Genomic DNA, 57,671 nt, shown 5'->3' on the forward strand with positions numbered 1-57,671 from the left:
CCCGAGCGGCAAGCTCGACCGGTCCGCGCTGCCCGCGCCCGACGTCCGCGCGGACGAGCACACCGCCTACCGGGCCCCGCGCGACCACCGCGAGGAGACCCTCGCGGCCATCGTCGCCGAGGTCCTCGGCCTGGAGCGGGTCGGCGTCGACGACGACTTCTTCGTCCTCGGCGGCCACTCCCTGCTCGCCACCCGCGTGATCAGCCGCATCCGCGCCGCCCTCGGCGTGGACCTGCCGCTCGGCGCCCTGTTCGAGAACCCCACGGTGGCCCGCCTCGCGCAGGCCGCCGCCACCGCAGCAAGCACCACCACGGAGCAGGGCCGCCCGAGCCGCCCCGTCCTGCGCCGCATGCGCCGTCCCGAGGAGGACGAATGATCCCGCTGTCGTACGCCCAGCGCCGCCTGTGGTTCCTCAACCGCCTCCAGGACGGCACGGCGCTCTACAACATGCCGCTGGCGCTGCGCCTGACGGGCAGCCTCGACCGCGAGGCGCTGCGCGCCGCCCTCACCGACGTCGTCGAACGCCACGAGAGCCTGCGCACCGTCTTCCCCGAGCGCGACGGCGAACCGCGCCAGCGCATCCTGCGCATGGACAAGGTGCGCCTCGACGTCGTCGAACGCTCCTGCTCCGAGGACGAGCTGCGAGAAGCCCTCACCGCCGCGGCGGGCCACCGCTTCGACCTGGCCGCCGACCTGCCGCTGCGCGTGGAGCTGTTCTCGGTCACACCCGACAGCCATGTCCTGCTGATGGTGCTGCACCACGTGGCCGGTGACGGCTGGTCGATGGCGCCGCTGGCCCGGGACGTGTCGGTGGCGTACGCGGCCCGCGCCGAGGGCCGGGCCCCCGGGTGGGAGCCCCTGCCCGTGCAGTACGCCGACTACGCGCTGTGGCAGCAGGAGCTGCTCGGCGACGACAGCGACCCGGACAGCCTGATGGCCCGCCAGATCGCCTACTGGCGCGGCGCCCTCGCTGAGCTGCCGGACGAGGCGGGCCTGCCGGGCGACCGGACGCGCCCCGCCGTGAGCAGCGAGCGCTCAGGCAGCGTGCCCTTCGCCGTGGACGCCGACGTGCACGCGCGCCTCGCGGGGCTCGCCCAGGAGTGCGGGGCGAGCGTCTTCATGGCCGTGCAGGCCGCCCTGGCCGCGCTCCTCGCCCGGCTCGGCGCGGGCGAGGACGTGCCGATCGGCTCACCCATGGCGGGCCGTACGGAGGAGGCCCTGGAGGACGCCGTCGGCTTCTTCGTGAACACGCTGGTGCTGCGCACCGACGTGTCCGGCGACCCGACCTTCCGCGAACTCCTCGGTCGCGTCCGCGCCGCGGACCTGGCCGCCTTCGCGCACCAGGACGTGCCGTTCGAGCGCCTGGTCGAGGCCCTGAACCCGGCGCGGTCGCGCGGCCGCCACCCGCTCTTCCAGGTCATGCTGGCCTTCCAGAACACCGCCCTGCCCGTCGTGGACCTGCCGGGCCTGCGCGTCGCCCCCGAGCAACTGCCGCGCGGAGGCGCCAAGTTCGACCTGCACGTCGAGGTGGGGGAGAGCTTCACCGCGGGCGCGCCCGGCGGCATCACGGGCTGCGTCGACTACTCCGCCGACCTGTACGACCGCGAGACGGTCCAGGCCTTCGCGGACCGGCTCGCCGCCTTCCTGGCCGCGGTGTGCGCCGCGCCGGACCTGCCGCTCGCCCGGCACGACATCGCCACCCCGGCGGACCGCCGTGCCCTCGCCGACGTGAACGACACCGCGCGCGAGGTCCCCGCCACCACCCTGCCGGCCGTCATCGAGGAGCAGGCCGCCCGCACCCCCGACGCCCCCGCCCTGGTCTTCGGCGACGAGACCCTCACCTACCGGGAGCTCTCCGCCCGGTCCCACCAGCTGGCCCGCCACCTCGTCGCCCTGGGCGCCGGACCCGAGACGACCGTCGCGCTCGCCGTGCCCCGCTCCGTCGAGCTGATGGTGGCCCTCCTCGCCGTCCTCAAGTCCGGCGCGGCCTACGTGCCCGTCGACCCCGACTACCCGGCCGACCGCATCGCGTACATGCTGGCCGACGCGGCCCCCGTCGCCGTCCTCACCACCGTCGACCTGGCCGCCCAGCTCCCGCGCACGCCCGCACCCCTGGCCCTCGACGACCCCGCCCTGCGCTCCCGCCTTCAGCAGTACGCCACCCACGACCTGACCGACGCCGAGCGCACCGCCCCCCTGCGGCCCCGCAACGCCGCGTACATGATCTACACCTCGGGCTCCACGGGCCGCCCCAAGGGCGTCGCCGTCCCGCACGACGCGATCGTCAACCGGCTCCTGTGGATGCGCGCCGCGTACGACGTGAACGCCGCCGACCGCGTCCTGCAGAAGACGCCGTCGAGCTTCGACGTGTCCGTGTGGGAGTTCTTCCTGCCGCTGCTCTGCGGCGCGACCCTCGTCATGGCCGAGCCCGGCGCCCACCGCGACCCCGCGCGGCTCGCCGCGACCGTCCGGCGCCACGGCGTCACCATGACCCACTTCGTGCCGTCCATGCTGCACGCCTTCGTCGACGAACCGGCCGCCGCCGACTGCACGAGCCTGCGCCACGTGGTGTGCAGCGGCGAGGCCCTGCCCGCCGACCTCGCCGCCCGCTTCCACGACGTCCTCGGCCCCGCCGGTACCCGCCTGCACAACCTCTACGGCCCGACCGAGGCCGCCGTCGACGTCACCTACCACCGCGCGACGCCCGAGGAGACCGGCGGCACCGTGCCCATCGGCCGCCCCGTGTGGAACACCCAGGTGTACGTCCTCGACCGCACCCTGCGCCCCGTGCCGCCCGGCGTCACCGGGGAGCTGTACCTCGCGGGCGACCAGCTCGCCCGCGGCTACGCGGGCCGCCCCGGCCTGACCGCCGAGCGCTTCGTGGCGAGCCCGTTCGCGGACGGCGCGCGCATGTACCGCACCGGCGACCTCGTCCGCTGGAACCGCCACGGCCACCTCGTCTTCGTCGGCCGCGCCGACCACCAGGTCAAACTGCGCGGCCTGCGCGTCGAACTCGACGAGATAGCGGCCGTGCTCGCCACCGCCCCCGGCGTGTCCTGGGCGACCGTCGTCGTCCACGAGCGCGCCGCGGGCGACGAGCTCCTCGTCGCGTACGTCCACGGGGACGCCCCCGGTGACGAAGCGGCGCTGCGCGCCCACGCGGCCGCCGCGCTCCCCGACTACATGGTCCCGTCGGCCGTCATCCCCGTCGACGCCGTGCCCCTGACGCCCAGCGGCAAGCTGGACCGCAAGGCCCTGCCCGCCCCCGAGTTCACCGCGGCGAGCACGGGCCGCGCCCCCGCGGACGCCACCGAGGAAGCCCTCTGCGGCATCTTCGCCGAGGTCCTCGGCCTGGAGCGGGTCGGCGTCGACGACGACTTCTTCGCGCTCGGCGGCCACTCCCTGCTCGCCACCCGCGTGATCAGCCGCATCCGCGCCGCCCTCGACGTGGAACTGCCGCTGCGCGCCGTCTTCGACACCCCGACGGTCGCGGGCCTCGCCGCCCGCGCCCGCCAGGGCGCCACCGGCACCCGGCCCGCCGTACGCGCCGTGACCCCGCGCCCCGAGCACCTCCCGCTCTCCGTCGGCCAGCGCCGCCTGTGGTTCCTCGACCGCCTGGAGCCCGGCGGCGACGCCTACAACATGCCCCTCGCGCTGCGCCTGACGGGCCGCCTCGACCGCGAGGCCCTGCGCGCCGCGCTCGCCGACGTCGTCGAACGCCACGAGAGCCTGCGCACCGTCTTCGCCGAGAGCGACGGCGCACCGCACCAGGTGGTCCTGCCCCCGGACCGCGCGACCGTGCCCTTCGACGTACGCGAGTGCGCCGAGGCCGACCTGGCGGCGGAGCTCGCCGAGGCCGCCCGCCGCCGCTTCGACCTCGCCACCGACCTCCCCGTGTACGCGCGCCTGTGCGCGACCGGCCCGGACAGCCACGTCCTGATCCTCGTACTGCACCACGTGGCCGGTGACGGCTGGTCGCTGGCGCCGCTGGCCCGGGACGTGTCGGTGGCGTACGCGGCCCGTGCCGAGGGCCGGGTTCCGGCGTGGCAGCCGCTGCCCGTGCAGTACGCCGACTACGCCCTGTGGCAGCGCGAGCTGCTCGGCGACGAGAGCGACCCCGACAGCCTCCTCGCCCGCCAAGTCGCCTACTGGCGCGACGCGTTGGCGGACCTCCCGGAGGAGCTCCCGCTTCCCGTCGACCGGCCCCGCCCCGCCCGTCCCAGCCACCGCGCCGGCACCGTGCCCTTCGCGGTGGACGCCGAGGCCCACGCACAGCTCGTGGACCTCGCCCGCGCGAGCGGGGCGAGCGTCTTCATGGTGGTGCGCGCGGCCCTCGCGGGGCTGCTCTCGCGCCTGGGCGCGGGGGACGACGTGCCGATCGGTTCGCCGGTGGCGGGCCGCACGGACGAGGCTCTTGAGGACGCGGTCGGTTTCTTCGTGAACACGCTGGTACTGCGCACCGACGTGTCCGGGGACCCGACCTTCCGCGAACTCCTCGGCCGTGTGCGGGAAGTGGACCTGGCGGCGTTCGCGCACCAGGACGTGCCGTTCGAGCGTCTGGTGGAGGTCCTGAACCCGGCACGTTCCCTCGGCCGCCACCCGCTCTTCCAGGTCATGCTGGCCTTCCAGAACACCGAGCTGCCCGTCGTGGACCTCCCCGGCCTGCGCGTCGAGGAAGGGCCGGGCGCACCGGTCGCCGCGAAGTTCGACCTCATGGTCAACCTGCGGGAACGACACGACGAGGACGGCGCCGCCGCGGGCCTCGAAGGCACCCTCGACTTCGCCACGGACCTCTTCGACCGGGCGACGGCCCAGGGCATCGCCGACCGGCTCACCACGTTCCTGACGGCCGCGGTGAAGGACGCGGACCGCCGCCTCGGCACCTTCGAACTCCTCACGGACAGCGAGCACGAGGCCGCGCTCGCAGGCGGACAGGGCAACGAGGTGGCGACCCCCGAGGGGGCGACGCTGCTGTCGCTGCTGCGGGAGCAGGCCGCCGCGCACCCTGACGGGGTGGCCGTCATGGATGGCGAATCCACGCTCTCGTACAAGGAGTTGCTGGGTGCCGCCGGTCACCTGGCTGCGCGTCTGGTGGCGACGGGTGCTGGCCCCGGTTCGGTTGTGGGTGTGGTGGTGCCGCGCTCGGTGGACTGGGTGGTGGCGCAGGTGGGTGTGGCGTTGTCGGGTGCGGCGTGGCTGCCGCTGGACGCGGGCCTGCCGCCGGAGCGGATCGCCGGAGTCCTGGAGGAGGCGCGGCCGGTCGCGGTTGTCATGGTGGAGGAGTCGGCGGGTCTCGTGCCGCCTGAGCTCACCCACGTCGTCCTGAACGGCGAGCAGGCAGCGAGTGCCGAGGTCCCCGCCGTGTCGGGCGGGGACGGCGCGTATGTGATCTATACGTCGGGTTCGACGGGTCGTCCGAAGGGTGTGGTGGTGTCGCAGGGTGCTGCGGTGAACCACATGCTGTGGATGCGGGCGGAGTTCGGCATCGGGGTCGGTGATCGTGTGCTGGCGCGGACGTCTCCGGGGTTTGATGCGGCGGTGTGGGAGTCGTGGTTGCCGTTGGTGTCGGGGGCTGCGGTGGTGGTGGCTTCTGATGAGGTGGCCAAGGAGCCGGAGCGCTTGGTGGCGTTCATGCGGGAGCATGAGGTGACGGTGGCGCAGTTCGTGCCCACCTTGCTCGCGGCGGTGCTTGAGGTGCCGCAGGCGAGTGAAGTCGCTTCATTGCGGCGGGTGTTCGCTGGTGGTGAGCCGCTGCGTGCGTCGCTTGCTGCCTCCGCGGTGGATGTGTGGGGTGTGGCGCCGGTCAATCTGTACGGTCCGACGGAGACGACGATCCAGGTCACCTTCGGCACGGGTGCGGGTGTGGAGGGTGGCTCGGTCCCGATCGGGCGTCCGGTGTGGAACACGCGCCTGTATGTTCTGGACGCCCATCTGCGTCTGGTTCCGCAGGGTGTCGTGGGTGAGCTCTATGTGTCCGGCGCGGCGTTGGCGCGCGGCTACCTGAAGCGTCCGGGCCTGACGGCGGAGCGCTTTGTGGCTGACCCCTTTACGCCTGGCGCGCGTATGTACCGCACGGGTGATTTGGTGCGTTGGGACGCGGAAGGTCAGCTGGTCTTCGTGGGCCGGGCCGACGACCAGGTCAAGCTGCGTGGCTTCCGCATCGAACCCGGCGAGATCGAAGCCGCCATCGAGGCCCTGGACGGTGTGTCCCGCGCCGTCGTGGCGCCGCACTCGACGCCCGCGGGGGAGCAGCACCTCGTCGCGTACGTCGTCGGCGCGGCGGACGCCACAGCCGGGCTGCGCACGGCCCTGGCCCGGACGCTGCCGGAGTACATGCTGCCGTCGCTCGTCGTGGCCCTCGACGCCTTCCCCCTGCTGCCCAGCGGCAAGGTGAACCGCAAGGCCCTGCCCGCGCCCGAGTTCGCCCCGGCCCAGGCGGGCCGCGCGCCCGCGACACCGCGCGAGGAGCTGCTGCGCGCCTTGTTCGCGGCCGTGCTCGGCCTGGACGAGCAGCGTGTCGGCGTGGACGACAACTTCTTCGCCCTCGGCGGTCACTCGCTGCTCGCGACCCGGCTCGCCAGCCGTGTCCGTACCGCCGTCGGCGTCGAGATGCCGCTGCGGACGCTCTTCGAGGCGCCGACCGTGGCCGAGCTCGCCACCTCCCTGGAGCAGGCCGCCCTGGACCAGGCCGCCTCGGAGGACCGTCCCGCCCTGCTCCCGGCCACCCGGCCCGAGCGCCTCCCGCTCTCGTACGCCCAGCGCCGCCTGTGGTTCCTGAACCGCCTGGAGCCGGACAGCGGCGCGTACAACATGCCGCTGGCGCTGCGGCTCACGGGTCGTCTCGACCGCGAGGCGCTGCGTGCCGCGCTCGCCGACGTCATGGAGCGGCACGAGAGCCTGCGCACCGTCTTCCCCGAGCGGGACGGCGAACCGGAGCAAGTGGTGCGCTCCACCACGGCCGCGACGGTGCCGCTCACCCTCACAGACATCGCCGAGGACGCCCTCGCGGACGCCCTGGGCACCGCCGTCCAGGAAGGCTTCGACCTCGCGGCGGAGCTGCCGCTGCGGGCCGTGCTGTTCTCGGTCGCGGCGGACAGCCACGTCCTGCTCCTGGTGCTGCACCACGTGGCCGGTGACGGCTGGTCGCTGGCGCCGCTGGCCAGGGACGTGTCGACGGCGTACGCGACCCGTGCCGAGGGCCGGGTTCCGGCGTGGCAGCCGCTGCCCGTGCAGTACGCCGACTACGCCCTGTGGCAGCGCGAGCTGCTCGGCGACGAGAGCGACCCCGACAGCGTCCTCGCGCGGCAGATCGGGTACTGGGAGACCGCGCTGGCGGGGCTCCCGGAGGAAGTGACCCTGCCCGGCGACCGCGTACGCCCGAACGCGGGCGGCGACCGGGGCGGCAGCGTGGCCTTCGCCGTCGACGCCGAGGTGCACGCGCGCCTCGCGCGGCTCGCCCAGGACACCGGTACCAGCGTCTTCATGGTCCTCCAGGCGGCGCTCGCCGCCCTCCTCGCCCGCCTGGGCGCGGGGGACGACGTGCCGATCGGTTCGCCGGTGGCGGGCCGCACGGACGAAGCCCTGGAGGACGCGGTCGGCTTCTTCGTGAACACGCTGGTGCTGCGCACGGATGTTTCCGGGGACCCGACCTTCCGCGAACTGCTCGGCCGTGTGCGGGAAGTGGACCTGGCGGCGTTCGCACAGCAGGACGTGCCGTTCGAGCGTCTGGTGGAGGTCCTGAACCCGGTGCGCTCGCTGGGCCGCCACCCGCTCTTCCAGGTCATGCTGGCCTTCCAGAACACCGACCTGCCCGCGATGGACCTCCCCGGCCTGCGCGTCACCGCCGAGCAACTGCCGCGCGGCGGAGCCAAGTTCGACCTCTCCGTGGACGTGGGGGAGACCTTCACCGACGGCGCGCCCGGCGGCATCACGGGCTCGGTCGACTACTCCGCCGACCTGTACGACCACGGCACGGCCCAGGCGTTCGCGGACCGGCTCGCCGCGTTCCTGAAGGCCGTGTGCACGGCGCCCGACCGGCGCATCGCCCACCACGACCTCACCACACCCGCGGAACGCGACCTGCTCCTCAACCAGTGGAACGACACCCGCCAGGACATCCCGGACGGGCTCATCCACGAACTCCTCCAGGACCAGGTGCGCCGCTCCCCGGACTCCGTGGCCGTGGCCTACGAAGGCACGGAGCTGTCGTACGCGACCCTGAACGCCGAAGTGAACCGCCTCGCCCGGCTCCTCGTGGCGCGCGGCGCGGGCCCGGAGCGGTTCGTCGCCATGGCGATGCCGCGCAGCGAGCGGATGCTCGTGACGCTGCTCGCCGTCCTGAAGTCCGGCGCCGCCTATCTGCCGGTCGACCCCGAGTACCCGGCCGACCGCATCGCCTACATGCTCGACGACGCCGACCCGGCGCTCGTCGTCACCGTGTCCGAGGTGGCCGGGCGGCTGCCGCTCGACGGGCGCACCGCGGTCGTCCTCGACGCGCCCGCACTGCGCACGGAGCTCGCCGGGTACGCCACCACCGACCTGGACGACGCCGACCGGGCCGCGCCGCTGCGCGCGCACCACCCCGCGTACCTGATCTACACCTCGGGCTCCACGGGGCGGCCCAAGGGCGTCGTCGTGCCGCACGCGGGCCTGCCCAGCCTCGGCTGGTCCAAGGTCGAGTGGTACGCGACCAAGCCGGAGAGCCGCGTCCTGCAGTTCTCCTCGCTCAGCTTCGACAGCCACGTCTCCGAGGTGTGGTCCGCGCTGCTCAGCGGCGCCCGCGTGGTCATCGCCCCGCTGGAGCGCATGATGCCGGGCGACCCGCTCGTCGCCCTCGTCGCCGAGCAGGGCATCACCCACATCGACCTGCCGCCCGCGGGGCTCGCCGTCATGCCCGAAGGGTCGCTGCCCGAGGGCGGCACCCTGATCGTCGGCGGCGAGGCCAGCTCGCCCGCCCTGGTGCGGCGCTGGTACCGCGACCGCCGCATGATCAACTCGTACGGCCCGACCGAGGCGACGGTCTGCGCGTCGATGAGCGACCCGATCGCCGACCCCACCATCCCGCCCATCGGCCGCCCCATCTGGAACAAGCGCGTCTACGTCCTCGACCAGGGCCTGCGCCTGCTCCCGCCGGGCGTCGTCGGCGAACTGTACGTCTCCGGCACCGGCCTCGCGCGCGGCTACCTGAAGCGCCCGGGCCTGACGGCGGAGCGCTTCGTGGCCGACCCGTTCGCCACGGGCGAGCGCATGTACCGCACCGGCGACCTGGTGCGCTGGGGCGCCGACGGCCAGCTCGTGTTCCTCGGCCGCGCCGACGACCAGGTCAAGCTGCGCGGCTTCCGCATCGAACTCGGCGAGATCGAGGCCGCGATCGAGGCGCAGCCCGGCATCGGCAAGGCCGTCGTACGCCTGCACCAGGACGAGGCGGGGGACAAGCGCCTCGTGGCCTACGCCGTCGGTACTCCCGACCGCGTCGCCGCCCTGCGCGAACGCCTCGCCGCGAGCCTGCCCGACTACATGGTGCCGTCCGCGTTCACGGCCCTCGACGCGCTGCCCCTGATGCCCAACGGCAAGGTCAACCGCAAGGCGCTGCCCGAGCCGGAGTTCGCGCCCACCGAAGCCGGGCGCGCGCCGCGCTCGCCCCGCGAGGAGATCCTGTGCGGCCTGTTCGCCGAGGTCCTCGGCGTGCCGGGGGTCGGCATCGACGACAGCTTCTTCGCGCTCGGCGGCCACTCGCTGCTCGCCACCCGCCTCGCGAGCCGGATCCGTACCGTCCTCGGTACGGAGGTGCCGCTGCGGACGCTCTTCGAGGCGCCCACCGTCGCCGCGCTCGCCACGGCCCTGGACGAGCGGCACGAGTCCGGGCGCCCCGCCCTGCTCCCCGCCGCCCGACCCGAACGCCTCCCGCTCTCCTTCGCCCAGCAGCGCCTGTGGTTCCTGGAGGCCTTCACCGGTCCCACACCCACCTACAACGTGCCGATGGCACTGCGTCTGACCGGCACCCTCGACCTCGACGCGCTCCGTGAGGCGCTCGCCGACGTCGTGGCCCGGCACGAGAGCCTGCGGACCGTCTTCCCCGAGTCAGGGGGCGAGCCGCACCAGGTCGTCCGGGCGGCGGACGCGACGACGCCCGACGTGCGCCTCGCAGACGTACGCGACGATGAGGAGGCCTTGTACGCCGCCCTGGCGCGGGAGGCCGCGACCACCTTCGACATCACCGAGCGGCCGCCGCTGCGCGCCACCGTCTTCCGGCTCGCGGTCGACGAGCACGTCCTGCTGCTCGTCCTGCACCACATCGTCACCGACGGCTGGTCCACGGCCCCCCTCGTCCGCGACCTCACCACCGCCTACGCGTCCCGCCGCGCGGGCCTGCCCCCCGAGTGGCCCGAACTGCCCGTGCAGTACGCCGACTACACCCTCTGGCAGCGCGACCTGCTCGGCGACGAGAACGACGCCGAAAGCCTGGCCTCACGCCAACTCGCCTACTGGACGGCGATGTTGGACGGCCTCCCGGAGGAGCTCTCCCTGCCCGCCGACCGGCCGCGGCCCGCCCGGTCCACGGGCCGCGGCGGCAGCGTGCCGCTGCGCGTCGAGGCCGAGGTGCGCGAGCGCGTGACCGACCTGGCCCGGCAGACGCACACCAGCGTCTTCATGGTGCTCCAGGCCGCACTGGCCGGATGGCTGAGCGCCCTCGGCTGCGGCGACGACATCCCGGTCGGCACGCCCGTCGCCGGGCGCACCGACGAAGCCACCCACGACCTGGTGGGCTTCTTCGTGAACACCCTGGTCCTGCGCACCGACGTCTCGGGCGACCCCACGTTCCACACCTTGCTGGAGCGGGTCCGTGACCGCGACCTGAGCGCGTACGCCCACCAGGACCTGCCCTTCGAGCGCCTCGTGGAGGCCCTCAACCCGGCCCGGTCCATGGCCCGCCACCCGCTCTTCCAGGTCATGCTCACCCTCCAGAACACGGAGGTGCCGCACACCGAACTCGACGGCCTCACCGCCCGCCCCGAACCCGTCGCCGCCACGGCCGCCAAGTTCGACCTCTCCCTCACGCTGGGGCAGGACCTGGACGGCGAGCTGGAGTACTCCGCGGACCTCTTCGACGCCGCCACGGCGCGCTTCCTCGCCGACTCCTTCGGGCGCTTCCTGGCCGGTGCGGTGTCGGAGCCCGAGGCCCGCGTGAGCGACGTGGAACTGCTCGCGGACGACGAACGCGACCGGCTGGCCGCGTGGGGCACGGGGAACACGACCGAGACCCCGGAGGGGGCGACGCTGCTGTCGCTGCTGCGGGAGCAGACCGCCTCGCATCCTGATGCGGTGGCCGTCACGGATGGTGAAACAGCACTGTCGTACGCCGAGTTGTGGTCCGGAGCCAGCGACTTGGCCGCACGGCTCATGGCGAGTGGGGCCGGTGCCGGTTCGGTTGTGGGTGTGGTGGTGCCGCGCTCGGTGGACTGGGTGGTGGCGCAGGTGGGTGTGGCGTTGTCGGGTGCGGCGTGGCTGCCGCTGGACGCGGGCCTGCCGCCGGAGCGGATCGCCGGAGTCCTGGAGGAGGCGCGGCCGGTCGCGGTTGTCGTGGCGGAGGAGACGGCGGGTCTCGTGCCTGCCGACCTCCCGCGAGTCGCCGTCGGCGGGGGGCGTGCGATGGCCGCCGAACTGCCCGCGGTGTCGGGTGGGGACGGCGCGTATGTGATCTATACGTCGGGTTCGACGGGTCGTCCGAAGGGTGTGGTGGTGTCGCAGGGTGCTGCGGTGAACCACATGCTGTGGATGCGGGCCGAGTTCGGTGTCGGGGCTGGTGATCGTGTGCTGGCGCGGACGTCTCCGGGGTTTGATGCGGCGGTGTGGGAGTCGTGGTTGCCGTTGGTGTCGGGGGCTGCGGTGGTGGTGGCTTCTGATGAGGTGGCCAAGGAGCCGGAGCGCTTGGTGGCGTTCATGCGGGAGCATGAGGTGACGGTGGCGCAGTTCGTGCCCACCTTGCTCGCGGCGGTGCTTGAGGTGCCGCAGGCGAGTGAAGTCGCTTCATTGCGGCGGGTGTTCGCTGGTGGTGAGCCGCTGCGTGCGTCGCTTGCTGCCTCCGCGGTGGATGTGTGGGGTGTGGCGCCGGTCAATCTGTACGGTCCGACGGAGACGACGATCCAGGTCACCTTCGGCACGGGTGCGGGTGTGGAGGGTGGCTCGGTCCCGATCGGCCGTCCGGTGTGGAACACGCGCCTGTATGTTCTGGACGCCCATCTGCGTCTGGTTCCGCAGGGTGTCGTGGGTGAGCTCTATGTGTCCGGCGCGGCGTTGGCGCGCGGCTACCTGAAGCGTCCGGGCCTGACGGCGGAGCGCTTTGTGGCTGACCCCTTTACGCCTGGCGCGCGTATGTACCGCACGGGTGATTTGGTGCGTTGGGACGCGGAAGGTCAGCTGGTCTTCGTGGGCCGGGCCGATGATCAGGTCAAGCTGCGTGGCTTCCGCATCGAACCCGGCGAGATCGAAGCCGTACTCCTGCGCCACGAGCACGTGGGGCAAGCGGCCGTCGTCGTCCGTGAGGACCGGCCGGGGGACAGGCGCCTGGTGGCGTACGTCGTACCGGAGGCGGGGGACACGACGGACCCGGCCCGGCTGCGCGCGTACGCCATGGGCCTGCTGCCCGACTACATGGTGCCCTCCGCCTTCGTGCACCTCGACGCACTGCCGACGACACCCAACGGGAAGCTGGACAAGCGGGCCCTGCCCGCCCCGGCGCTGCCCGTCGGGGGAGCGGGACGTGCCCCGGGCAGCCCGCAGGAACTGGTGCTGTGCTCGCTGTTCGCCGACGCCCTCGGCGTACCGGAAGTCGGACCCGACGACGACTTCTTCGCGCTCGGCGGGCACTCGCTGCTCGCCGTACGCCTGATGGGCGCGGTGCGCAGGACGTTCGGCAGCGAGATCGGACTGCGGGCGCTGTTCGAGACCCCGACCGCCGCCGGGATCGGCGCGCGGCTCGGCGAAGGAACCGCCGACAACGGCCTCGACGTGCTCCTGCCCCTGCGCACCACCGGCAGCGCGGCACCCTTGTTCTGCGTGCACCCCGTCCTCGGACTGAGCTGGAACTACGCGGCTCTGCTCGGGCACCTGGACGCGGAGCGCCCGGTGTACGGCCTTCAGGCGCGCGGCATCACGGAGCCGGGCGCCAGGCCCGCCTCCATCGAGGAGATGGCCGAGGACTACGTCGCCCGGGTCCGGGCCGTGCAGCCCACGGGCCCGTACCACCTGCTCGGCTGGTCGCTCGGCGGCACCGTCGCGCACGCCATGGCCCGGCTCCTGGAGAAGGACGGCGAGCAGGTCGCGTTCCTCGCGCTGCTCGACTCCTATCCGGCCGACGACGCGGTCAAGGACCCGGCCGTCCTCGACGCGGAGGCCGAGGAGGAAGTGCTCGCCGCGCTGCTGCCGGGAGCGGGGAGCGCGGTGCGCGACCTGGTCGAGCGCGGCGCGGACCGCCGTGACGTGTTCGCGCTGCTGGGCGCTGAGCAGGCCGGGCGTCTCCAGCTGGACGAGGCCACCGTGGCAGCCGTGCTCGACACCGCCGTGCACAGCAGCCGCCTGATCCGCGACCACACGCCCGGCGCCGTCGACTGCGACGTCCTGTTCGTGACCGCGACGCGCGGGCGCCCGGCCGACGCGGTCACCGCACGGGAGGCCTGGCAGCCGCATGTGGTGGGCGCGATCACCGACCACCCCGTCGACTGCCGCCACGCCGACCTGTTCGGAGCCGAGGGGGCCGCCGCGATCGGTGCGGTCCTCGCCGAGGCCCTCGACGGCGACGCGTGAGCACGACCTGCCACCACCACGAAGGGAAGCACAACGCATGGGACGGCTCCTGGCCGACCGAACTGTCCGGTGGCTCATCCTGGGACAGCTCTGCGCGATCCTCGGCGACACGATGCTCTGGCTCGTGGCGGGCATCTGGGTCAAGGAGCTGACGGGCAGCAACTCCGCCGCCGCGTTCACCTTCTTCCTGGTGATCGTGGGGACGCTCTGCGCACCGGTCGGCGGCATGACCGCCGACCGGCACCGCAGACGCCCGCTCCTCATGGGCCTGTACCTCGGTACGGGCGCCGTGGTGGCCTCGCTGCTCCTGGTCCAGGACAGCGGGCAGGTCTGGCTCATCTACGTGGTGATGCTGCTCTACGGCCTCTCGTACAGCTTCGTGGACCCGGCGCAGGCGGCCTTCCTGCGCGTGCTCGTACCCGAGGACCGGCTCGCCGACGCCAACGCGCTGACGCAGACGGTCAAGCAGGGCCTGCGCCTGATCTCCCCGCTCGCCGGCGCGGGCCTGTACGCGGCACTCGGCGCGCACGCCGTGGTCGGTGTGAACATCGCCCTGATGCTGGCCGCCGTCGCCTTCCTGACGGCGGTCCGCCACCCGGAGAGCACGCCGGAGCGCAGCGGCGACAGCTGGCGGCGGGAGATCACCGAAGGCGTACGGCACCTCGCGAAGACGGTCGTGCTGCGCCAGCTCACCATCGCGTCCGCACTGACGATGGTCGCCATGGGCCTGGCCGAGACGGTCGGACTCGCCGTCGTCGACGACGGCCTCGGACGGCCCCCGTCCTTCCTCGGCGTACTGCTCGCCGGGCAGGGCGCCGGTGCCATCGCGGCCGGGATCACGGCGGCCCGCATCGGGCGGCGCGTCGGCGAGGGCAGACTGGTCGCCCTCGGCATGGTGGCCTTCTCGGCCGGGGCGCTGCTGCAGACCGTTCCGGCGGTCGCCGCGGTCGGCGCCGGGATGGTCCTGTGCGGCGCGAGCATGCCGTGGATCGTGGTCGGCCTGACCACGGTCGGCCTGCGCCACACCGCGCCCGAACTCGTCGGCCGGGTCTACTCCGGATTCAGCCTCATGATGACCCTGCCGCAGATGCTGGCCATGGCCTGCGGCGCCGCCCTCATCGCTGTGGTGAACTTCAAGGTGATGCTCGTGATGATGGCGGCGGTCGTCCTCACGGCGGCCGGATACCTCTTCACCCGCCAGGAGCAGCGGTGGACTGCCCCGGCCCCGGCCACGCCCACCGACACCGCGCGCGAACCGGTCCGCGAGGCCGACCCCGTGTGACGGGGGAGCAGGGACGACACGTGTCTGCCCGCCGGCCACCGGCCGCCGGGCAGCGACAGAAGGAGGAGCCACCGCAGGTGGACCAGCGAAGCGACGAGGCGCGGCGGCGCGCCGGGGACAGCTCCCCGGCGCGCCGCCGCGCGCCGCATCCCCCAGGCGCACCGCCGCGCCCGCCCCGGGGGCTGCGCGCCCTGCCCGCCACGCCCCGCGCCGTGGCAGTCGTCATCGGCGCCGTCATGCTGTACGGCGCGTGCGTGCACGTCGTCGACCTCGTGCTGTGGGGCTTCCGCTCCCGCGCCTGGGCACCGATGTGGCTCAACGCCTTCTGGAACTCACTGATCGTCCTCGACTCCCTCTCCGGCGTCCTGCTCCTCAAGGCCCGCCGAGGCGGCCTGTACCTCACCTGCCTGACGATGCTCGCCGACCTGGCGTCCAACCTGTACGCGGTGTACGGAGTGCGGCACAGCACCCTCGGCGCGGGCACGGCCGACGTCATCCTGCTGCTCGCCTTCGGCCTGTTCGTCCTCACCACGGCTCCCTGGCTGCACCGCCATCTGCCCGCGCCCTCGCGTGGGGCATGAGCCGTCGGGGTACCCGTCGTGCGACACGCGGCCCGCGCCACAGGAGGCCGGGCCGGACAGCCGGAGGCGACCCATGAGTGCTCACCACTGGCCAGTGGCCCTGCTCGTCCTCGTGGCGGTCGTGCTCGTGGCGGCGGCAGCCGTCGCACTCGTCCTGCTGCTGCGGCTCCTGCGCACCCGGCGGGTGTTGCGCGAAGCGGGAGTCCCGATGGAGCACAAGGCGGTCTTCTGGGGCGCCGTGCTCTATGTGATCTCTCCGGTGGACCTGCTCCCGGACCCCGTCTACCTGGACGACATCGGCGTCCTGCTGCTGGCCCTGCGCTCCCTGAACGCGGCGGTGCGGCGCAGGGAGGGCCCCGCTGCTCCCGACGGCCACGGCCGCGCGGACGTCAGCCGGTGACGTCGGGGCGGTGCGCGCTCGTGAAGCGCCTGCGGTACTCGGTCGGCGTGGTGCCCAGGTGACGGGCGAAGGCGCGGCGGAGCGTCTCGTCACTGCCGAGGCCGCTGTGGCGTGCCGCCGAGGTGATGCTGTGCCCGTCGAGGAGGAGTTGCTGGGCGCGGTCGAGGCGGACGCGTTCGACCCAGCGGGCGGGGGTGGTGTGCAGCTCGGTCCGGAAGAGCCGGGCCAGGTGCCGTGTGCTGACGGCGGCGGCCGCGGCCATGGCGGGCAGGCTGTGCTCGGCGGCAGGGTCGGCCAGCACGGCGGCGGTCAGCGCACGCAGCGTCTCGCTGCGTGCGGGCGGGGTCGCCAGCGCGGTGGAGAACTGCGACTGCCCGCCCGGGCGCTGCATGAACACGACCAGCTCACGGGCGATCTCCCGGGCCGCGTCCGCTCCGTGGTCGTCCTCCACGAGGGCCAGGGCGAGGTCGATCCCCGCACTGATCCCCGCGGAGGTGACGTACGGGCCGTCCGTCACGTGGAGGGCGTCCGGCTCGACGCGCACGCGGGGGTGACGGCGGGCGAGGGTCGCCGCGTGACGCCAGTGGGTGGTGGCCCGGCGCCCGTCGAGCAGGCCGAGGGCGGCCAGGACGAAGGCGCCGCTGCACACGGAGGCGATCCGTGCCGTCCGGGCGGCGAGCGTGCGTACGGCTGTGAGGAGTTCGTCCTCGGGTCCCGGTTCGGCGAGGTGGTCGGCTCCGGCGACCACGACGGTGTCGAGGGACCCCGCGTCGGCCGCCGTGGCGGTGGCGGCCAGCGTCGGCCCGGAGGCCGTCGCGATGTCGCCGCCGTGAGGGGAGATCAGCACCGGCGCGTACGCGTGCCCGAGCCGGGACGCCTGGTGGAGGACCTCCAGGGGACCGCTGACGTCGAGCAGGGTCACCCCGTCGAACACCACGAAGCCCACGCGTCGGGTCATGTCTGAATCTGTGGTTCGTGTGGCGCTGAGGACATGGCGCCAGGGTAGGGCATGGAGCGAATCTGGAGGAGATCACCGACCGAGGCGAACGGCCGAGGCGGACGGCTATGGCGATTGGCCGAGCCACGCGGCCACGGCCGAGCCACGCGGCCACGGCGTACGGCCGAGACGAACGAGAGGCAGCCATCATGAGGCAAGAGATCGCGGGTGTGCGGATCCCGGACAGCGCCCTGGCGCGCGAGGCGACGGAGCTGGTCCGTGAGGCCGCTTCGCCGCTGCTGTTCGACCACTCCCGGCGCGTGTTCCTGTTCGGGGCGCTGCGCGGCCGGGAGCAGGGCCTTGCCTTCGACCCGGAACTCCTCTACGTGGGGGCGATGTTCCACGACCTCGGGCTGACCGAGCGCTTCCGCCGCACCGACCGGCGCTTCGAGATCGACGGCGCCGACGAGGCCCGCCGGTTCCTGACCGCCCACGGCATCGCCGCCGAGGCGGCCGACCGCGTCTGGACGGCGATCGCCCTGCACACCACGCCGGAGATCCCGCTGCGCATGGCACCCGAAGTCGCCCTGGTCACCCGTGGTGTGGAACTGGACGTCCTGGGCATCGGCTACCACACGCTCACCGACGAGCAGCGCGCGGCCGTGGTGGCGGCCCACCCCCGCCCGGACTTCAAGAACCGGATCCTGGCCGCGTTCACCGAAGGCATCAAGGACCGCCCGGAGACCACCTTCGGCAACGTCAAGGCCGACGTGCTCGCCCACTACGTCCCCGGCTTCCAGCGCGGCGACTTCGTCGAGGTCATCAAGCAGTCGGACTGGCCGGAGTAGGCGGTCGCCCCGGACGGCGGTCTGCCTGCGGTGACGGCGGTCCGCCTGCGGCGATGGCAGCCGACCCGCGAGGACGGCGGCCCGCCCGCGGGGACGGCGGCAGGCCCGCGAGGAGGACCGCCCGCCCGGCCAGGAGTCGGCGCGAACCTCCGGGTCTCAGGCCCGGCGCAGCGAGTCGATCATGCCGCCCCAGGCGGCGCCGTCCCACTCGACGTAGATGTGGCTGCCGTCCTTGGCGAGCTCCAGGGTGCCGCGCGAGCGCTCCGGGTCCTTCGACGCGCAGTTCAGGGCGATGGCCGACTTCTTCTTGCCGGGCTTGAGGGTGCCGGGGCAGGCGAGTTTGCCCGTGGTGGTGACCTTGTTGCCGCTGATCGTCATCGTGGCGATCGGGCTCTTGTTGATGGGCTTCCACGTCCCGTCGACGCCGGTGGCCCCGGCCGCCGGGGCCTTGCCGTCCTTGTCCTTCTCCGGCTGTGTCTTCCTGCTGGTCTGCTGCCCCGAACCCTTGGCGTCATCGGACTTCGAGTCGCTCTTGCCGCAGCCTGACAGCAGTACGACGGACAGACCCAGTGCCATCGCAGCCGTGATCTTGCGCATCTACATCCCCCTTGGTGACGGCGCCCTCACGCCGTCGTCTTTCTGACGAGCCAGTACCGCCGGTCCAGCAAATGTGCCGGCCACAGTCACGGCAGTACGAACGATCACCCTACTCACACCCGTCGCCGATGCCTGCAGCGCCTCGGCGCTCTCGCGACCGGGGCCGGGTGTCAGCGGCGTACCGGCGTCACGGCGACGGACGTCGTAGCGGCGGTCGCCGTATGCCTGGTCCGCGGGAGCCTTGCGGGTCGGCGCCCGCGCGGTCTCCGGCCGCCGAGACCGTAGGCCGGGATGTGCGACTCGGCCCACTGCCCGCAGGCCACCCACCACTCCTGCCTTCGCGAGGTGTGGGAGAGTTCGGCCGCCACCGGCCGTGCCTTCATCAGCAAGACCGGACGCGGACAGAAGGCCGAACGAGCCTGGCTGATCACCGAGGCCGAACGCGCCGAAACGACCAGCGGCTCCTGCTGCTGACGTACCGGCGAGGCGTCACCGCGGGGGAAGGAGATCGCTGAGCAGGGTGCGGACGCGTGCCTCGATCTCGTCCCGGATCGGGCGGACCGCATCGACGCCCTGGCCGGCCGGGTCTGCGAGCGCCCAGTCCACATAGCGCTTGCCCGGGAAGACCGGGCAGGCATCCCCGCAGCCCATCGTGATCACCACGTCGGAGGCCTGGACCGCCTCGGAGGTCAGCACCTTGGGCACCTCGGTAGACAGATCGATTCCGACCTCGGCCATCGCCTCGATGACCGCCGGGTTCACGGTGTCGGCCGGGGCGGACCCGGCCGAACGGACCTCCACCCGGCCGCCGGACAGGTGTGTGAGGAAAGCGGCGGCCATCTGGGAGCGTCCGGCGTTGTGCACGCACACGAACAGCACGGACGGCTTGCCGGAGGCGGTGTCAGACACGAGAGGTCCCTTCTTTGAAGGCGGCCGACGGGCCGGTCGCCGGGGCGGGTTGAGGGAAGAAGCGGCGGGCGGCGAGCGCGACGTGAACCAATCCGATCAGCACCGGCACCTCGACGAGCGGACCGACCACGCCGGCCAGGGCCTGGCCGGAGGTCGCGCCGAAGGTGGCGATCGCCACTGCGATCGCGAGCTCGAAGTTGTTGCCCGCAGCTGTGAAGGCCAGCGTGGTCGCCCGCGGGTAGTTCAGCCCGACGGCCTTGCCGACGACCATGGAACCGGCCCACATGAAGGCGAAGTACACAAGGAGGGGCAGCGCGATCCGGACCACGTCGAGGGGTCGGGAGGTGATCGCCTCTCCCTGCAGGGCGAACAGCACGACGATCGTGAACAGCAGCCCGTACAGGGCGAACGGCCCGATCCGGGGGATCAGCCTGTTCTCGTACCAGGTCCGGCCCCGGGCCTTCTCGCCCAACCGCCTGGTCAGGAACCCGGCGGCCAGCGGGATGCCGAGGAAGATGAGCACGCTGCGGGCGATCTCCCACACCGACACGTCCAGGGCGGTCTGTTCCAGACCCAGCCACCCGGGCAGGACCGAGAGATAGAACCAGCCCAGAGCGGCGAACGCGAAGACCTGGAAAACGGAGTTGAGTGCGACGAGGACGGCGGCCGCCTCGCGGTCGCCGCAGGCCAGGTCGTTCCAGATGATGACCATGGCGATGCAGCGGGCGAGCCCGACGATGATCAAGCCGGTCCGGTACTCCGGCAGGTCCGGCAGGAAGATCCAGGCGAGCGCGAACATCACGGCCGGGCCGAGGAGCCAGTTGATGACCAGCGAGGGGACCAGCAGGCGCCTGTCTCGGGTGACGCTCTCCAAACGGTCGTAGCGGACCTTGGCCAGCACCGGATACATCATCACCAGCAGGCCGAGCGCGATCGGCAGCGAGACGCCGACGACCGTCACCTTCGCCAGTGCGTCGCCCAGGCCCGGCACCAGACGACCGAGCCCAAGGCCCACGGTCATCGCTACGAGGATCCACACCCACAGGAACCGGTCCACCAGCGACAAACGCGCGGCCACCGAACCCGCCGAAACAGTGGTCGATCCGCTCACGAGGCCGCCGTGGCCGAGATGCTCGGGGACGGGCGGTCGACCCCTTGGGTGCGGGTGAGGACGGCCGCGAGCTTGTCCGTCATCGCAGGCAGGGGCCGGTAGTACACCCACGTTCCGCGACGCTCGGAGTCGATCAGACCGGCCTGCTTCAGCAGCTTGAGGTGATGAGAGATCGTCGGCTGCGACAGGTCGAAGGCCGGAGTCAGGTCGCACACGCAGATCTCCCCGCCCTCCCGCGAGGCGATCATCGACAACAGGCGGAGGCGGACGGGGTCGCCCAGGGCCTTGAACACCTTCGCCAGTTCCACGGCCTGGTCGTGTTCCATCGGCGCGGTCAACAGGGTCGGGCAGCACCCCGCCTCGTCCTGGCCCAGCATCGCCAGCTCTTGTTTCGACATCCCTCTATGTTGACATTCTTCGATCCAGGTCGCAAGGTTGCATCGAGAAGCATCTATATAGCCTGTGCGGGCCCCGCCCCGACCCCGAGGAGACACCGCCATGACCGAGCCGAGCACCGACCTGCGCGAGACCGTCCGCCGGCGCTACGCCGCAGCCGCCGTGCAGGTCACCGAGGGCGGCACCGCCTGTTGCGGCCCCGAGGCCATCGAGATCGACGACAACTTCGGCGCCACCCTCTACGCCGCCGACGAGCGCGACACCCTGCCCGCCGAGGCCCTCGCCGCCTCCCTCGGCTGCGGCAACCCCACCGCCGTGGCCGACCTCCACGAAGGCGAGCGCGTCCTGGACCTCGGCTCCGGCGGCGGCCTCGACGTCCTGCTCTCCGCCCGCCGCGTCGGCGTCACGGGCAAGGCGTACGGGCTCGACATGACCGAGGAGATGCTCGCCCTCGCCCTCGCGAATCAGCAGAAGGCCGGCGCCACCAACGTCGAGTTCCTCAAGGGTGCCATCGAGGCCATCCCCCTGCCCGCGAACACCATCGACGTCGTCATCTCCAACTGCGTCATCAACCTGTCCACCGACAAGCCCGCCGTCTTCGCCGAGATGTTCCGCGTCCTCAAGCCCGGCGGCAGGATCGGCATCTCCGACGTCGTCGCCGACGACAGCCTCACCCCCGATCAGCGCGCCGAGCGCGGCGACCACGTCGGCTGCATCGCCGGTGCCCTCTCCTTCACCGAGTACCGCCAGGGCCTCGAAGCCGCCGGGTTCACCACCATCGAACTCAGCCCCACCCACGCGGTCGCCGACGGCATGCACTCCGCCATCGTCCGCGCAACGAAGCCCACCACCAGCAACAAGGCTGAGGCGAGTACGGGCAGCGCCTCCTGCTGCGGCGTCACGGCCTGCCGCACTCCCGCCGAACAGACCGACGACCCGAACGAGACGGGCGCGGAAGCCGAGAGCGCATCCCGCTGCAACTGCACCTGACGGCAAGCCGGTTCGATACCGAACCCCTCGGGAGCGGCCCCCCCGCCTCAGCGGGACATCGGGTCTCGCGCTGCCCGTAGCCCACGGACCCGGACCGCATGGCAGCCAGGGAGCCTTGCCCCTGAGGGGTCGTTTCATCCTTCACGAAGTAGCCGTAGATCGTCCGATGGGGCGGAAAGCCGGGCGGGAAGTAGGCCCACTGGCAGCCGGCGCGGTCGACGTGCAGGATCGCGTTCATGATGTCGCGCAGGTCGCTCCAGGGCGGCCGACCGAAGCCCAGGGCCCGGCCGCGGTGCTCGAAGCGCCAGGCGGACAGCACCGGCTCGATCAACTCCCAGCGGGCACCGGACAGATCACTCGTATACGCACGACGAACAGCCATGGCCTGGGCACACCGCCGCTCAGGGCTGCGGCTCGCTGCCCCAGCGCTAGCTCTCCAAGGCCCTGGTGGGGGAAACGCGGGTGACCCGCGGCGCCTACGGTGTCGTGAACACGGAGCGCCTCCTCGCCCACGTCGCCGCGTGCGACGCCGAGGTCGCCCGCGACCTGACCGTGACACCCCCGTGGCCAGCGGCGTTTGAGGATCGCGCCCGGACAGCGCCTGGTCCTCTGGATCCGCGGAGCATTGCACGGCGAACGCAAGCCAGCGGCCCCCTGCCCAGCTCGGGGACAGCTGCAGCGACGGCACGTACCAGAAGCGGATCCCGACGGTCTGGGCAGGGCGGCCCCTGCGTCCTAGGGCGAAAGTCGCTCTGGTTCCCATGTGCATGACCGGGAGATGATCCCGCCCATGATCGATCCCCACCGGCTCCTGGCCTTCTGCACCATGTCCGTTTTCTTGTCCGCGATTCCGGGCCCGAGTGTGCTGTTCGTCATCGGCCGAGCCCTGGCCCATGGGCGCCGGACGGCGTTGGCCTCGGTGCTGGGGAACGCACTCGGTGGCTACGCTCTGGTCATAGCGGTCGCCCTGGCCATCGGCACATTGGTTGAGACCTCGGTGTCGTCTTCAATGCGATCAAGCTGGCCGGAGCCGCCTACCTCGTCTACCTCGGCGTGAAGGCTCTGCGCGCGAGCTGGAAGGACCGGGCGCGAACAGTGGGCTTCACTCCGGCGCCGTCCAGCGGTCGCGGCTCGGTCTGGGCGGGCTTCCTGGTCGGAGTCACGAATCCCAAGAGCATCGTGTTCCTCACCGCGATGCTGCCCCAGTTCGTCGATCGGCAGGTCGGCCACGTCACCATCCAGATGCTGATCCTCGGCTTGGCCGGTGCGGTGCTGGCCCTGCTCTCCGACGGCGGGGGGGGGGGGGGGGGGGGCTGACAGCCGCTGCCGCACGGACCCGGTTCGGCCGCTCGCCCAAGCGGATGTCACTGGTTGGCGGCACCGGCGGGCTGGCCATGATCGGGCTGGGCGCGACCGTGGCTGTCACCGGCCGCGCTGCCTAGAAGACGCTGCTTTCCAGGCCGGACGCCTCACTCGTCGAGACGGATGCGGTCGCCCCGGTGTGTTGGGACGGGACCGGTATGGATGCCGGTAGCGATCAGCGCGCCGGTCCTCATCACGGCGACGAGGCCGTTGGACCAGTCCGCGGTGTGTGCGGGGACCTCTGCGTGGTCCAGCACTCCGAACGAGCCTTCCGGGATATACACCGGGGCTCATGCCGATCCTCCGATGGACACGTCCCCGGGAGACCGGGGCCGCCGCCGGGCCGGTGGTGCGATGACCCGGCCTGTCGGTGGCCAACTAGATCTTCCCACTCATGGCCGCCTGATGGGGAGCCACCTGGCCCCGGGAAGCCGCACTGTCAGCGACGATGGCCGAGGCCCAGGCAGCTTGCCCTCCGATGACTGCCCCGGGAGGCCATTCGGTGACCTCGGAGGGCGAGGTCGGGGCGCGCCCGGTGGTCGTCGACTGTGCACCAGGCCCTACGCGGCCAACGTCTTCACCTTGTCTTCGAGCCCCACCTTGTTTGCCCCCATCAAGTCGTCGTTCTTCTCGCCGTCCTTGAAGAAGACGAAGGTGGGCATGGCTCGGATGTTGTACTTCTGAGCCGCAGGAGCAACCTTGTCGACGTCCACGGACACGAACACGATGTCGGTGTTCTGCTCCGAGAGGTGCCTGAAGGTAGGGCTGATGACCCTGCTAGGCCCGCACCACGCCGCCGTGAACATCACGGAGACCTTGGCATTCTCACGGAGCAACGCTTCGAACTGCTCCGCGCTGGTCACCTCGATAATCGCCATGGACCCTCACTCCCTACCGTTCGTCCGGGGCCCATCCCTGCCCCGAATCGCCCCCTCACAAGCCGCTGACTGCTCCGAACGGGGCCCTGGGTGCAGGGCAGTGACGAGAGCAGCGGCGCAGGGCGCCCGCTGGTTGGGGCGGGCACTCCAGCTCGCGCCGTGACGTTCTCTGTCTGGCGCGGTGAGGGTAGGGAACTCAACTGGCCTCCGGTGGGGCCCGCCAGCGGGGAGTTGCTGGCCGTACGTGCGAAGGGACCTGGCGCTACCGGCCCCGACCCCATAGGACAGGGGCGCATCGGGAAGGGTGGTACGTTGCCTGTCAGTACTCAAGCTTTCCTGGCTGGGCTCTGTCTCCGCCAGGGAGGCTTTTTTCATGCCCGGGCTCACCCCGGACTCACCGGACCACCACCGCGAGCCCGTTGCAGTCGCGCGATCCCATGAAGGCTCAAGCACCACGATTTCATGCAGCACGAAGGAGATTCATGACCGATATATCTGCGCGCCTCGCCGATGCGGCCGACCAGCCAACCCTGGAGCGCCTCTGGTTGTTGTTCCGACATGACATGTCGGAGTTCAACAGTGTTCTGCCCAACTCCGACGGCACCTTCCGGAGCGATTGGCTCCATGCCGCCCTCACGCAGGCCGACTGGGCTCCCTATCTCTTGACCAGTGGCGCATCCCCTGTTGGCCTCGCGTTTGTCCGCAGCCTGACTGCTCCGACGCGCGTGCTGAACAGCTTCTTCGTGGTCCGTGGGGCGCGCAGGTCAGGGATCGGGCTGCGAGCAGTTCAAGAAGTCGTCGCGAAGCACCCGGGGCCGTGGGAAGTCGCCTTCCAAGAGAGCAACGTAGCCGCAGTCGCATTCTGGCGTCGCGTCGCTACGGAGATCGCCGGCGACGCATGGACTGAGGAACGCAGGCCGGTAGCCGGTCGCCCGGACCTGCCACCCGATACCTGGATCACCTTCGACGCCCCGGCTGATGCCCAGCGCTGAAGACGAAGATTAGGTTCAAGGTCGGGGACGCCGCGCGGCACCTCCGTCATCACCCTGATCTCCCGCCGCCCCCGGCCCGGCCCCTGCCGCACCGCGGCACTGCCCCGGCCCGCCGAACGTGTCACGGCCGCGTGAAAGCCGATCAGACGCACGAGGCGGAGATCCACTGAGGCCCGATCGTGATCTACGGGTGCACAACCCCGTACGGATCCTGGCGGTCTGAAGGGCGCCGGAGAAGGACTCTCCGGCGCCTTTCGGCACAGTCGTACAGAGATCGGAGATCAGGTGGGCAAGAACGTCTGGAGAGCTGTCGTGGCCGGTGGCGCGGCGGCGGTGTTCACGGGCCTGGCCGCGGTGCCGGCCGGGGCGGCCGAGGGCGGGGCCTCCTTCACCCGCGTCCAGGTGAACGGCGGCAAGCCGATCGTGATCGGATTGTCCGAGGTCGCGGTGCCCACCTCCTTCCGGATGGCGACCACCCGCAAGTGGAAGTGGTCGGCCGTGTTCCTGTACCGCGGCACCACGAGCGACCAGCTGTGGCACGCCATCGAAACGAGCGACTGCCACGAGGTGAGCTCGGGTGTCTGCGACTTCAACGAGACGATGTACTTCGACCCCACCGAGTGGGACATGCGCAACAGCGAGGCCGGAGCCTGGAAGGTCGCGGCCGAGGTGTCCTTCAAGGGCGGCGGCGGTGACACGGACAACGCGGGCCTGACCGCCTACGTCAAGCGCAACTCCCGCCTGAGCGTGAACGCCTCGCCCGAGCCGGTGGCCAAGGGCAAGACCCTCACCGTGACCGGCAAGGTCACGCGGGCCGACTGGGAGACGAAGAAGTACGCCGCCTACGGAAGCCGCCTGGTGAGCCTGCAGTTCAAGCCCAGCGGAGCCACCTCCTACACCACGGTGAAGAAGGTGCGCGCCAACGGCTCGGGTGCGCTCACGGCGACCGTGAAGGCGTCCAAGACGGGCGCGTGGCGCTGGGCGTACTACGGCAACACCACCACCGGGCCGTCGACTTCAGCCGCGGACAACGTCGTGGTGCGATGAGGTCGTCCTCAAGCTGCTGGGCAGGGAGCTGGACGAGCTCCAGCGCCTCCGGGCATGCTCAGGACTGGCGGCCTGCCGGGTCTCCGCGGGATCGTCGGCCAGCATGACGGCGACCTTGACCGGCCCCGGCAAACACCGGTGCGGCGGCCAAGGCCGACCGCGGCTCGGCGACTACAGCTGAGCCGCGTCAGTCCAGGCAGAACTCGTTGCCCTCGGGGTCGGTCATCACGATGAAGCCTGCGCCCATCGGAGGAGCGGGCTCGTGGCGACGTACCCGCGTCGCTCCCAGCGCGACGAGCCGCTCGCACTCGGCCTCCAGTGCCGCCATCCGCTCCTCCCCGTGCAGTCCTGGAGCCGCACGGACGTCGAGGTGGAGGCGGTTCTTGGCGACCTTGTCCTCCGGCACCTGCTGGAAGAACAGCCGCGGACCGTACCCGTCCGGGTCCTCGATGGCCGATCTCGTGGTGCGCTGCTCCTCCGGTACGCCGACCCGCGCGAGGAAGTCATCCCATGCGGCCAGCGGGTCGGCGCCCTCGGGCAGGTCGACTCCGGGCGGGCCGGGGTGGACGTAGCCCAGTACGTCGCGCCAGAAGGACGACAGTGCCCGCGGGTCGTGGGCGTCGACGGTGATCTGGATGTGGCGGCTCATCGGGTTACTCCGTTCGTAGCGGGTTTCGTGTGCAGATAGAGGTCGCGCAGCAGGCAGACCTCGGACAGGTGGTGGATCAGCTCGCGGTGAATGTGCAGCACCAGATCGGCCGTGGGCGCCTCGGGGAAGGGCTCCTTGGTGCCGATCGGGACCTTGAGCCCGGCGTCGCCGAGGCCGCGCACCCCGGCCAGCCAGACGTCGAGCTGCCGCGCGGCCGCACGCTCCAGGTGTCCGCCACCGGCGACCAGAAGTACTCGTCGTCGGTGAGGCCCTCGAGCCGAGCTCGGAGCTGATGGTTCCAGTGGACCTCCCACTGCTCGCGCAGCGACCGGTTCCAGTCGAGTCGGTCTGCTTCCATGCCGCCCACCCTGACACCCCTGGCGGACAGGATCGGTCCGCTATCTCTGGCAGGGTGGGCGGCATGGACGTGGCAAGCGGTAACGAGCGGGGTACGACGGAGCGGGTGCTCACCCTGCTCGGGCTGTTGCAGCAGCGCCAGGTCTGGACCGGCCCCGAGCTCGCCGACCGGCTCGGGGTCACACCGCGCACGGTACGGCGTGATGTCGAGCGGCTGCGCACGCTCGGCTATCCGGTGCACGCCAGCCAAGGTGTCGGCGGCGGCTACCAACTCGGCCCGGGGCAGAACCTGCCGCCGCTGCTTCTCGACGACCAGGAGGCGATCGCCACTGCGGTCTCGCTGCTCGCCGGGGCGGGCGGCGCGGTCGCCGGTGCCGACGACGCCGCACTCCGGGCACTGACCAAACTCGACCAGGTACTGCCCACCCGGCTTCAGCACGAGGTGCGCGCACTCTCCGGCTCGGTGGAGTCCTTCGGCGGAGGCCGCACACCGGTCGACCCCGAGGTGCTCATGACACTGGCCAGAGCCTGCCGCGACGAGGTCGAGGCCGACTTCGACTACCCGTCCGGGAACGAGGTGCGACGGCGCCGGGTCGAGCCCTACCGCCTGGTCGCCTCCGACCGGCGCTGGTACCTCCTTGCCTACGACCTCGAACGCGACGACTGGCGCAGCTTCCGTGTCGACCGCATGACTGCCGCGTCCGCACGGACCTGGCGCTTCACCCCGCGCGCGGCGCCCGACGCGGCCACATACGTGCAAGAGGGTGTGGCGAGCCGGGTCTACCCGCACCAGGCGCGCTTCCTCGTGCACGCGCCGGCCGACACGGTGCGCGCACAGATCCCGGCGTCGGCGGCCGTCGTGCGACGGCGAGGAAGCGAGCTCTGCGAGGTGCTAGTGGCGCCGCCAGCCTCGACTTCGTGCTCATCCACGTACTCCTGCTAGGGCACGACTTCGAGGTACTCGACCCTCCGGAGCTCGCAAGGCGCTGTCGCGTGCTGGCAGAGAGACTGCTGTCGGCCGGGGGAACGATCCCACCGGTGCCGGACATAGAGGAGCCATGAGCCGCGACTAGGCCGAGGAGCGCCTCTGTACAGAGCACTCACGATTCCAGCGCGAGCATCCCCGAAACGTCACCCCGCGAGCTCCTTGCACATCTTCGGCTCGACTCACCGCGAGGCTCCTTCTGAGCGTGCGCAACCACCAGCGCCCGAGCGGTGAAGTCGTGTCCACGACGATGACGTGGTCCACGGACAGGAGTAGGACCTCCTCGGAGCGCCCGCCGCGAACGCGCCGTCGCTGAGGCCTGGCGAGGGAAGGCGAGAGGAACCACCTGATGCAGGGCCTGATCGGTCAAATCATCCCTACGGACTACCTCGAAACGACCGAACGCTTTCTGAGTCTCTGACGGCACCGGGCTCGGGCCGTCGAGGGGCGGATGGTTGCGTTCCGGGGGCGCATCCACACTGGGCCACGGCCCGGCCGGGCAAGGATTCCTAGCATTCCTCCAGGCTGAGTGAAATGTGCGAGGGGGCGGCATGGCACGTGTCGTGGGGATCGACCTGGGCACGGAGGGCGCGGTCGTCGCAGCGCTCGACGGTACTGCCGACACGCGGCGAAAACCCTTCGTCGTCCCCAACTCCGAGGGTTCCAAGATCACACCCTGCGTGGTGGCTTTCACCGCGGACGGTGCGACGCTGATCGGCGAAGCGGCCCGGAGGCAGGCCATCACCAACGTCTCCGGCACGGTCTCCCGCTTCAAACAGCAGATGGGGAGCGACCGGATCTACCTCCACGGCGGCAGGACTCTCGGAACGAACGAGATCACTGCGATGCTCCTCGCCAAGCTCAAGCGGGACGCCGAGGCGTATCTCGGAGAGGAAGTCACCGGTGCCGTCGTCACCGTGCCCGCCCACTTCTCGCACGTCGCCCGCCTGGCTGTCAAAGAAGCGGGCAAGCTGGCGAACCTACCGGTGTGGCGCCTGCTCAGTGAACCCACGGCGGTCGCCCTGTTCGACGGGATCGACCGCGACGACGAGGTCGCCCTGGTCGTCCACTGTGGCAGTGGAAGCTTCGCCTTCTCCCTGATAGAGGGCGGATGCGGGGTCACCGAGGTCAAGGCGAGCCGTGGTGACGCACGGCTGGGCGGTGGCGACTGGGACAGGGAGACGGCCCGGCATCTCGCCGCCCGCTTCCGGCAACTGCACGGAATGGACCCGACGGCCGACCCGACGGCCTGGCGCCGACTGCGCGACGCCGCCGAGAACGCCAAGATCGAACTGTCGTCGGCCACCGAGGCCATGATCGACGTGCCCTGCATCGCGATGTCCGCCGCGGGGCCACTGCATCTGCACGAACGGCTGAGCCGGGACGAGTTCCTGCACGTCACCCGGCCTCTTCTCGATCGGTGCGGGGCAGCCTTGACCGAGGTGTTCGCCGCTGCGGGCATCCCGGTGTCGGAGGTCTCCCGGGTCATCATGACCGGCGGGGCGACCCGGATGCCGTCCATGCTCTCCCTGGTCCGGGAGCACTTCGGCGACCACACCCCGACCGTGGTGACGCAGCCGGGCGAGGGCGTCGCGTACGGAGCCGCGCTCCAGGCGGGCGTACTCACCGGAACCGTCCGCGACGCCTTGGCCTGGGAGCGAACCCCGCACTCCCTGGGCGTCGCCACCAGAGACGGCGTGATGCACGCGCTCGTCGCGCGGGACACCACCATTCCGACCTTGAACTCGGAGCAGTTCGCCCTGGCCCGCGACGTGGACACGCCGGACGGGGACAACGCCCGGATCCAGGTCTACGAGGGCGAGAGCAAGAACGCGGCCGACAACGTTCTGATCGGCCTTCTGGACCTGCCCGGCCTGACCGTGGCCGCCCGGAACCGGGCTGTGAACATCGACGTGCGACTCGACGTCGACCAAGACGCCCTGGTGCGCATCTCTGCGACGAACCGCACCACGGGCACGACCTGGTCGAGAACACCCGAGGGCACCTGCGCGGTGGAGCACACCTCGGTCCGACCCGAGCCTGCGCGAAAGCTGCCGGTGCTGCTCGGCGTACTGCTGGGCATCCTGATCCCGCTGGTTCTTGTCGGCGGCACAATGTGGGCGCTGTGGTGACAGGGGCGACGGGGGAGCGACCGCCGTGCTCGCGGTGCTCGTTCGGGGTTGATGCAGGATTGCGTGAACGGTTCGGTCCTGCAGTCTGGAGGGCCGGTGTGGTCATCACGTCTCGAATCCGACGGGACGACCGACCGAGCGGCGCTCTCCAGAAGAGCCCGAGGCGGCGCACAGCCCAGACCTGGGCCGCCATCGCGCCTGACGCAGAAATCGAGGAGACTAACGGCGTCCAGTTCGCCAAGATTCGAGAATGGAGATGTCCGACGTTACGCGTGCGGTGGCGGCTGCGACTTCGGTCGCCGCATCGCTCGGCCTGCCAGTCAGCAGCGCAATCGTGCTCCACAACTCGAACAAGCTGTCACTGCGGCTGACGCCATGCGACGTCTTCGCCCGGGTCGCCCCCGTGGGACAAGAGGTTGCACAGTTCGAAGTCGAGCTCGCTCAGCGGCTCACCGAGACCGGATGCCCGGTGTGCCCCTTGGAGCCTCGGGCGGACCCACGTGTGTACACGCGCGATGGCTTCACAGTGACGCTGTGGACCTACTACGAGCCCGTAACACCTTACGTCTCACCAGCCGACTGCGCCAAGGCGCTGCGACTGCTGCACATGGGCATGCGCAAGGTCGATATGCCGAGCCCACGGTTCACGGACCGGATCACGGAGGCGGAAGAAGTCGTCGCCCACCCGGACCGTTCGCCGGAGCTCGCCGACGCAGACCGCGTCTTCCTCAGCGGCAGACTGGCAAGCCTGCGACGAGCGATCGAGGAGCGCGAAGCCGTGGAACAACTGCTCCACGGCGAGCCGCATCCAGGCAACGTACTCAGCACGGAAAGCGGCCCGTTGTTCATCGACCTTGAAACGTGCTGCCGCGGACCCGTCGAGTTCGACCTCGCCCATGTTCCTGAGACAGTCTGCGAGCACTACCCGGACATCGACCAAGGACTGCTGGACGAGTGCCGACAGCTCATCCTCGCGATGGTCGCAGCGTGGCGCTGGGAGCTTGGCGACCAGTTCCCGAAAGGGAGGCTGTTCGGAGAAGAACTCCTGCGCGTGCTGCACGACGGCCCTCCATGGCCGACGCTCGACACGATCAACAAGCGACTGGGCAGCGTATAGCCGCTCGTGGGCAGCGGGGTGCATCGGGCAACTGTCGGGTCCGCCAAGGGGGAGGCCGGCGGCGAGCGGCTCGGCGGGAGTGCCGCGCTCGGGCAGCACCCGACAGGGGCGGGCGTGCTGGGTGGCCTCCTCCTGGGCGCTCTTGCGGTTCCCGCAGCCGAACGGGCGGGCCTCGCCGCGGCCGAGGCAGGCCCACGGACATCAACGGCGGCGAGCCGGGCGGGGCCGATCCACAGCCGCTCCTTCTGCAGCATGTGCTTATGCCGTTCACCGCGCTCTCCGCGGGCAGCGCCCAGGAGCAGGGCGGCCTCGGTGTGCGTCCCGGTGCCGGGCATGTGATCCTCCCGTGTCGTCGGCCGGGCTGTCCGGTCGGCTGGCGTGAGCGGGTGTGGGTGCGGACTACCGGCGCGACTGACGCGCGCTCCGCATCGTTGTGCTGCGCTTCCAGGCCGCCGCCTTCGGGGCCGTTGGCCTGGAGGTCCTGATCATTGGCCGTTTGGTCGCCGTCGTCGGAGCCGCCGAGGACGGTGCACAGCCTTGGCCGCCGCTGAGCTACCCGGCCTCCGCTCTATGTGCGGGCCAGCCCGGGTGGCAGTCGCGAGTAGTCCTTCAAGAGCCGTTCGGCCCGATCCTGCAGGACCTGATCCCCTTCAAGATCAGCCGGTGCCTGAGGAAGAGTCAGAACCGTCAGGCAGCAGCAGCGTTGAATGCGTCTGCCACAGCCGCTGCCCCACGGAAGGAAAGGACAGCCCCATGGGCAAGCAGATGCCCATCTCCCGCAGAAACACGGACCACCAGCGGCGCGATCTCACATCAGAGCGACAACGCCCGCTGAAGTAGGCAGTCCTCGTCACCCCAGCGGTCGTCAGTCTGACGCTCGCGGATGCCGGGACGCCTGCCTCCGCAGGCCGGCGAGAAGCCGGCCCCATGCGCGACGGAGTCAGTTCAGCCCCGCAGCGAACCGCCACGCCCGTCCCGGCCTCCGCGGCAGCCAGCGCCGTGTGCAGCAAGAACCAGATCTCGATCAACCGGTTCAGCGAATGCCAGTGGCTCTGCCGTTGGCCATCGAAGGGCTACCTAAGACCAAACTTCACCAACTCGCCAGAGTCTTGCATAGAGCAGCAAAAGGAACTTCATGCGCCTTCTGACTTTCAAAGCGTCATCGCTGACCGGCATCGCCGCCCTCGCCGCCAGCACCGTGCTGGCCACGGCAGTCCCCGCCCTCGCAGACTCCGCCTCAGCCGGGCCGCGCACCAAGGCGGGGGCGTTCAACAAGAAGGTTCGCTGCACATCTACCGACCCCGACGGACGCAAGATCGTCACCCGGTACGGCAACTCCGAATTCGGCTGGAACCACTTCACCCACCGGCACAACATCAAGAAGTGCTCGATCCTCGACGGGGCTCTCAAGGACAAGGTGGACCGTAACGACGGTCACGGCCGTCTGGAGTACGACGGCGTCGCCATCAGGACCGGCGGAATACCCGTTGTGGTGAAGTTCGTCGTGATCGTTCAGCAGACCCGCAAGACCAAGGACGGCCGGTACGACGCCGGCAAGGGACAGAAGATCGGCGTCATCAATGCCTTCTGCCGCAACCAGCCGAACAACAAGTGCCCTGCTTGGATGAACGAGTGACCGATCTCGAAGACCGACAGCAGCAGGCGGACGCCGCTCGCCTGCTGCTGTACTACCTCAACGCGCCCATCGCCGAGGGCTGCCGCCTGCGCGGGGTCCTGCCCGCCCCCGGCGCTGTCCGCATCGCTGTACATGCCGGAGACGGCGAGGGCAGCGCCACGTTTCTGTACGAAATCCCCCACGACACCGTCACCCCCTACTACCTCCCCGGCGTTCTCCGCACCGTCCTGGCCGGCACCCAGATCTACAGCAGCAGCGACGTCAGCGAAACCATGGGGATGACGCTCATCCGCCTGCACCCGGAAAGAATCGTCCCGGACCCGGAACCCGAACCGGGCCAGGCACTCACCGTCCTGCGTGCCCTGTCCGACCCCGGCGACGAGGAGAATCCCTTCCTCCTCGGATTCCTGCTGCTGGACCACGGTCTGCTACGGCTGTACACACAGCACCCCGGCCACCAGGGCGTCATCGGCGCCGACATCCGCCTGACCGGTACACCGACCGCGCTGATCGCCTCCCTGCCAAGCCTCCTCGAGGAAGAGCAGTACCAGCGGCCGTCTCGAGACGACCCCCACTGCGACCTCCTCCTGGACCTGACAGGCTGGCAGAACAGCTGAGCACGGCGACCTTGGCAGCCCTGCCGCATGTACGGCGGCATCCACCAGGGCATTGCGGGGGACGCCCCGATCCATCTGGCCCGTGAGCGGGCCCGTGACCACGACGGCCATCACACCAGCCACGTCCATGCGCAGGTGCCCGCTGACCGCCGCCCGCCGCGCAGTGGTGCAGCGCGGCGCCGTCGGTGACGGCGGGAGTGCCTTGGAACAGGCCCGGGTGGGCGCCGATCAGGTGCAGCAGGGCCGTGGCGGCTGCGGTGTTCACCGCGGCCGCCACGGCGGCCAGATCGGTAAGGCCCATGCGGATGCCTCTGGCTCGGAGTGGGCGCAGGGAGCCGTCGAGGTGGGGCAGGGCGATGCCGCCCGGATGGCCGTCGACCTTGACGACCAGCGTGCCGTGCTGGCGATCGCAGCCCACAGGCAGCTGCCGCCGGGCTGGTCAGCGTCCACGCCACCACGACACGGTCTCCTGGCGCCCGCAACAGCAGCTGTTCCGCCCAAGGAGTGGGCACCGGACATTTCCCGCAGGGCCGTCACCCACACCCGCCCATGGTCACTCACCGAGAAAGCGCGGCGGATAGTAGGACCTCGACCGCCACACCCGCATGGAGGCGTGTTCGGTGCAAGCAAGCTGCCTCCGCCGTGCCCGCATTCGAGAAGGTGAGCGCAGGGGAGCTCCACCCCACCTCGGAGGCCACGCCCTCACCGACGCCTTCCGCCTGCCGGGAGGAGTCCTGGCCTCTCACCCGACCGTGAACGCCGACTACCGCCGCTTCGGCGCAGGCGACGGCGCGTGTGCCGGGCTGCGACCCGTGCTCCGTACGCGTCCAGGCCAGGATCGGCGGTGTGTCCCGAAACAGGCCGGGCGCCCCGCCAGCGGAAACGATGCTGCCGGTGCCGGGACCCGCCTGACGTGCCCCGTCGTCACTCCTCGCCCTCGCCGCCCGCACCGCCCCCCATCGAGCGGAACTCCCGAGGAGTCACCCCGTACTCCCTCCTGAAGACGCGGCTGAAGGCCGCCGCACTGGTGAAGCCCCAGCGTGCCGCGATGGTGTGGATGGGTACGGTCGCGTAGCGGTCGGCCACGAGGTCGGCGCGGCAGCGGGACAGGCGGCGGTGGCGGATGGTGGTCGCCACCGTTTCGTCGCGGTGGCGGAACAGCCAGTGCAGGGTGCGTACGGAGAGGTGGTGGTGCGCGGCGATCGCCGCCGGAGTCAGGCGCGGGTCGGAGAGGTTGGCGTCGATGAAGGCGTCGATGCGGGCGAGCCGCATCCGGTCGCCGGACTCGGGCGGCACCCGGTCGCGGGCGTCGGCCCAGTCCCCGAGGAACGCGGTGGCGAGTTCCCAGGTCGCGATGCCCACCCGGGCCGCGGCGGACTCCTCCAGATGGGCCGCGTCCTCGGCGACGCTGAGGAGATGGCGGGCGAGGATCCCCGCCGTGCCGGTGCGGCCGGGCACGGCGCTCGCGAGCAGCCGGTCCACCTTGGCCGTGGGCAGGGGCAGACCGGTGCGCGGCAGATGCAGGATGATGGCTTTGGAGATGCCGTCGTGCGAACCCGCGAGGCCCCTTCCGTCGAACGGCAGCGAGGTGCTCCACAGCACCAGGTCACCGGCCGCCATCCTGGCCTCGTTGCGGTCCTGGGTGATCCACATCTCCGTGCCCCGGATCAGCGTGAGCTGGTAGTCCTCGGGGTCGGAGTACCGGATGAGCGCGGGCGTGCGCTCCGACCTGATGGCGGGGAACGACATGACGGTGAGCCGCACGGCGCCGAGCTGTGCCATGCCCGCGGTGGCCGGGAAGTCCGCGGCGTGGTCGGTGGTGATCCGGGTGGGCGCGACGTCCTGGCTGATCAGGTCGCGCCACCACTCGAAACGGTGCTCCGGCTCTACGACGGCACTGTGCAGCACGGTGAGACTCATCGACTCGACCCCCGTGGGCTACTGGTGACGACTGGTCTCCTGCCAGCCTCACCAGCACAGGGTCGGCCGACAAGCGCCCGCCCGGCCGATCAGTGGCCGCCGAGGTCGGGGAAACGGCGGTCTGCCGCGATCGGATTGTTAAGGTGGCCAAGACGAGGGCCGGACCGGTGAGTTGGGGCCGCGCAGCCTGACGCTCCCACGGAGCCGTGCAGGTCTGAAGCGGGTGCGGTCACGGCCGCTGGAAGGTGCGTCGGACACGACGGGGGGCTCGCGTTGGATCGCCTGGCCGGAGCGGAACGGAAACGGCTCGACCACCGCCACGTACCGGACGCGGTGAGCGGGTGAACGGCCGGTCGACGCCCCCGGTGCTGCCCCCACCGCTGCGCGCCGGGCTCGCGCTTGTCGCGGCCCTCGCCGCACTGGTGGCCGTCGTGATCGGGTTCATGTACGCCGACCACAGCCGGTCCGGCGCGGTGGACACCTGGATCATCGATCCGACGGCGGACAGCGTGGGGCCGCCGTGGCGGCGCGTCGCGCTCGCCACGGACTTCCTGGGCGAGCCCGCCGGAGCGGCGCTCCTTGTCGCGGCCGCCGTGACGGGCTGCCTGCTGCTGCGGCACCCCCGTGCGGCGGTGCTCGTCGTCGCCGGGGCCTTCCTGGCCGTCGCGACGACGACGCTGGGCAAGCACCTGGCGGGACGCACCATCCACGGCGGCAGCCTGTCCTACCCGAGCGGACACACCGCCTTCCTGACCACGCTCGCCCTCGTCCTTGCACTGGTCGCGAGCGGCAGGCTCGGCCTCGGCAGGACGGCCGGCACGCTCCTGGTGCTCGCCGCGGCGCTGGTCGCCGGTGCCGCCATGGGCTGGGCACAGGTCTCCCTCAGCGCGCACTACCCGACCGACGTCCTCGGCGGCTGGTGCACCGCCCTGGTGGTGGTACCGGCGACCGCGTGGCTGATCGACCGGACCGCCGACCGGCTGGCCGACCGCACGGACGGCCACACGGACGGCCGACCGGCCGACGCCGGTCGGCAGGAGCAGCTCTGACGCCGCGTCACACCAGGCGGCGGAACACCGGCTTCACCGGTCGCCCGCCGAGCCAGGGCGTGGGATCGCCCGCGTCCAGGGCCTTTCGGTAGACCGCGCACGCATCGGCCACCACCTCGACGGTGTGGTCGATGTCGGCGTCGCTGAGCGCGCTGCTCACCACGAACGACGGGGCGAGGACCCCGCCCGCGAGGAGCCGGCGCAGGAACAGGGTGCGGTACTCCTGCGACGGCTTCCCCCTCTCGTCGAGGGTGGCGAAGACCAGATTGCTGGCCCGGCCCCGGACGACGAGGTGATCGCCCACGCCCATCCCGGCCGCGGCGTCGCGCACACCGGCGGCCAACCGCTCACCGAGGGCGTGCAGCCGCGCGGTGACGCCCTCCTCGGCGTAGGTGGCCTGCACGGCCATCGCGGCGGCCAAGGAGTGCGTTTCCGCGCCGTGCGTGGTGGACAGCAGGAACACCCGCTCGCCGGAGTGGCGGAGGCCGCCGTGCTCCATCAGCGCCCGGCGCCCGGCGAGGGCCGAGACGGCGAAGCCGTTGCCCAGCGCCTTGCCGAACGTCGAGAGGTCGGGGACGACGCCGTACAAGCCCTGGGCGCCCGCCTCGGACCAGCGGAAACCAGTGATCATCTCGTCGAAGACCAGGACGCAGCCGTGCCGGTCGGCCAACTCGCGCAAACCCTCCAGATAGCCGGGCGGAGGCTCGGTGTGGCCCGCGGGTTCGAGGATCAGACAGGCGATCTCGTCCTGGTACCGGGCGAGCAGCTCCTCCGTGGCCGGCAGGTCCCCGTAGGGGAAGGAGACGGTGAGCTCGGTGGTCACCTCCGGAATGCCCGCCGACATCGGCGTGGTGCCGATGAACCAGTCGTCGACGGAGAAGAACGGATGGTCGCCGCAGCGCGCGACGCGAGGGCGACCGGTGACGGCGCGGGCCAGGCGGACCGCGGCGGTGGTGGCGTCGGAGCCGTTCTTCGCGAACTTCACCATCTCGGCGGTCGGCACCGTGGCCAGGAAGCGCTCCGCGGCCTCGACCTCCACGATGGACGGCCGCGCGAAGTTGCTGCCCCGGTCCAGTTCGCGCCGCACCGCCTCGGTCACGCGCGGGTGGGCGTGGCCGAGGCTGACGGAGCGCAGCCCCGAGCCGTACTCGACGTAGCGGTTGCCGTCGACGTCCCACACGTGGGCGCCGCGGCCGTGGCTGATGACCGGGGCCAGGTCCTCGGGGTACTGGTCGTCGCCCTTGGCGTAGGTGTGCGCGCCACCGGGGATCAGCGCGTGCAGCCGCTCGTTCGCGCTGCGCGACCGGGGCAGGGTGAACTCCGCGGCCTCTTCGGTGTGTCGGGTGTCCACGACGGCCTCACTTCTCGCAGTGCTTCAGGACCTCGGCGAGGCTCGGCGCCTCCCGGTCCCGCTGGGACATCAGGGTGACCGGCAGCGGCCACGGAATGTCGAGCTCCGGGTCGTCGAAGGCGATCGTCACGTCCTCGGCGGGATCGTGCGGGCGGTCGATCCGGTACGACGTGTCGGTGGTCTCGGTCAGCGCCTGGAAGCCGTGAGCGCACCCCGCCGGGATGTACAGGGTCGCCTGCGTCTCGCCGGACAGCTCGAAGGTGGCCACGTTGAGATAGGTCGGCGACTCGGCCCGCAGGTCCACGACGACGTCGAAGATCTTCCCGTACGAGCACCGCACCAGCTTGGCCTCGCCCCTCCCGGAGCGCAGGTGCAGGCCGCGCAGCACGCCACGGACCGAACGGGACACGCTGTCCTGGATGAACGCGTTCGGGTCGAGGCCCACCGAACGGACCACGTCGGCGTCGAAGGTGCGGCAGAAGAAGCCGCGTTCGTCGGCGTACGGCGTGGGCTCGAACAGGAACGCGCCGTCGATCTCCGGGACGTCGGTTGCTTTCACTGGGTCTCCCGCAGGGCGTGGGCGTGGTCGGTCGCAGGGAACAGGACCGTGGTCAACTCGGTGAACTGGTCCTGGAGTTGCCGGGCGGCGAGCCCGTTCCGCTCGGTGAGGGTCCGGCGCAGCTCCGCCGACTGCTTCTCCAGCGCCCGGAACTGTTCGAGGAGCCGGTCGGCGTCGACCTCGCGGGCCGGGTGGCAGTACGCGCCGAGGCCCATCCGGTCCATGAGGGCGTCGCTCTTCGCCGCGTAGCTGAGCGCGAGCGTCGGTGTGCCCGCCTTCAGCGCGCAGATCAGGTTGTGGTAGCGGGTCGCCACCACCGCGTCGGCGGCCGCCGTCTCCTTCATCAGGTCGGCGAGCGAGGTCGCCTCGGCCGCGGTGACCAGCGGCGAGTCCACCGCGTCGCGGATCGCGGTGACCACTGTCGCGTCGACCCCGTCGCCGGTGAGCAGCCGGACCGGCCTGCCGTCCTCGACGAGGGCGCGGACGAACCGGGTCACTCCGTCGAGGTAGCGCCGGTGGATCTCCTCGGCGCGGGCGCGGTCGTCGTTGCCGCCGTGGAAGGCCATGACGCCGACGCAGACCGTGCCCGAGGGCGTGCCCGCGGGGGGCGTCGGCAGGGCGAACGCGAGGTCCGGGTAGACCCCGTCGCGCGCGGTGTCCACGCCCATCTCCCGCATCGCGTCCCGGGACATCGCGTCCCGGTACGACCGGTACGCGGCAAGCCGCGCCGACCAGCGCACCAGCGCCCGGGTCGGCCCGTCGGCGATCGGGGCGGCGCCGACGCCGACCAGGGCCACCCGGGTCCGCAGCACCCGGCCGCTCGCGCAGAGCAGGAAGAGCGCGTACGGAAAGCCCCAGGGCCGCAGCGGCAGCGTGGCCTCCAGGACGCCCATGCCCGGCACGATCACCACGTCGTGCTTGCGCACCCAGGCGGCGGTGCGGAAGGCGTCGACGAGTTTGCCCAGGCCCTTGCCCGCGATCGCGCCCGCGCGCGACGCGGTCCGGTACTCCCCGCGGTACCAGTGCAGCCGCGTCGCGGGGATCCGGTACCGGGCCGTGACGGCCTCGGGCCCGCCGCACAGCGCGTCCACGACCGCCTCGGGGTGCTCGGCGCGCAGATAGCCGAGCACGGCCTCCAGCGACCCGTCGTTGCCGAGGTTGCCGGAGCCGAGCAGGCCGAACACTCCCACCCGTACCGCCGTCACGTCCGCTTCCCCTCGCGCCCGGCGACGAGCGCGTCGATGGAGACGTCGAGCTTGGCCGGGTCGACCGGGGCGCGGTCCTCGACCCGCTCCCCGGCGCCCGGCCGGGCCCGGCTCGCCGCCCACGCGGCCAGGTGGCCGTAGCACGCGCGCCGGTCGGCCGCGGACAGCGGCGTCCGCCGCACCGCCGCGACGAAGCCCCACACGTACTCGGCGAGCAGGCGCGGCGTCGGGTGCAGCAGACCCGCCCGGCGCGGGTCCAGATTGACGCACCGGGAGCGCTTGGAGGGGTTCGCCCGCTCGGCGCGGGTGGGGTGGTCGCGGCGGAAGTACAGCAGCTCCGGCACCTGGTGGAAGGGCCCGCGCAGGCCGATCTCGGCGACGAACGTGCGGTCCGCGTGGTGGTAGCTGTTGTGCGGCCTGACCCGGCGCAGCACGTCGGCCCGCATCACCCCGTAGAAGTCGTCACCGCCGGGCTCGAAGAGCATGCTGCGGAACCGCTCCGGCGCGTGCGGCGAGTCGGTGGCGAGCGTGTACGCGTACGGGACCTTCACCCGCCCCTCCTCGTCGATGACCGCCTGGTCGGCGTGCGCGAGGATCACCTCCGGCCGCTCGTCCAGGGCCTCCACGCAGCGCCGCAGCAGATCACGGGCGTACAGGTCGTCGTGCGAGGCCCACTTGAACAGCTCGCCGTGGCACTGGGTGAACACGTAGTTGTGGTTCGGCGCCGCGCCGATGTTCCGGGGCAGCCGCAGATAGCGGATGCGCGTGTCCTGTGCGGCGTACTTGCGGCAGATCTCCTGGGTCCCGTCGGTCGAGGCGTTGTCGGAGATGACCAGCTCGAAGTCCTCGTAGGTCTGGCCGAGCAGGGCGTCGAGCGCCTCGGCGAGGTACTCCTCGCCGTTGTACACGGGCAGGCCGATGCTCAACCGGGGATGGGCGGTCATGACGTCCTCACTTCGGGAATGGGGGAGTGGTGGTGCTCGCGCAGGGCGGACCGCAGGTGCAGCCACCACACGGCCGAGCCGATCGACGTCGCCGCGGCGACGCCCCAGGCCGAGCCGACCGTGCCGGCCACGGCCGCGCCGCCGAGCCCGCCGATGACGTAACAGGAAGAGGCGATCAGCTGGCAGCGCAGGCTGCGCCGGGCCGCGGCGAGCGCGCGCAGACCGGCCGCCGCGCCGGTGCCGAGGCTCGCGCCCGCGACGCCGAGCGCGGCCGGCACGATGAGCTCCGACGCCGAGTGCCAGACGCCGCCGAGCACCAGCTCGCCGAACCTGTCCGGCACGAGGAGCAGTGCCGCGCCCCACAGCAGCGCGGCGGCGGCCTGCCCGCCGCCGAGTAGGAAGCAGAACGCCCCGAGCCGGTGCGGGGCCCTGCGCAGCACCCGGGCCGCCTCCGCGACGGTGACCAGGGAAAGCCCCATCAGGACCGCCATGAACGGGCCGAGCAGGAGCTCCGCGCCCCGGGTCACGCCCACCGCGCCGACCCCGACGATCGCGCCGAGACCGTAGGCCCGCAGCTGGCTCGCGCCGCTGTTGCTGACGTTCTCGACGAGGTAGCGGGAGCCGAGGTCCCGGTGCTCGCGCAGCCAGGCGCGCGCCCCGGCCGACCGGGGCCGGATGCCGGACTGGAAGCAGCCGTACACCGCGGCCACCGCGGCCGACCCGCCCCAGGCCAGCACGAAGGCGGCCACGCTGCCCGCACGGGCGGCGAGGAACATGGCCGGGACGAGCGCGACGCACCACACGAGGTCGTTGACGAACGCCTTGCGCCCGGTGCCCGCGGCGAAGAACGCGAACCGCCACGCGTCCTGGAGGAGCAGCCCCGGCAGGACCACGCCCAGGCAGGCGAAGGCGAGCCCCACACGGCCACCGACAGCGAGCCCGGCCACCAGGGACACCGCGCCGAGTGCGGCGCCGACACCCAGCGCGGTCCCCGACGACCTGGCCACCGCCGCGCGCCAGGACGTGGTCGGCACGCCGCTGAAGCGCACCACGAGCGGGTCGGTGGCCAGGCCCCGGGAGACGTTGAGCACCACGCCGTAGGTGACCCAGGCCAGGCTGAACACGCCGAACGCGGTCACCCCCAGCGAGCGGGCCACGTAGATGCCCACCGCGAAGTTGGAGATGCTGGACGCCGCCTGGTCGGCCAGCCCCCAGGACAGCCGTCCGACGAGGGCGCGCCTGGCGGATCCGGCCGGTGCCTTCGTCTTCTCCCCTTCGGTGGTCATGGGCGTCACGCCTTGATCAGTTCGGCGGCGCCCAAGGCGTCGGCCGCGGCGGCGACGGTGTCGAACGGCAGCCCGGACCGCTCCGCGACGTCGAGCAGACTGTGCTCGCCGTCGGAGAGGCTGAGCACCCAGAGCATGGCCATCTGGGCCTGCTTGGTGTCGCTGCGGCCGCCGAGCGCGTCGTACAACCCCCGTCGGCCGAGCTGTGGTTCGCCGTACGGGCTGAGGTTGACGTACCGCCGGTTGCGGTCGAGGACCGTGAACGCCTCGAGGCAGACGGTGAGGGTGTCCTCCATCGCCTCCGGGGAGACGAAGTCCGGATTGTCCGCCGAGGTGTGGTACTCGGGGTACCCGGCGTACGGGGTCCGGCTGAGCGAACCCACGCCGAGGTCGAACCCGGGCGAGCAGTACTGCCGCTCGTCGTAGCCGTACGGCGTGAACTCCGTGACGCGGTGCGGACGTTCGGAGGCGGCGAGCACGTGCGTCAGCACCCGGTCGATCTCCGCGTCGCCGCGCCTGCTCCGCTTGTACGTCAGCTGCCCCCGGTCACCGGCGCAGGCCAGGACGAGACCGTGCTTGACCTGGTCGATCCGGTCCGCGTTGCGGGCCAGCCAGGTGATCGCCCCGATCGTGCCGGGCGCGAAGACGAACCGGTAGGTGTAGTACGGCGCCCGCTCCGCGAGGGCCCGCGCCAGGAACGTCGCCACCGCGACGCCGGCCAGGTTGTCGTTGGCCAGCGACGGATGGCAGACGTGACAGGAGACGATCACCTCGTCGGCGACCTGTCCGGGGACCACGTGCTCGGCGTAGGTGAGGTGGCCGTCGGCCAGCGTGGAGTCGACGCACACCTCGTAGTCGCCGTCCGGCAGCCCGTCCAGGGTCTCCTGCGCCAGACAGAACCCCCACTCCGGCTTGTAGTAACTGGTGCGGTACGGCACCCAGGACGGGTGGTCCGGCAGCGTGTGCAGGTGGTCGCGGAGTTCGGCCAGGGGCAGGGTCGTCGACACCGGCACGCTGTAGCCGAGCACGTGCAGGCTGGACGCGGCGAAGTCGACGACCCGGTGGCCCGAGCTGTCGGCCACGTACGCGTCCCGGATGTTCCACTCCTGCGGCACCGTCCAGTCGAGCACCTGCGTCCCGGTCGGCACCTCGTGCACCTGGAGCGGAATGTACTCCCCGACGATGTCCAGGGTGGCGCGCACGCCGTCGCCGGTGATGCTCCGGCACAGCGGGTACATCCGCTCCACCAGGGCGTGCATCTGTGCGCCGAGCGTGGTGGTCACCGGCGCCGCCGCAGGGTGTCGTCGACGGCACCGGCCTCGGACGCCGCGCGCAGCACGGCGAGCCGGGTGAAGCGCTGCTCGAAGTCCTCGCGGGTCAGCCCGTGCTTCTGGTAGGCCTCGGCGAGTTCGAGCGTGCCGCGGCGCACCGTCCACTCGCAGTCGAAGCCGGGGATCGCGGCGCGGAACCGGGAGAAGTCCACGCGGTAGGAGCGCGGGTCGGCGCCGCTCTCCCCGGTGATGTTCACCTTCGCCCCCGGCACCGCGTCGGCGACCTGCTCGGCGATCTCGGCGACCGTGACGTTGTTGACCTCGCTGCCGATGTTGAACGCCCGGTCGTGCACGGCCTCGCGCGGCGCGGTCAGCGCGGCCGTGAACGCCCGGGCGATGTCGGCGGCGTGCACCAGCGGGCGCCAAGGGGTGCCGTCGGAGAGCACCAGGACCTCGCCGGACAGCAGCGCGTGGCCCACCAGGTTGTTCAGCACGATGTCGGCGCGCAGCCGGGGCGAGTAGCCGAAGGCGGTCGCGTTGCGCATGTACACCGGGGTGAAGTCGCCGTCGGCGAGCGCGTGCAGGTCGTCCTCCACCCGCACCTTGGACTCCGCGTACGGCGTCACCGGGCGCAGCGGGGCGTCCTCGGCCACCAGGTCGCCGCCGCCCGCGGCGCCGTACACCGAGCAGGTCGACGCGTACAGGAAGCGCCGCACCCCGGCGTCGCGGGCCAGCTCGGCGAGGCGCACGGAGGCGTGGTGGTTGATGTCGTAGGTCAGCTCCGGCGCGAGCGAGCCCAGCGGGTCGTTGGAGAGCGCGGCCAGGTGGATCACGGCGTCCACCCCGGCCACGTGCTCGGCCGTGACGTCACGCAGGTCCACCCGGTGCCCCTGCGGGTCCGCGGGCGCCGGGCCGAGGACGCAGTCCGCGAACAGGCCGGAGTCGAGGCCGACGACCTCGTGCCCGGCGGCCGTGAGGACCGGGGCCATGACGGTGCCCAGGTAGCCCTGGTGCCCGGTCAGAAGTACGCGCATGGTTCAGTTCCCCAGGTTCAGAGTGAGTTTGGTGACGGCGAACGCCTCGGCGTAGCGCGCGTGGCATTCGATGCCGCGGATCCGTGCGAGGCCGAGGAAGGCCTCCCGGTCGTACCAGGGCCGGTGCCGCTGCGAGGGGTAGTGCTCCTGCAGCAGCCGCACCTTCTGCTCGGCGACCTCCGTCGACAGCGGCTGGTACGCCGCCGGACGGCCGAGGTCGCCGTCCCACTTGACGATCTCGTAGCCGAGGACCAGGTGGTCGCGGAACGCGGTGGGCATCAGCCGCGCCAGGCCGCGGTGGTCCTGGTGCGCGTCGTCGGTGCGCGGGGCCAGGATCAGCTCCGGGTCGGTCTGCCCGCGCAGCTCCTCGACCGCGGCCTTGGCCTCGTCCCAGTGCACGGGCATCCGGCCGTCCGGCAGCTTGAGCACGGTCAGGCGCAGGTCGGCGCCCGGGCAGAAGGCGGCGAGCGCGGCCCGCTCCTCCTGCTCGCGCTCGGTGCCGCCGCCGGAGAGCACCAGGGCGTCCACGCGCAGGCCCGGCCTTGCGAGGCACAGGGTCAGGAGGGTGCCGCCCGCGCCGATGGCGATGTCGTCGCAGTGCGCGCCCACCGCCGCGATCCGGTCCAGGCGCCCGGCCCCGAGCCGGATCACGCGGTCCTCGCTTCGGCGCCGGCCCCGCCGCCGAGCGCGCCGGCGGCCGCGCCGCCCTGCTCCCACACGGCCCAGGGACGGTCGCCCCGGGCGTAGGCGGCGTCCAGTGCGGCCCGCTCCTTGACGGTGTCGGTCGGCTTCCAGAAGCCGCGGTGCTGGTGCGCCACGAGCCGCCCCTGCTTGGCCAGTTGGGCGCAGCCGTCGGCGACCAGGTCGCCGTTCTCGGGGATGTGGTCGAAGACCTCCTGGCGGAGCACGAAGTAGCCGCCGTTCTCCCACAGCGGCATGTCGCTCACCGCCGTGATCCCCCCGACCGTGCCGTTCTCGCCCAGCTCCACGCAGTGGAACGAGGACTGCGGCGGCACCACCATCATGGACGCACCGGCGTCGCGCCGGGCGAAGGAGTCGATCATCTGCGGCAGGGGAGCGTCGGTGAGCACGTCCGCGTAGTTGGCGAGGAACATCTCGTCGCCGTCCAGGTGGTGGCGCACCCGGCGCAGACGCTCGCCGATCGGCGACTCGACGCCGGTCTGCGCGAACGTGATCGTCCAGTCGGATATGTCGGTGGAGAGCAGCTCGGTCTTCCCGCCCCGCAGCACGAAGTCGTTGGACGCCGTCTCCTCGTAGGTGAGGAAGAAGTCCTTGATGTGCTGCGCCCCGTACCCGAGGCACAGGATGAACTCCGTGTGCCCGAAGTGCGCGTAGTAGCGCATGACGTGCCAGATCAGCGGTCTCGGGCCGACCATCGCCATCGGCTTGGGCACGTCGTCGGAGGCACCGCTGCGCATCCGCATCCCGTAACCGCCGCAGAACAGTACGACCTTCATGCTGTGCTCTCTTTCAACGACGTGACCTCGACAACGCTCAGTTCCGGGATGGGAAAGACCAGGCGGCCGCCCCACTCGTGGACGAAGGACAGCTGCTCGACCAGCTCGGCCCGCAGGTTCCACGGGAGGACGAGGACGTAGTCCGGCCTGTCGGCGGCGATCCGCTCGGGCGACAGGATCGGGATGCGGGTGCCGGGGGTGAACCTGCCGTGCTTGTAGGGGTTGCGGTCGACCGTGTACGCGAGCAGGTCGGGCCGGATGCCGCAGTGGTTCAGGAGCGTGTTGCCCTTGCCCGGGGCGCCGTAGCCGACCACCGTGTCGCCGCGCTCGGCCGCCTCGATGAGGAACCTGAGCAGGTCCCGGCGCACCTTGGCCACCCGCGCGCCGAACTCGGTGTACCCGGACAGCTCCTGCAGCCCGGCGGCCTTCTCCCGGGCCAGCACGTCGGACACCCGGCGGGACGGCTCACCGGCCACCTCGGCCGGCCGGGCCCACAGCCGGATGGAGCCGCCGTGCGTGGGCAGCAGCTCCACGTCCACGAGGGCGAGCCCGCCGCTGGCGAGGGCCCTGATCGCGGACGCCACCGTGTAGTACTGGAAGTGCTCGTGGTAGATCGTGTCGTACTGGTTCTCCTCGATCAGGGTCAGCAGGTGCTGCACCTCGATGGAGACCCAGCCGTCGTCGGCGACCAGGGCGCGCAGCCCCTGGGTGAACCCGACCACGTCGGGGATGTGCGCGTACACGTTGTTGGCCACGACCAGGTCCGCCGGGCCGTGCTCGGCGCGGACGGCCGCGCCGGTGTCGGGGGACAGGAACTCGGTGAGCGTGGGCACGCCCGCGTCCCGCGCCGTGGCACCGACGTTCACCGACGGCTCGATGCCGAGGCAGCGGATCCCCCGGTCCACCACGTGCTTCAGCAGGTACCCGTCGTTGCTCGCCACCTCGACCACGAAGGCGTCGGAGCCTTCGGCGTCGAGCCCCACCCGCCGCACGGCGTCGGCGACGAACGTGCGCGCGTGCTCCACCCAGGAGGTCGAGAAGGAGGAGAAGTACGCGTACTCCTTGAACGTCTCCTCCGGCGTGATCAGCGCGGGGATCTGCGCCAGCCAGCAGTCGGTGCAGACCCGCAGGTGCAGCGGGTACGCGGGCTCCGGCTGATCCAGCTGGTCCGCGGCGAGAAAGCTCTCGCACGGCGGGGTCGCCCCCAGATCGACGACGCTCGCCAGCGCCGCCGAGCCGCAGAGTCGGCATCGTGTCATCTACTGCCCCCATCCCTGCTCGCGCGGATGCCCCGCCGCGAGCCAGCTCTCGTGTTTCCTGACGGCGGCGCGCTGTCCCCGCCGCCCGCCCGCCCCGCGATCGCGGCGCGGTACCCCTCCACCAGGCGCTCCAGGCCGACGGCAGGACTGAAGTCCTTCTCGAAACGGCGCCGGGCCGCCTGGCCCATCTCTTGGTTGCGGCCCGCGTCGGCCGCGACCCGGCGGATGCAGTCCGCCAGTGAGGCGACCTCGCCCGGCCGGTGAAGGAGGCCGGTCACCCCGTCCTCGACGAGCTCGACGAAGGCGCCGTGACCGGCCGCGACGGACGGGACCCCCGCCGCCATCGCCTCCGCGACCACCAGGCCGAACGTCTCCATGGACATCGAGGGCGCCACCACGGCGACCGACCGCGCGACCGCCCTCCGGCACTCCTCCGGGTCGTACAGGCCGACGTAGCGCACGTCGTCCCGGCCCGCGGCCCAGGCGGTCACCTCCCGCTCCAGCGGCCCCGCGCCCGCGAGTACGAGCGGCACGCCCACACCGCCGCGCGCCGCGACCTCGTCCCACGCGGACATGAGCAGCCGCACCCCCTTGGCCTCCGCGAGCCGCCCGAGGAAGAGCACGTGCTCCCCGTCGCCCGTGCGGCAGGCACCCGGGTCGGGCACGAAGTTGTGCTTCACCGACAGGCGGTCGGCCGGCATGCCGGTCCGCACCAGGACGTCGCGCTGCGCCGCGGAGATGCAGAAGAACCGCTCCACGCCGGACCACCACCGCCGCCGGTTGACCGACAGGCTGACCGCCAGCGGCACCGTCGCGAGCCGCGAGCCGCGGTAGCAGCCGTGCCGGACGGCGGGCAGCGGCACCCGCGACCCGGCGCACTCGGTGCACACCCGGCCGTCCCGCTGGAGCGTGCCGGGCGGGCAGACCTGGGTGTAGTTGTGCAGCGTGGCGACGGTCGGCACACCGGCGTCGGCGCAGGCGGCGAGGACCGCGGGCGACAGGAGCGGAAAGACGTTGTGAACGTGCACCACGTCGGGCCGCGAGGCGCGGAGCCGGGCGGTGAGCTCCGAGCGGACCGCCGGGTTCCATGGCACGAGCAGCGGCACCGCGGCCTTGGCGAGCAGGGACCGGTCGGCGATGTCGTCGCTGCGCCGCTCGAACACGTCGACCCGGTGACCGGCCGCGCGCAGCAGCCCCACCTCCTCGTCGACGACCCTGTTCTCGCCGCTCGGCTGCGCCGACGAGTAACGGTTGTGTACTACCAGGACGTGCATGCTCACCCTTACCTCCGGGCCCATCGCGGGATGCGTCGTCGAGGGACTTCGGCCGCCGGACCGGGGACCTCGGCCGTCGCTAGGGGCGCGGCCGCGGCGCCCGGCACCAACAGCGAGGCGGCCAGGGCCAGATGCAGCAGATACGGCGAGGCGTCACCGAGGCCGGCCTCGGTGTACGAGGACATCGCGCAGTAACTGATCAGGAAGATCGCACAGGCCCTCGGCAGCGACGGCGGCCGCAGCAGCGCGACCCCGCCGAGGATGCCGATGAACGCCGCCACCAGGGTGATGCCGATCAGGCCCTGCTCGTGGTAGACGGCCAGCCAGCTGTTGTCGATCGGCAGCCCGCCGAAGGACTTGTCGCCCAGGCCCGTGCCGAACACCTTCTCCCCGGTCGACCGGGGCGCGGCGAGCAGGGCGTCCCAGACCTTGGCCCGCCCGGTGAGGTTGGAGAGGCCCTCCTTGCTCTGCCCGCGCATGAACCACGCCTGCAGCGCGGAGCTCAACGCCACCGTGGCCACCGTCGCGCACACCACCGTCCAGGCGAAGAACCGGCGGGCGGCGGCACTGGTCAGGATGAGCGAGCCGATCGCGAGCACCAACCCGACGATCAGGCCGAGCGTGGCCGTCCTGGTGTGGGTCAACGCGAGCAGGACGAGCGAAGGCACGATGATCATCGCCGCGCCGGCTCCGGTCGTCAGACGGCCGAGGGTGAGCAGCACGGTGAGCCCGATGATCACCGCGGCGTACTGCCCGATCTGCGGCGGGGTGAGCGGCCACAACGCGCCGACGAGGCGCCCGCCGTAGTACTCCGGCCTCGCCGTGCCCGGTGCGACGACCAGGCCCGCGGCCACCAGGACGAGCACCGCGAAGTACATCCGGATGTGATAGCGGACGAACGTCATGCCCCCGTCCCACCAGCGGCTGAGCAGCCACAGCGTGCCGACGAAGAGAGCGAACCGGAAACAGCGGAACAGCGCGCCGAACCCGCCCTCCAGATCCGCACTGGAGATCACGCTCGGCACCAGGAGCAGGGTCAGCAGGAACACGAAGGCGCTCGGCCGGATGCGCAGCCGCAGGTTGAGCGCGAGCGCCAGCGCGAAGGCGGAGATCAGCGCGCCCATGGTGGCCATCTGGATGAGGGAGCGGGGCAGCGGCAGGATGGTCTTCGCCCCGGCGGAGCCGAGGGTGTTGAGACCGAGCAGCGCCCAGACGATCCCGACCGCCTTCGGCGTGGTCTGAGGGCCCTGTTCCACGTCGGGCCGTGCCCCCGTCGTGTCCGGCCCGCCCGGCGGCCCGCCGCGCATCAGGTTCCCGCTCATCTCAACCACCGGCCTGGGCGTCGAAGGTGCTGCCGGTGTCCTGCTGGTACGGCGCGCTCTGCCACTGCCCCGTCTCCAGCTTCCGGCTCATGTCGCCCGCGACGAAGCTCCACGGCCCGCGGTAGACGTTGTCGTGCCAGCGGTTGCGCTGCTTGTGGGTGATCGCGTCGGCGACCCGCTTGCCCTTGTACGGCGACCACTTCGGATACGTGCCGTAGTTGGCGAGGACCGCCATGCGGCCGCACTCCTCCGTGCACTTGACGACGGCGGTGTCCAGGACGAAGCGGTTGTCGTGGATGTCCACCCGCTGGGTCTTCCACCGGCAGTCGGCGTACAGCGGCGCGGTGGCGATCCCCGGCCGCGCGCAGCGGCTGATGTTCTTCACCAGCAAGGTGCAGTAGCCGGTCGAGGTGTTGGCCGGGCTGTTGCAGAACCGGTCGGCGTTCTCCCACAGGGTGATCCCGGACCAGTTGTTCTCCAGGACGTTCCGGTAGATCTCGATCTTGTTCGTGCGGGCCTTGATCCGCGGTTCGCCACCGGCCTCCGACACGTAGATCGTCGCGTACGGGAAGTCGTCGTCGCGCTGGGCGTACTTGCGGCCCTCGACCCAGTTGTTCCGCCGGATCGTGTTGTTCCGGATGACCGCGTTATAGCTGGTCTCGTACATCAGCGCGGCACCGTCGTTGGCTTCGAGGACGTTGTTCTCGATGCGGAAGTCATTGTTGTTGTTGTCCGCCCACAACCCGGCGCCGCGGTTGTCGTGCACCCAATTACCGCGGATGTCGGCGCCGTCGACGGCCCAGAACTTGATGCCTCCGGTGCAGCCGCAGCCCGGCTTCCGCCGCTCCCAGTCGTCGGTGTTGTTGCCCACGACCTCGTTGCCCTCGACCACCAGGCCCTTGATGGAGTCACCGGTCTTGTACGCGTTCATCCCGTACTGCCCGTTGCCGCGCAGACAGCTGGCGCGGACCCGCTGGCGGGCACCGGCCATCAGCCCGGCACCCGAGTTGTACTGGATCTTCGCGTGCTCGATGACCCACCCGTCGGCCATGTCGTGGTTGACCACGCCCTCGTTGTTCGGCGCGACGAAGTGCTCCACGGTCAGATGGCGGATCGTGACGTCGCGGGCCTTGCCGCTGAACGCGTACTGGTTGACCTTCCGGCCGTCGAGCACCGCGCCCGGCGCGCCGAGGTAGCGGTTCCCCTCCTTGGCCATGACCTGGGCGTAGCGGTCCCGTTCGAGCCGGTGCCTGCCCGGACGCAGCCAGAACGTGGTGTGCGGCGGGTTGCTCCTCGTCTTCGCCGCCAGGTCACCGACCACCGCGGGGTCGACCGTCACCGCGCCCGCGGGCGCCTTCGCCGGGCCGGCCGCGGGTCTGGCGCACACCCGGGCCACGGTCGCGGACGGCTTCGCGGCGGACGACTTCGCCCGCGAGCCCGACGTGCCGTCGCTGTCGCCGTCGCAGCCGGCCGTCGCGAACAGGGCCAGCGCCAGCGGTGCCGCCAGCGCCCAGTGCCGCCTCCTGAACACCACGCGCCCCCTAGCCGCGGAACCTGAGCACGGTGGTGAACCCCTCCGCGCCGTCGGTGAATCCGGTGCCGATCAGCGTGGTGGCGGGCTCCTTGCGCCCGAAGCCCGCGGAGTACCAGCCGAGCGGCGGCTCGCTCTCACCGCGGTGCGCCCGCCAGGACAGCTCACCGGGCAGGTCGAGCACCGCGGAGCGCTCCTCGCCGTCCCGCGTCCAGGTCAGCAGCGCCCAGTTCCCCACCAGGTCGGCGGCGATCGCCGGACCGAGGTGGAACGCCAGGCGCACGGCCCGGCGCGGGCCGCGCACCTCGTCGACCACTTTGAGCTCCTGGCTCGCGGCCGTCAGCTCCACCCGGCGGCGATGCACGGAGCCCTCGTACCCGTCGTGCTCGGCGGACCAGCGCGCCACGGCCTCGTCGGACGTCTCCGCGGCCAGGACGCGCGTGCGGGCGTGCCGGGTCCACAGGAACGGGCCGCCCGAGACGGACTGGTCGCCGCCGTCGAGCTCCAGGGTGTTGTGGCCGATGGTCGAGCGGAAGTACTGCCGCCACGCGGGCTGCCCGTGGTAGCAGAACGTCCCCGGGTCGGCGAGCACGTCCACCCCGTCGTGCCGGACCTCCACGGACAGCGCGTCGGCGTGGGCGTGCGCGGCGATCGACAGGAAGCCGTGCGGACCACCGTCGCAGCGGCACCAGATCTCGTCCGCACCGCGCAGGATGGTCATGCCCGCGTCGGCGAAGTGGGCGGGACGGCTCGCCGGGCGTGCGGTCGTCCCGCTCGCGTACGGCCGGATGAGCGCGGCGAGCAGCGGGGTGCGCACATCGGTGCCGGTCACCTCCGGCCACCAGGCGAGCCGCCCGAACACGGCCTCCCCGGTGGCCAGGAGCGAGCCCCAGCGGTGGGTGCCCGTACCGTCCACGACCAGACCGTGTCCGTCGTCCGCGTCCCCCTGGCGCGGCGGCCGCAGCCGGTTGTCCACGACGGCCGCGAGCGCGTCGGTCATCCGCAGCAGCACCAGGCGGAGCGAGGCGGGCACCGGCACGTCGGCCGCGTCCGCCTCGGCCACCGCGGCCAGGCCCAGCTCCAGGACGAGTCCGTGGTATTCGGTGGCCAGCTCGCGGTTGAGGCCCGAGGGGAAGGTGTTGGCGCGCAGCTGCTGCTCCAGCGACCGCAGCGCGTCGTCCCGCCACCGCGCCGAGGAGGGGAACCAGCCGAAGGCGCAGGCCGCGGCGAACTGCCCGGCGGCCTCGGCGATGACGTGGTTGTTCGCCGAAGAGCCCCGGCTGGGAAAGGCGGCGAGCCAGCGCTGGTGGTGCCAGATCTGGTTCAGCGCCGCCGGGTTGTCCTCGAAGAGACCGGCCGCGCCCGCCCAGCCGTCGAGCAGCCGGCGGACCCACACCCAGGAGAGCAGCCGGATGCCCAGCTCGATGCCGCTCACCCAGTGCACCCCGCGCAGCGGCGGGTTGGCCGCCCACCACGACCGCAGGTGCGCGGCCACGCGCTCGGCGTACCGCTCGTCCCCGGTCACCGCGTAGGCGGCGGCGAGCACGGTGAGGTACTGATGCCGGGACAGCTCCCAGATCTGCTTGATGTCCCCGGCCGCTTCCTCGTCGCGGTAGGGCACGTCGAAGGCATAGCCCCACGGGGCCCGACGCCCGGTCTTCGGGTCGTACCACCAGTCCGGGTCGACCAGGTCGTCGCGGTCCACCCCGAAGTACGTGACGTGTCCGTCGAGCAGCCGGTCCGCCTCGTCGACGAGACGCTTCACGGCGTCCGGCGCCACCGCGTCCGGCGTCCCCGCGGGCAGTGCCGCGGTGAACCGGGCGCCGGTCACGCGCGGGCAGTGCGGCCGCGCCGAGCGCCACCGCCGCTTGCGCACCGCGTCGCCCGCCCGGCCGCCGACCTCCCGCGGCCCCATCCGGGAGAGGCGCCGCAGGTACCAGCCCGCGCTCCCCGAGCTCACCGTCATCGCGCCCTCGCCAACGTCACCGGGGCGCCACCGGCCAGTCCCGCCCGCACGGCGAGGGTGGCCGCCGTGGTGGCGACGAGGGACTCCAGCGGCACCGGCATCGGCCCACCGGTCCGCACGGCCTTGACGAACGCGGCCAGCTCGGCGTTCTGGCCCTTGTCCCGGGCCTTGGGCAGCCGCGAGGAGACCCACTTCTTGCGCCCGTAGACCGAGGCGCGGACGAAGTCGTCGAGCTGCAGCACCTTGCCGTCGGCCACCAGGTCCAGCGTCTCCTTGGGGAAGGCGGACGAACCGGTGGTGACGTAGCTGATGGTGGCGGTGGACCCGTCCGGGTAGCGCAGCACCACCTGGAGGTCCTCGTTGCCCGACGCGGCGACGGAGTACACCGAGACCGGGTCGGCCCCCAGCAGCCAGCTCGCCGTGTCGATGAAGTGCCCGCCCTCACCGGCGAACCGCGAGCCCTCGGTGCCCTGCTGGAGGTACCAGCTGCCGTGCTGGAGCCGGCCCGCGTTGACCAGGTAGCGCAGGCTCGCCGGACCGGTCCGGGCGCCGAACTGCTCCTTGGCCTCCTGGAGCAGCGGTGCGAAGCGGCGGTTGAAGCCCACCTGCAACCGGTCGTTGCCGGACTCCTCCACCGCCGCGAGGACCCCGGCCAGCTCGTCCTCGGTGAGGGCCAGGGGCTTCTCCACGAACACCGCCTTGCCCGCCAGCAGCGCCTTGCGGGTCAGTTCGGCGTGCGAGCTGTGCCGGGTGACCACGAACACCGCGTCGATGGACTTGTCGCCGAGCACGGCGTCCAGATCGGTCGTCGCATCGGCAAAGCCGAACTTCCGCCGCGCGTTGGCCGCCGACAGCGCCGTCGTGGTGACGACGGTCGACAGCTCGACCCCCTCGCGCTGCGCGAGGTGCGGAAGCAGCATCGACGTCGCGTAGTTCCCCGCACCGACGAACGCCAGCTTCACCGGCGAACCGGCCGCCCGGGCCGGGCCCTGGCGCACGCTCACCGCGGGCACGGCCACCGCCGGTGCCTCCGCTTCGGCTGGATGCGCGTCGGGGTACCGGAACAGCACGGCCACGGCCTTCAGGTCGCCGTCCTTAAGCCGCTGGTACGTCTCGACGGCGTCGTCGAAGTCGGCGACGTGGGAGACCAGCGGCTCCACGTCGACGCTGCCGCGCGCGACGAGATCGAGGAAGCACGCCAGATTGCGGCGCTCGGTCCAGCGCACATAGCCGATCGGATAGTCACGGCCCTCCAGCTCGTACTCCGGGTCGTAGCGCCCGGGGCCGTAACTGCGGGAGAACCGGACGTCGAGCTCCTTCTCGTAGTACGCGTTCCACGGCAGGTCCAGACGGCACTTGCCGATGTCGACGACCCGGCCGCGGTCCCGGCACAGCCGCGCGGCCAGCTCGACGGGCTGATTGCTGCCGCCACCCGCGGCCAGGTACACCTGGTCCACGCCGTGACCGTCCGTGAGCTCGGCGACGGCCGCCTCCACGGCCGCGGCCCCGGGATCGCCGCAGGCCGCAGCGCCCAGACGCGCGGCCAGCTCGCAGCGCGCCGGGTCGGGGTCGACCCCGACGACGCGCACCCCCGAGGCGGCGAGGAGCTGCACCACCAGCTGCCCGATCAGGCCGAGCCCGATGACGAGGGCCACGTCGCCGAGTTGCGGCTCGCCCCGGCGGACGCCCTGCATCGCGATCGACCCGACGGTGCCGAAGGCGGCGTGCCGCGGCGCGAGACCGTCCGGCACGGGGGCGTAGAGGTTCTTCGGCACCCAGTTCAGCTCGGCGTGCAGCGCGTGCTCGTTGCCCGCGCAGGCCACGACGTCGCCGACCTTCACGTCGTCGATCCCGGAGCCCACCTGCTCGACCACCCCGCACAGCGAGTAGCCGAGCGGCGTGTAGGAGTCCAGCTTGCCCATCACCTTGCGATAGGTGGCGGGCACCCCGTTGGTGGCCACGCTCTGCATGACCTTGGCCACCTGGTCGGGGCGGGAACGGGCCTTGCCGAGCATCGACATGCCGGCCTCGGACACCTTCATCAGCTCGGTCCCGGTGGAGATCAGCGAGTAGGCGCTGCGGACGAGCACACCACCCGGCTTGCACCCCGGCACCGGCACGTCGAGCACCGCCAGCTCGCCGCTCTTGTAGTTCTGTACAACTTGCTTCACCCGAACTCCTCTGAAATTCCTAAGCCGTCAACCGAGTGCTCTGGCCGGACCCAGAGGTCGCGTCGCGATACCAGTACTCGAGGGTCAGCACATGCCACAGATGCTTGGAGAAGTCCCGCTGCCCGGCGGCGTCCTCGGCGACCATGCGCGCCAGCGCGTCCCGGCGCAGCAGCCCGGAACGGACCAGCTCACCGTCGTGCACCACCTCGCGCACCAGCGGCGCCAGGTCCCGGCTCATCCAGGCCCGCAGCGGGGCGCTGAACAGGCCCTTGGGCCGGTAGACGATCTCCCGGGGCAGGATCGAGGTGGCCGCCTCCTTGAGCACGGCCTTGCCCTGCCGCCCGACGATCTTGCGATCACCGGGCACGGCGAACGCCGCCCTCACCACCTCGACGTCCACGTACGGCACCCGCACCTCGGTCGACGCGGCCATGCTGGAGCGGTCCGTGTACGTCAGGTTCAGGCCCGGAAGGAACATCCGCGCGTCGCCCAGGCACATGCGGTTCACGAAGTCGTCGAGGTCGTTGTCCTCATAGACGTCCGCGTGCTCGGTCAACACGTCGTCGACCGTCCCCGCCAGGTCCGGATCGACCAGGGCGAGCAGCTCGTCCTGGTCGTACATGGTGTAGCTGCGCCGGAACGCGGTCTCCTCCGGCAGATCCGCGAAGGACAGGAACCGCTTCGCGAACCGCACCGACCGGTACCCCCGGCGGGCCGAGGCGACCGGCAGCCGGTCCACGGCCCTGGACAGCCCGCGCCGCAGCGGCCGCGGGACCCGCTGGTAGCGCACCGCGATGAGGTTGGCCAGGTGCTTGCGGTACCCGGCGAACAGCTCGTCGGCACCCATCCCCGAGAGCATCACCTTGACCCCGGCCTCCCGGGCCGCCGAGCAGATCAGGAACGTGTTGATCGCCGCGGGATCACCGATCGGCTCGTCCAGGTGGTACGTCATCTGCGGCAGCAGGTCGAGCACGTTCGGAGCGATCTCGATCTCGTGCAGGTCGACGCCGAACCGCCGCGCCACCTGCCGGGCGTAGCGCAGGTCGTCCGGCATCGCCTCGAACCTGGCGTCCTCGGCGCGGAACCCGATCGTGTAGGCCGAGATCCCGGGCTGGTGCCGGGCCGCGAGCGCGGTCAGCCAGCTGGAGTCGAGCCCGCCGGACAGGAAGGTCGCCACGGGCACGTCGGAGAGCAGGTGCCGGCGCGTCGACTCCTCGACGATGGCGGCCAGGTCGGGCCGTTCACCGCTGAGGGCCCGCTCCCGGCCCTCGGCGGCGACGTCCTTCAGATGCCAGTACCGGCCGCGCTCCACACTGCCGTCGGCCCGGCACCGCAGCCAGCTCCCCGGCGGCAGCTTCTCCGCCTCGCGGTACGCGCACCGCGAGTCCGGCACCCAGTAGTAGAGGAGCGAGGCCACCAGCGCCCCGTGGTCCACCTCCAGCGACCCGCCCGTGGCGGTGGCGAGCGCCTTGAGCTCGGAGGCGAACACCAACCCCTCGCCGCGCCGCAGCAGGAACAGCGGCTTGATGCCGAGCTGGTCACGGGCGAGCACCAGGTCACCCGTGCGCTCGTCGAAGATCCCGAACGCGAACATGCCGCGAAGGCGGGGCAGACAGTCCGTGCCCCAGCGCCGCCACGCCTCGAGCACCACCTCGGTGTCGGAGGTGCCGCGGAAGCGCACCCCGGCGGCCGCCAACTCGGCCCGCAGCTCCGGCGCGTTGTACAGCTCGCCGTTGTACGTCAGGGCGAGGCCGCCCGAGACCATCGGCTGGGCGCCGGTCTCCGACAGGTCGATGATGGCGAGGCGGCGGTGCCCCAGGTGCACTTCGCCGTCACCGGCGGGATGGCTGTACCTGCCCGCCCCGTCCGGACCGCGATGGGTGAGGACATCGGTGAGCCGGTCGGTCACGACCTTCCCGTCCGGCCATCGATACGTGCCTGCGATACCACACATGTCCTACCGCGCCTCCTGGTCGCTGTCCGGGACCCGCGCGGCCGACCTCGACGGTCTCTCCGGCCGCGGCCCGCCCGTCCCGTGCTGCCGGGGCGGCCGCTCCGTGCGCGGCTGACCCGTTCCGTTCTGCCGGGCCCGCCGCTCAAGAGGGCCCCGCAGCGCGGTGTGCGGCCCGTCCCACAGCGTGCCGTCGGTCCTGTCCCGCGGATCGGGGTCGATCAGCACCACACCGATCACGGGAATGCACTGGTCGGCGAGTTGCCGCGCCACGGTGTGCAGCCATGCGGCACTGCCGTGCCCGGCCCGCACGACGAGCACGGTCTGACCGCCGAGGTACTGCAGATCGGTCCACGCCGTGCCCGGCGCCACCGAGCCGACGCCGATCCTGCGCACCTCGTGCGACACCGTTGCGGCCCGCTCGCCACTGACCACGTCCGGGTCTCCCGGCTCCTTGCGGCTGTTGGCGAGCTG

General features: G+C 71.8%; 41 protein-coding genes and 3 pseudogenes (2 of these 44 only partly in view). 17 read left to right on the forward strand and 27 right to left on the reverse strand.

Annotated elements, in window-relative coordinates; genetic code table 11:
• From AC5WAM_RS41855 to AC5WAM_RS41875, 5 genes are all read left to right on the forward strand, one after another.
• Positions 1-376, forward strand: the final stretch of a protein-coding gene (locus AC5WAM_RS41855) for an amino acid adenylation domain-containing protein (RefSeq protein ID WP_495520966.1). 10,706 nt of this gene lie to the left of the window's left edge; only the last 376 of its 11,082 coding nucleotides appear in the window; its start codon lies off the left edge, out of view; it ends in the stop codon at positions 374-376.
• Positions 373-13,803, forward strand: a complete 13,431-nt coding sequence (locus AC5WAM_RS41860; protein ID WP_495520967.1) for a non-ribosomal peptide synthetase — start codon at positions 373-375, stop codon at positions 13,801-13,803. The genes AC5WAM_RS41855 and AC5WAM_RS41860 overlap by 4 nt, the downstream gene beginning before the upstream one ends.
• Before the next feature lie 37 nt (positions 13,804-13,840).
• Complete coding sequence (locus tag AC5WAM_RS41865; RefSeq protein WP_495520968.1) at positions 13,841-15,085, forward strand: MFS transporter; 1,245 nt, start codon at positions 13,841-13,843, stop codon at positions 15,083-15,085.
• Between the two features lie 77 nt (positions 15,086-15,162).
• Positions 15,163-15,666 carry a hypothetical protein gene (locus AC5WAM_RS41870; protein ID WP_495520969.1) on the forward strand — a complete coding sequence of 168 codons (504 nt, stop codon included), beginning with the start codon at positions 15,163-15,165 and terminating at the stop codon, positions 15,664-15,666.
• A gap of 73 nt (positions 15,667-15,739) precedes the next feature.
• Positions 15,740-16,066, forward strand: coding sequence for a YkvA family protein (locus tag AC5WAM_RS41875; RefSeq protein WP_366795219.1), 327 nt, complete (start codon positions 15,740-15,742; stop codon positions 16,064-16,066).
• Here the strand turns inward: AC5WAM_RS41875 and AC5WAM_RS41880 are convergent.
• The gene (locus AC5WAM_RS41880) at positions 16,056-17,024 is read right to left on the reverse strand and encodes a GlxA family transcriptional regulator (RefSeq protein ID WP_495520970.1); all 969 of its coding nucleotides are present in this window, start codon (positions 17,022-17,024) and stop codon (positions 16,056-16,058) included. The two genes, AC5WAM_RS41875 and AC5WAM_RS41880, sit on opposite strands and share 11 nt — an antisense overlap.
• 188 nt (positions 17,025-17,212) lie before the next feature.
• Here AC5WAM_RS41880 and AC5WAM_RS41885 point away from each other — a divergent pair, with 188 nt between their 5' ends.
• Positions 17,213-17,851 (forward strand): HD domain-containing protein, encoded by a 639-nt coding sequence (locus AC5WAM_RS41885; RefSeq protein ID WP_495520971.1) that lies wholly within the window; start codon positions 17,213-17,215, stop codon positions 17,849-17,851.
• Positions 17,852-18,007: 156 nt separating this feature from the next.
• Here AC5WAM_RS41885 and AC5WAM_RS41890 read toward each other — a convergent pair whose 3' ends face one another.
• Positions 18,008-18,448, reverse strand: coding sequence for a hypothetical protein (locus tag AC5WAM_RS41890; RefSeq protein WP_366795215.1), 441 nt, complete (start codon positions 18,446-18,448; stop codon positions 18,008-18,010).
• A gap of 291 nt (positions 18,449-18,739) precedes the next feature.
• Between AC5WAM_RS41890 and AC5WAM_RS41895 the strand changes: the two genes are divergently transcribed.
• Entirely contained in the window at positions 18,740-18,922 is a 183-nt protein-coding gene (locus AC5WAM_RS41895) for a hypothetical protein (protein ID WP_495520972.1), read from the forward strand.
• 15 nt (positions 18,923-18,937) lie between these two features.
• Here the strand turns inward: AC5WAM_RS41895 and AC5WAM_RS41900 are convergent, their stop codons facing one another.
• Genes AC5WAM_RS41900 through AC5WAM_RS41910 form a run of 3 tightly spaced genes read right to left on the reverse strand, consistent with a single transcriptional unit; the run spans position 18,938 to position 20,866 of the window.
• Positions 18,938-19,357: an arsenate reductase ArsC gene (locus tag AC5WAM_RS41900; protein ID WP_366795212.1), complete on the reverse strand. Its 420-nt coding sequence runs from the start codon at positions 19,355-19,357 to the stop codon at positions 18,938-18,940.
• The gene (gene arsB, locus AC5WAM_RS41905) at positions 19,350-20,468 is read right to left on the reverse strand and encodes an ACR3 family arsenite efflux transporter (RefSeq protein WP_495520973.1); all 1,119 of its coding nucleotides are present in this window, start codon (positions 20,466-20,468) and stop codon (positions 19,350-19,352) included. Before arsB ends, AC5WAM_RS41900 begins: the two co-directional genes overlap by 8 nt.
• On the reverse strand, positions 20,465-20,866 hold the full coding sequence (locus AC5WAM_RS41910) for an ArsR/SmtB family transcription factor (RefSeq protein WP_495520974.1): 402 nt from the start codon (positions 20,864-20,866) through the stop codon (positions 20,465-20,467). The genes arsB and AC5WAM_RS41910 overlap by 4 nt, the downstream gene beginning before the upstream one ends.
• 100 nt (positions 20,867-20,966) lie before the next feature.
• Between AC5WAM_RS41910 and arsM the strand changes: the two genes are divergently transcribed.
• Positions 20,967-21,854, forward strand: coding sequence for an arsenite methyltransferase (gene arsM, locus AC5WAM_RS41915; RefSeq protein ID WP_495520975.1), 888 nt, complete (start codon positions 20,967-20,969; stop codon positions 21,852-21,854).
• A gap of 139 nt (positions 21,855-21,993) precedes the next feature.
• Here the strand turns inward: arsM and AC5WAM_RS41920 are convergent.
• Positions 21,994-22,236, reverse strand: a pseudogene (locus tag AC5WAM_RS41920) (transposase); the annotation flags it as partial.
• A 408-nt stretch (positions 22,237-22,644) separates the two neighbouring features.
• Here AC5WAM_RS41920 and AC5WAM_RS41925 point away from each other — a divergent pair.
• Positions 22,645-23,296 (forward strand): annotated as a pseudogene (locus tag AC5WAM_RS41925) (LysE family translocator).
• Between the two features lie 480 nt (positions 23,297-23,776).
• On the opposite strand, the gene AC5WAM_RS41930 reads toward AC5WAM_RS41925, so the two are convergent.
• Positions 23,777-24,094, reverse strand: a complete 318-nt coding sequence (locus AC5WAM_RS41930) for a thioredoxin domain-containing protein (RefSeq protein WP_495520976.1) — start codon at positions 24,092-24,094, stop codon at positions 23,777-23,779.
• A 482-nt stretch (positions 24,095-24,576) separates the two neighbouring features.
• Between AC5WAM_RS41930 and AC5WAM_RS41935 the strand changes: the two genes are divergently transcribed.
• A complete protein-coding gene (locus AC5WAM_RS41935) occupies positions 24,577-25,086 on the forward strand; it encodes a GNAT family N-acetyltransferase (RefSeq protein ID WP_495520977.1) in 510 nt (169 codons plus the stop codon).
• Between the two features lie 285 nt (positions 25,087-25,371).
• Positions 25,372-26,133: a hypothetical protein gene (locus AC5WAM_RS41940; RefSeq protein ID WP_495520978.1), complete on the forward strand. Its 762-nt coding sequence runs from the start codon at positions 25,372-25,374 to the stop codon at positions 26,131-26,133.
• 187 nt (positions 26,134-26,320) lie between these two features.
• Here the strand turns inward: AC5WAM_RS41940 and AC5WAM_RS41945 are convergent, their stop codons facing one another.
• Together AC5WAM_RS41945 and AC5WAM_RS41950 are read right to left on the reverse strand one after the other, a co-directional pair.
• The gene (locus tag AC5WAM_RS41945) at positions 26,321-26,782 is read right to left on the reverse strand and encodes a VOC family protein (RefSeq protein WP_495520979.1); all 462 of its coding nucleotides are present in this window, start codon (positions 26,780-26,782) and stop codon (positions 26,321-26,323) included.
• The gene (locus tag AC5WAM_RS41950) at positions 26,779-26,964 is read right to left on the reverse strand and encodes a hypothetical protein (protein WP_495520980.1); all 186 of its coding nucleotides are present in this window, start codon (positions 26,962-26,964) and stop codon (positions 26,779-26,781) included. Before AC5WAM_RS41950 ends, AC5WAM_RS41945 begins: the two co-directional genes overlap by 4 nt.
• Before the next feature lie 239 nt (positions 26,965-27,203).
• Here AC5WAM_RS41950 and AC5WAM_RS41955 point away from each other — a divergent pair.
• The 5 genes and pseudogenes from AC5WAM_RS41955 (at position 27,204) to AC5WAM_RS41975 (ending at position 33,626) form a co-directional block, all read left to right on the forward strand.
• Positions 27,204-28,201: pseudogene (locus tag AC5WAM_RS41955) on the forward strand (helix-turn-helix transcriptional regulator).
• Between the two features lie 474 nt (positions 28,202-28,675).
• On the forward strand, positions 28,676-30,256 hold the full coding sequence (locus AC5WAM_RS41960; RefSeq protein WP_495520981.1) for an Hsp70 family protein: 1,581 nt from the start codon (positions 28,676-28,678) through the stop codon (positions 30,254-30,256).
• A gap of 250 nt (positions 30,257-30,506) precedes the next feature.
• Positions 30,507-31,373, forward strand: coding sequence for a phosphotransferase (locus AC5WAM_RS41965; RefSeq protein ID WP_495520982.1), 867 nt, complete (start codon positions 30,507-30,509; stop codon positions 31,371-31,373).
• A 1,135-nt stretch (positions 31,374-32,508) separates the two neighbouring features.
• The gene (locus AC5WAM_RS41970; protein ID WP_495520983.1) at positions 32,509-33,009 is read left to right on the forward strand and encodes a hypothetical protein; all 501 of its coding nucleotides are present in this window, start codon (positions 32,509-32,511) and stop codon (positions 33,007-33,009) included.
• Positions 33,006-33,626, forward strand: coding sequence for a hypothetical protein (locus tag AC5WAM_RS41975; RefSeq protein WP_495520984.1), 621 nt, complete (start codon positions 33,006-33,008; stop codon positions 33,624-33,626). The genes AC5WAM_RS41970 and AC5WAM_RS41975 overlap by 4 nt, the downstream gene beginning before the upstream one ends.
• 924 nt (positions 33,627-34,550) lie before the next feature.
• Here the strand turns inward: AC5WAM_RS41975 and AC5WAM_RS41980 are convergent.
• Positions 34,551-35,546 carry an AraC-like ligand-binding domain-containing protein gene (locus AC5WAM_RS41980; protein ID WP_495520985.1) on the reverse strand — a complete coding sequence of 332 codons (996 nt, stop codon included), beginning with the start codon at positions 35,544-35,546 and terminating at the stop codon, positions 34,551-34,553.
• Between the two features lie 341 nt (positions 35,547-35,887).
• Here AC5WAM_RS41980 and AC5WAM_RS41985 point away from each other — a divergent pair, with 341 nt between their 5' ends.
• Positions 35,888-36,595 carry a phosphatase PAP2 family protein gene (locus tag AC5WAM_RS41985; protein WP_495520986.1) on the forward strand — a complete coding sequence of 236 codons (708 nt, stop codon included), beginning with the start codon at positions 35,888-35,890 and terminating at the stop codon, positions 36,593-36,595.
• A gap of 7 nt (positions 36,596-36,602) precedes the next feature.
• Here the strand turns inward: AC5WAM_RS41985 and AC5WAM_RS41990 are convergent, their stop codons facing one another.
• The 17 genes in view from AC5WAM_RS41990 to AC5WAM_RS42070 are tightly spaced (at most 20 nt apart) and all read right to left on the reverse strand, a layout consistent with a single transcriptional unit that may run on beyond the window.
• Complete coding sequence (locus tag AC5WAM_RS41990; protein WP_495520987.1) at positions 36,603-37,946, reverse strand: glutamate-1-semialdehyde 2,1-aminomutase; 1,344 nt, start codon at positions 37,944-37,946, stop codon at positions 36,603-36,605.
• Between the two features lie 7 nt (positions 37,947-37,953).
• On the reverse strand, positions 37,954-38,505 hold the full coding sequence (gene rfbC / locus AC5WAM_RS41995; RefSeq protein ID WP_495520988.1) for a dTDP-4-dehydrorhamnose 3,5-epimerase: 552 nt from the start codon (positions 38,503-38,505) through the stop codon (positions 37,954-37,956).
• A complete protein-coding gene (locus tag AC5WAM_RS42000; RefSeq protein WP_495520989.1) occupies positions 38,502-39,710 on the reverse strand; it encodes a polysaccharide pyruvyl transferase family protein in 1,209 nt (402 codons plus the stop codon). The genes rfbC and AC5WAM_RS42000 overlap by 4 nt, the downstream gene beginning before the upstream one ends.
• The gene (locus tag AC5WAM_RS42005; RefSeq protein ID WP_366795192.1) at positions 39,707-40,654 is read right to left on the reverse strand and encodes a glycosyltransferase family 2 protein; all 948 of its coding nucleotides are present in this window, start codon (positions 40,652-40,654) and stop codon (positions 39,707-39,709) included. Before AC5WAM_RS42005 ends, AC5WAM_RS42000 begins: the two co-directional genes overlap by 4 nt.
• Complete coding sequence (locus tag AC5WAM_RS42010) at positions 40,651-41,940, reverse strand: hypothetical protein (RefSeq protein ID WP_495520990.1); 1,290 nt, start codon at positions 41,938-41,940, stop codon at positions 40,651-40,653. Before AC5WAM_RS42010 ends, AC5WAM_RS42005 begins: the two co-directional genes overlap by 4 nt.
• Before the next feature lie 5 nt (positions 41,941-41,945).
• Complete coding sequence (locus AC5WAM_RS42015) at positions 41,946-43,199, reverse strand: DUF4910 domain-containing protein (protein WP_495523767.1); 1,254 nt, start codon at positions 43,197-43,199, stop codon at positions 41,946-41,948.
• A gap of 20 nt (positions 43,200-43,219) precedes the next feature.
• Positions 43,220-44,245, reverse strand: a complete 1,026-nt coding sequence (locus tag AC5WAM_RS42020) for an NAD-dependent epimerase/dehydratase family protein (RefSeq protein WP_495520991.1) — start codon at positions 44,243-44,245, stop codon at positions 43,220-43,222.
• 3 nt (positions 44,246-44,248) lie between these two features.
• A complete protein-coding gene (locus AC5WAM_RS42025) occupies positions 44,249-44,896 on the reverse strand; it encodes a PIG-L deacetylase family protein (RefSeq protein ID WP_495520992.1) in 648 nt (215 codons plus the stop codon).
• Positions 44,893-45,723: a sugar phosphate nucleotidyltransferase gene (locus AC5WAM_RS42030; RefSeq protein ID WP_366795188.1), complete on the reverse strand. Its 831-nt coding sequence runs from the start codon at positions 45,721-45,723 to the stop codon at positions 44,893-44,895. Before AC5WAM_RS42030 ends, AC5WAM_RS42025 begins: the two co-directional genes overlap by 4 nt.
• Entirely contained in the window at positions 45,720-46,982 is a 1,263-nt protein-coding gene (locus AC5WAM_RS42035; protein WP_495520993.1) for a class I SAM-dependent methyltransferase, read from the reverse strand. The genes AC5WAM_RS42030 and AC5WAM_RS42035 overlap by 4 nt, the downstream gene beginning before the upstream one ends.
• Entirely contained in the window at positions 46,979-48,256 is a 1,278-nt protein-coding gene (locus AC5WAM_RS42040) for a glycosyltransferase family 4 protein (protein ID WP_495520994.1), read from the reverse strand. Before AC5WAM_RS42040 ends, AC5WAM_RS42035 begins: the two co-directional genes overlap by 4 nt.
• Before the next feature lie 8 nt (positions 48,257-48,264).
• Entirely contained in the window at positions 48,265-49,578 is a 1,314-nt protein-coding gene (locus AC5WAM_RS42045; RefSeq protein WP_495520995.1) for an O-antigen ligase family protein, read from the reverse strand.
• A gap of 1 nt (position 49,579) precedes the next feature.
• On the reverse strand, positions 49,580-51,112 hold the full coding sequence (locus AC5WAM_RS42050; protein WP_495520996.1) for a right-handed parallel beta-helix repeat-containing protein: 1,533 nt from the start codon (positions 51,110-51,112) through the stop codon (positions 49,580-49,582).
• Between the two features lie 7 nt (positions 51,113-51,119).
• The gene (locus AC5WAM_RS42055) at positions 51,120-53,075 is read right to left on the reverse strand and encodes a heparinase II/III family protein (RefSeq protein WP_495520997.1); all 1,956 of its coding nucleotides are present in this window, start codon (positions 53,073-53,075) and stop codon (positions 51,120-51,122) included.
• Positions 53,072-55,246, reverse strand: coding sequence for a bi-domain-containing oxidoreductase (locus tag AC5WAM_RS42060; RefSeq protein ID WP_495520998.1), 2,175 nt, complete (start codon positions 55,244-55,246; stop codon positions 53,072-53,074). The genes AC5WAM_RS42055 and AC5WAM_RS42060 overlap by 4 nt, the downstream gene beginning before the upstream one ends.
• Before the next feature lie 19 nt (positions 55,247-55,265).
• A complete protein-coding gene (gene asnB / locus AC5WAM_RS42065; protein ID WP_366795181.1) occupies positions 55,266-57,200 on the reverse strand; it encodes an asparagine synthase (glutamine-hydrolyzing) in 1,935 nt (644 codons plus the stop codon).
• A gap of 3 nt (positions 57,201-57,203) precedes the next feature.
• Positions 57,204-57,671, reverse strand: partial view of a Wzz/FepE/Etk N-terminal domain-containing protein gene (locus tag AC5WAM_RS42070; protein WP_495520999.1) — the 3' end only. 1,101 nt of this gene lie beyond the right edge of the window; the window shows 468 of its 1,569 coding nt (coding positions 1,102-1,569); the start codon falls outside the window, past its right edge; it ends in the stop codon at positions 57,204-57,206.

The organism is Streptomyces sp. JLYT201 (genome assembly GCF_059448825.1).

Coding starts and splice junctions, on each gene's coding strand:
- AC5WAM_RS42040 (WP_495520994.1), bottom strand. CDS start 48,256: ATGCACGTCCTGGTAGTACACAACCGTTACTCGTCGGCGCAGCCGAGC.
- arsM (WP_495520975.1), top strand. CDS start 20,967: ATGACCGAGCCGAGCACCGACCTGCGCGAGACCGTCCGCCGGCGCTAC.
- AC5WAM_RS41970 (WP_495520983.1), top strand. CDS start 32,509: ATGCGCCTTCTGACTTTCAAAGCGTCATCGCTGACCGGCATCGCCGCC.
- AC5WAM_RS42010 (WP_495520990.1), bottom strand. CDS start 41,940: ATGACCACCGAAGGGGAGAAGACGAAGGCACCGGCCGGATCCGCCAGG.
- AC5WAM_RS41865 (WP_495520968.1), top strand. CDS start 13,841: ATGGGACGGCTCCTGGCCGACCGAACTGTCCGGTGGCTCATCCTGGGA.
- AC5WAM_RS41875 (WP_366795219.1), top strand. CDS start 15,740: ATGAGTGCTCACCACTGGCCAGTGGCCCTGCTCGTCCTCGTGGCGGTC.
- AC5WAM_RS41945 (WP_495520979.1), bottom strand. CDS start 26,782: ATGAGCCGCCACATCCAGATCACCGTCGACGCCCACGACCCGCGGGCA.
- AC5WAM_RS42055 (WP_495520997.1), bottom strand. CDS start 53,075: ATGACGGTGAGCTCGGGGAGCGCGGGCTGGTACCTGCGGCGCCTCTCC.
- AC5WAM_RS41910 (WP_495520974.1), bottom strand. CDS start 20,866: ATGTCGAAACAAGAGCTGGCGATGCTGGGCCAGGACGAGGCGGGGTGC.
- AC5WAM_RS42015 (WP_495523767.1), bottom strand. CDS start 43,199: ATGCACGCCCTGGTGGAGCGGATGTACCCGCTGTGCCGGAGCATCACC.
- AC5WAM_RS41980 (WP_495520985.1), bottom strand. CDS start 35,546: ATGAGTCTCACCGTGCTGCACAGTGCCGTCGTAGAGCCGGAGCACCGT.
- AC5WAM_RS42005 (WP_366795192.1), bottom strand. CDS start 40,654: ATGACCGCCCATCCCCGGTTGAGCATCGGCCTGCCCGTGTACAACGGC.
- AC5WAM_RS42030 (WP_366795188.1), bottom strand. CDS start 45,723: ATGAAGGTCGTACTGTTCTGCGGCGGTTACGGGATGCGGATGCGCAGC.
- AC5WAM_RS41885 (WP_495520971.1), top strand. CDS start 17,213: ATGAGGCAAGAGATCGCGGGTGTGCGGATCCCGGACAGCGCCCTGGCG.
- asnB (WP_366795181.1), bottom strand. CDS start 57,200: ATGTGTGGTATCGCAGGCACGTATCGATGGCCGGACGGGAAGGTCGTG.
- AC5WAM_RS42035 (WP_495520993.1), bottom strand. CDS start 46,982: ATGACACGATGCCGACTCTGCGGCTCGGCGGCGCTGGCGAGCGTCGTC.
- AC5WAM_RS42020 (WP_495520991.1), bottom strand. CDS start 44,245: ATGCGCGTACTTCTGACCGGGCACCAGGGCTACCTGGGCACCGTCATG.
- AC5WAM_RS41880 (WP_495520970.1), bottom strand. CDS start 17,024: ATGACCCGACGCGTGGGCTTCGTGGTGTTCGACGGGGTGACCCTGCTC.
- AC5WAM_RS41960 (WP_495520981.1), top strand. CDS start 28,676: ATGGCACGTGTCGTGGGGATCGACCTGGGCACGGAGGGCGCGGTCGTC.
- AC5WAM_RS42045 (WP_495520995.1), bottom strand. CDS start 49,578: ATGAGCGGGAACCTGATGCGCGGCGGGCCGCCGGGCGGGCCGGACACG.
- AC5WAM_RS41930 (WP_495520976.1), bottom strand. CDS start 24,094: ATGGCGATTATCGAGGTGACCAGCGCGGAGCAGTTCGAAGCGTTGCTC.
- AC5WAM_RS41965 (WP_495520982.1), top strand. CDS start 30,507: ATGGAGATGTCCGACGTTACGCGTGCGGTGGCGGCTGCGACTTCGGTC.
- AC5WAM_RS41890 (WP_366795215.1), bottom strand. CDS start 18,448: ATGCGCAAGATCACGGCTGCGATGGCACTGGGTCTGTCCGTCGTACTG.
- AC5WAM_RS41860 (WP_495520967.1), top strand. CDS start 373: ATGATCCCGCTGTCGTACGCCCAGCGCCGCCTGTGGTTCCTCAACCGC.
- AC5WAM_RS41935 (WP_495520977.1), top strand. CDS start 24,577: ATGACCGATATATCTGCGCGCCTCGCCGATGCGGCCGACCAGCCAACC.
- AC5WAM_RS41895 (WP_495520972.1), top strand. CDS start 18,740: ATGTGCGACTCGGCCCACTGCCCGCAGGCCACCCACCACTCCTGCCTT.